The sequence below is a fragment of the Aquabacter spiritensis genome (assembly GCF_004346185.1).
Taxonomy (GTDB): Bacteria; Pseudomonadota; Alphaproteobacteria; order Rhizobiales; family Xanthobacteraceae; genus Aquabacter; species Aquabacter spiritensis.
In genome coordinates, this window is sequence record NZ_SMAI01000005.1 from 1 (window position 1) to 56,335 (window position 56,335).

General features: G+C 69.4%; 48 protein-coding genes (1 of these 48 cut by a window edge). 30 read left to right on the forward strand and 18 right to left on the reverse strand.

Features of this window, described 5'->3' with window-relative positions; translation table 11 throughout:
• The first annotated feature begins 889 nt into the window (after positions 1 to 889).
• Positions 890 to 2,875 (forward strand): M23 family metallopeptidase, encoded by a 1,986-nt coding sequence (locus EDC64_RS09530; protein ID WP_245504630.1) that lies wholly within the window; start codon positions 890 to 892, stop codon positions 2,873 to 2,875.
• 70 nt (positions 2,876 to 2,945) lie between these two features.
• Here the strand turns inward: EDC64_RS09530 and clpB are convergent, their stop codons facing one another.
• Positions 2,946 to 5,582 (reverse strand): ATP-dependent chaperone ClpB, encoded by a 2,637-nt coding sequence (gene clpB, locus EDC64_RS09535; RefSeq protein WP_132031065.1) that lies wholly within the window; start codon positions 5,580 to 5,582, stop codon positions 2,946 to 2,948.
• A gap of 1,262 nt (positions 5,583 to 6,844) precedes the next feature.
• Here clpB and EDC64_RS09540 point away from each other — a divergent pair.
• Both EDC64_RS09540 and hisS read left to right on the forward strand, forming a co-directional pair.
• Positions 6,845 to 7,615 (forward strand): MOSC domain-containing protein, encoded by a 771-nt coding sequence (locus EDC64_RS09540; protein WP_132031066.1) that lies wholly within the window; start codon positions 6,845 to 6,847, stop codon positions 7,613 to 7,615.
• A 420-nt stretch (positions 7,616 to 8,035) separates the two neighbouring features.
• Complete coding sequence (gene hisS / locus EDC64_RS09545; protein WP_132031067.1) at positions 8,036 to 9,538, forward strand: histidine--tRNA ligase; 1,503 nt, start codon at positions 8,036 to 8,038, stop codon at positions 9,536 to 9,538.
• Between the two features lie 7 nt (positions 9,539 to 9,545).
• On the opposite strand, the gene EDC64_RS09550 is transcribed toward hisS, so the two are convergent.
• The gene (locus tag EDC64_RS09550) at positions 9,546 to 10,445 is read right to left on the reverse strand and encodes a DMT family transporter (protein ID WP_132031068.1); all 900 of its coding nucleotides are present in this window, start codon (positions 10,443 to 10,445) and stop codon (positions 9,546 to 9,548) included.
• Between the two features lie 254 nt (positions 10,446 to 10,699).
• On the opposite strand from EDC64_RS09550, the gene EDC64_RS09555 reads away from it, so the two are divergent.
• Entirely contained in the window at positions 10,700 to 10,912 is a 213-nt protein-coding gene (locus EDC64_RS09555; protein ID WP_132031326.1) for a Trm112 family protein, read from the forward strand.
• 8 nt (positions 10,913 to 10,920) lie between these two features.
• Positions 10,921 to 11,889 carry an alpha/beta hydrolase gene (locus tag EDC64_RS09560; protein ID WP_132031069.1) on the forward strand — a complete coding sequence of 323 codons (969 nt, stop codon included), beginning with the start codon at positions 10,921 to 10,923 and terminating at the stop codon, positions 11,887 to 11,889.
• A 10-nt stretch (positions 11,890 to 11,899) separates the two neighbouring features.
• Here EDC64_RS09560 and EDC64_RS09565 read toward each other — a convergent pair whose 3' ends face one another.
• A complete protein-coding gene (locus EDC64_RS09565) occupies positions 11,900 to 12,643 on the reverse strand; it encodes an IclR family transcriptional regulator (protein ID WP_132031070.1) in 744 nt (247 codons plus the stop codon).
• A gap of 187 nt (positions 12,644 to 12,830) precedes the next feature.
• Here EDC64_RS09565 and EDC64_RS09570 point away from each other — a divergent pair, with 187 nt between their 5' ends.
• The 4 genes from EDC64_RS09570 (at position 12,831) to EDC64_RS09585 (ending at position 17,589) form a co-directional block, all read left to right on the forward strand.
• Entirely contained in the window at positions 12,831 to 14,057 is a 1,227-nt protein-coding gene (locus tag EDC64_RS09570) for an ABC transporter substrate-binding protein (RefSeq protein WP_132031071.1), read from the forward strand.
• A gap of 121 nt (positions 14,058 to 14,178) precedes the next feature.
• The gene (locus EDC64_RS09575) at positions 14,179 to 15,684 is read left to right on the forward strand and encodes an aldehyde dehydrogenase (RefSeq protein ID WP_132031072.1); all 1,506 of its coding nucleotides are present in this window, start codon (positions 14,179 to 14,181) and stop codon (positions 15,682 to 15,684) included.
• A 25-nt stretch (positions 15,685 to 15,709) separates the two neighbouring features.
• Positions 15,710 to 16,480 (forward strand): SDR family NAD(P)-dependent oxidoreductase, encoded by a 771-nt coding sequence (locus EDC64_RS09580; RefSeq protein WP_132031073.1) that lies wholly within the window; start codon positions 15,710 to 15,712, stop codon positions 16,478 to 16,480.
• Positions 16,481 to 16,524: 44 nt separating this feature from the next.
• Entirely contained in the window at positions 16,525 to 17,589 is a 1,065-nt protein-coding gene (locus EDC64_RS09585; RefSeq protein ID WP_132031074.1) for a CaiB/BaiF CoA transferase family protein, read from the forward strand.
• On the opposite strand, the gene EDC64_RS09590 is transcribed toward EDC64_RS09585, so the two are convergent.
• Positions 17,569 to 18,489, reverse strand: a complete 921-nt coding sequence (locus EDC64_RS09590; protein WP_132031075.1) for an AraC family transcriptional regulator — start codon at positions 18,487 to 18,489, stop codon at positions 17,569 to 17,571. The genes EDC64_RS09585 and EDC64_RS09590 overlap by 21 nt on opposite strands.
• A gap of 95 nt (positions 18,490 to 18,584) precedes the next feature.
• Here EDC64_RS09590 and EDC64_RS09595 point away from each other — a divergent pair, with 95 nt between their 5' ends.
• Positions 18,585 to 19,331 carry an SDR family oxidoreductase gene (locus tag EDC64_RS09595; RefSeq protein WP_132031076.1) on the forward strand — a complete coding sequence of 249 codons (747 nt, stop codon included), beginning with the start codon at positions 18,585 to 18,587 and terminating at the stop codon, positions 19,329 to 19,331.
• Between the two features lie 149 nt (positions 19,332 to 19,480).
• Here the strand turns inward: EDC64_RS09595 and EDC64_RS09600 are convergent, their stop codons facing one another.
• Positions 19,481 to 20,557, reverse strand: coding sequence for a tartrate dehydrogenase (locus EDC64_RS09600; RefSeq protein WP_132031077.1), 1,077 nt, complete (start codon positions 20,555 to 20,557; stop codon positions 19,481 to 19,483).
• A 94-nt stretch (positions 20,558 to 20,651) separates the two neighbouring features.
• Positions 20,652 to 21,626 (reverse strand): tripartite tricarboxylate transporter substrate-binding protein, encoded by a 975-nt coding sequence (locus EDC64_RS09605; protein ID WP_132031078.1) that lies wholly within the window; start codon positions 21,624 to 21,626, stop codon positions 20,652 to 20,654.
• Positions 21,627 to 21,763: 137 nt separating this feature from the next.
• On the opposite strand from EDC64_RS09605, the gene EDC64_RS09610 reads away from it, so the two are divergent.
• Both EDC64_RS09610 and EDC64_RS09615 read left to right on the forward strand, forming a co-directional pair.
• Positions 21,764 to 22,513: a GntR family transcriptional regulator gene (locus EDC64_RS09610; protein ID WP_338023397.1), complete on the forward strand. Its 750-nt coding sequence runs from the start codon at positions 21,764 to 21,766 to the stop codon at positions 22,511 to 22,513.
• Between the two features lie 88 nt (positions 22,514 to 22,601).
• Complete coding sequence (locus EDC64_RS09615) at positions 22,602 to 23,615, forward strand: hypothetical protein (RefSeq protein WP_132031079.1); 1,014 nt, start codon at positions 22,602 to 22,604, stop codon at positions 23,613 to 23,615.
• Between the two features lie 32 nt (positions 23,616 to 23,647).
• On the opposite strand, the gene EDC64_RS09620 is transcribed toward EDC64_RS09615, so the two are convergent.
• A complete protein-coding gene (locus EDC64_RS09620; RefSeq protein WP_132031080.1) occupies positions 23,648 to 24,799 on the reverse strand; it encodes an iron-containing alcohol dehydrogenase in 1,152 nt (383 codons plus the stop codon).
• A 70-nt stretch (positions 24,800 to 24,869) separates the two neighbouring features.
• A complete protein-coding gene (locus tag EDC64_RS09625; protein WP_165933706.1) occupies positions 24,870 to 25,844 on the reverse strand; it encodes a Bug family tripartite tricarboxylate transporter substrate binding protein in 975 nt (324 codons plus the stop codon).
• A 188-nt stretch (positions 25,845 to 26,032) separates the two neighbouring features.
• On the opposite strand from EDC64_RS09625, the gene ribD reads away from it, so the two are divergent.
• Entirely contained in the window at positions 26,033 to 26,938 is a 906-nt protein-coding gene (gene ribD, locus EDC64_RS09630) for a bifunctional diaminohydroxyphosphoribosylaminopyrimidine deaminase/5-amino-6-(5-phosphoribosylamino)uracil reductase RibD (RefSeq protein WP_245504632.1), read from the forward strand.
• 94 nt (positions 26,939 to 27,032) lie between these two features.
• Here ribD and EDC64_RS09635 read toward each other — a convergent pair whose 3' ends face one another.
• The gene (locus tag EDC64_RS09635) at positions 27,033 to 28,046 is read right to left on the reverse strand and encodes an NAD(P)H-binding protein (protein ID WP_132031082.1); all 1,014 of its coding nucleotides are present in this window, start codon (positions 28,044 to 28,046) and stop codon (positions 27,033 to 27,035) included.
• Between the two features lie 107 nt (positions 28,047 to 28,153).
• Between EDC64_RS09635 and EDC64_RS09640 the strand changes: the two genes are divergently transcribed.
• Positions 28,154 to 29,038, forward strand: coding sequence for a LysR family transcriptional regulator (locus EDC64_RS09640; RefSeq protein WP_132031083.1), 885 nt, complete (start codon positions 28,154 to 28,156; stop codon positions 29,036 to 29,038).
• A gap of 38 nt (positions 29,039 to 29,076) precedes the next feature.
• Here the strand turns inward: EDC64_RS09640 and EDC64_RS09645 are convergent, their stop codons facing one another.
• From EDC64_RS09645 to EDC64_RS09655, 3 genes are all read right to left on the reverse strand, one after another.
• Positions 29,077 to 29,790, reverse strand: a complete 714-nt coding sequence (locus tag EDC64_RS09645) for a GntR family transcriptional regulator (RefSeq protein ID WP_207916002.1) — start codon at positions 29,788 to 29,790, stop codon at positions 29,077 to 29,079.
• 144 nt (positions 29,791 to 29,934) lie between these two features.
• Complete coding sequence (locus EDC64_RS09650; protein WP_132031084.1) at positions 29,935 to 30,339, reverse strand: Zn-ribbon domain-containing OB-fold protein; 405 nt, start codon at positions 30,337 to 30,339, stop codon at positions 29,935 to 29,937.
• Between the two features lie 5 nt (positions 30,340 to 30,344).
• The gene (locus EDC64_RS09655) at positions 30,345 to 31,526 is read right to left on the reverse strand and encodes a thiolase domain-containing protein (protein ID WP_274594942.1); all 1,182 of its coding nucleotides are present in this window, start codon (positions 31,524 to 31,526) and stop codon (positions 30,345 to 30,347) included.
• Between the two features lie 159 nt (positions 31,527 to 31,685).
• Here EDC64_RS09655 and EDC64_RS09660 point away from each other — a divergent pair, with 159 nt between their 5' ends.
• From EDC64_RS09660 to tcuA, 11 genes are all read left to right on the forward strand, one after another.
• A complete protein-coding gene (locus tag EDC64_RS09660; RefSeq protein ID WP_132031086.1) occupies positions 31,686 to 32,471 on the forward strand; it encodes an enoyl-CoA hydratase-related protein in 786 nt (261 codons plus the stop codon).
• A gap of 42 nt (positions 32,472 to 32,513) precedes the next feature.
• Positions 32,514 to 33,962 (forward strand): aldehyde dehydrogenase family protein, encoded by a 1,449-nt coding sequence (locus EDC64_RS09665; RefSeq protein WP_132031087.1) that lies wholly within the window; start codon positions 32,514 to 32,516, stop codon positions 33,960 to 33,962.
• Between the two features lie 125 nt (positions 33,963 to 34,087).
• The gene (locus EDC64_RS09670) at positions 34,088 to 35,155 is read left to right on the forward strand and encodes a TIGR03617 family F420-dependent LLM class oxidoreductase (RefSeq protein ID WP_132031088.1); all 1,068 of its coding nucleotides are present in this window, start codon (positions 34,088 to 34,090) and stop codon (positions 35,153 to 35,155) included.
• Entirely contained in the window at positions 35,155 to 37,629 is a 2,475-nt protein-coding gene (locus EDC64_RS09675) for a CaiB/BaiF CoA transferase family protein (protein ID WP_132031089.1), read from the forward strand. The genes EDC64_RS09670 and EDC64_RS09675 overlap by 1 nt, the downstream gene beginning before the upstream one ends.
• Before the next feature lie 10 nt (positions 37,630 to 37,639).
• Positions 37,640 to 38,314 (forward strand): NADPH-dependent F420 reductase, encoded by a 675-nt coding sequence (npdG, locus tag EDC64_RS09680; RefSeq protein WP_132031090.1) that lies wholly within the window; start codon positions 37,640 to 37,642, stop codon positions 38,312 to 38,314.
• A 7-nt stretch (positions 38,315 to 38,321) separates the two neighbouring features.
• Complete coding sequence (cofE, locus tag EDC64_RS09685) at positions 38,322 to 39,089, forward strand: coenzyme F420-0:L-glutamate ligase (protein WP_132031091.1); 768 nt, start codon at positions 38,322 to 38,324, stop codon at positions 39,087 to 39,089.
• Positions 39,086 to 40,042 carry a 2-phospho-L-lactate transferase gene (gene cofD / locus EDC64_RS09690; protein ID WP_132031092.1) on the forward strand — a complete coding sequence of 319 codons (957 nt, stop codon included), beginning with the start codon at positions 39,086 to 39,088 and terminating at the stop codon, positions 40,040 to 40,042. Before cofE ends, cofD begins: the two co-directional genes overlap by 4 nt.
• Positions 40,039 to 40,779, forward strand: a complete 741-nt coding sequence (cofC, locus tag EDC64_RS09695; RefSeq protein WP_132031093.1) for a 2-phospho-L-lactate guanylyltransferase — start codon at positions 40,039 to 40,041, stop codon at positions 40,777 to 40,779. Before cofD ends, cofC begins: the two co-directional genes overlap by 4 nt.
• A complete protein-coding gene (gene cofH, locus EDC64_RS09700) occupies positions 40,776 to 43,250 on the forward strand; it encodes a 5-amino-6-(D-ribitylamino)uracil--L-tyrosine 4-hydroxyphenyl transferase CofH (RefSeq protein ID WP_132031094.1) in 2,475 nt (824 codons plus the stop codon). Before cofC ends, cofH begins: the two co-directional genes overlap by 4 nt.
• Positions 43,251 to 43,254: 4 nt before the next feature.
• Complete coding sequence (locus tag EDC64_RS09705; protein ID WP_132031095.1) at positions 43,255 to 44,037, forward strand: aspartate/glutamate racemase family protein; 783 nt, start codon at positions 43,255 to 43,257, stop codon at positions 44,035 to 44,037.
• Positions 44,038 to 44,141: 104 nt separating this feature from the next.
• A complete protein-coding gene (tcuA, locus tag EDC64_RS09710; protein WP_132031096.1) occupies positions 44,142 to 45,533 on the forward strand; it encodes an FAD-dependent tricarballylate dehydrogenase TcuA in 1,392 nt (463 codons plus the stop codon).
• A 34-nt stretch (positions 45,534 to 45,567) separates the two neighbouring features.
• Here tcuA and EDC64_RS09715 read toward each other — a convergent pair whose 3' ends face one another.
• A complete protein-coding gene (locus EDC64_RS09715; protein ID WP_245504633.1) occupies positions 45,568 to 46,263 on the reverse strand; it encodes a GntR family transcriptional regulator in 696 nt (231 codons plus the stop codon).
• A gap of 86 nt (positions 46,264 to 46,349) precedes the next feature.
• Here EDC64_RS09715 and tcuB point away from each other — a divergent pair, with 86 nt between their 5' ends.
• Positions 46,350 to 47,501: a tricarballylate utilization 4Fe-4S protein TcuB gene (gene tcuB / locus EDC64_RS09720; protein ID WP_132031097.1), complete on the forward strand. Its 1,152-nt coding sequence runs from the start codon at positions 46,350 to 46,352 to the stop codon at positions 47,499 to 47,501.
• 10 nt (positions 47,502 to 47,511) lie between these two features.
• Here tcuB and EDC64_RS09725 read toward each other — a convergent pair whose 3' ends face one another.
• The 4 genes from EDC64_RS09725 to EDC64_RS09740 are packed head-to-tail and all read right to left on the reverse strand — an operon-like array spanning position 47,512 to position 51,615.
• The gene (locus tag EDC64_RS09725; protein WP_132031098.1) at positions 47,512 to 48,411 is read right to left on the reverse strand and encodes an ABC transporter ATP-binding protein; all 900 of its coding nucleotides are present in this window, start codon (positions 48,409 to 48,411) and stop codon (positions 47,512 to 47,514) included.
• Positions 48,408 to 49,427, reverse strand: a complete 1,020-nt coding sequence (locus EDC64_RS09730; protein ID WP_132031099.1) for a taurine ABC transporter substrate-binding protein — start codon at positions 49,425 to 49,427, stop codon at positions 48,408 to 48,410. Before EDC64_RS09730 ends, EDC64_RS09725 begins: the two co-directional genes overlap by 4 nt.
• 59 nt (positions 49,428 to 49,486) lie before the next feature.
• A complete protein-coding gene (locus EDC64_RS09735; protein ID WP_132031100.1) occupies positions 49,487 to 50,311 on the reverse strand; it encodes an ABC transporter permease in 825 nt (274 codons plus the stop codon).
• Complete coding sequence (locus EDC64_RS09740) at positions 50,308 to 51,615, reverse strand: M20 family metallopeptidase (protein ID WP_132031101.1); 1,308 nt, start codon at positions 51,613 to 51,615, stop codon at positions 50,308 to 50,310. The genes EDC64_RS09735 and EDC64_RS09740 overlap by 4 nt, the downstream gene beginning before the upstream one ends.
• A gap of 272 nt (positions 51,616 to 51,887) precedes the next feature.
• Between EDC64_RS09740 and atzF the strand changes: the two genes are divergently transcribed.
• Positions 51,888 to 53,294: an allophanate hydrolase gene (gene atzF / locus EDC64_RS09745; protein WP_165933707.1), complete on the forward strand. Its 1,407-nt coding sequence runs from the start codon at positions 51,888 to 51,890 to the stop codon at positions 53,292 to 53,294.
• Here atzF and EDC64_RS09750 read toward each other — a convergent pair whose 3' ends face one another.
• Positions 53,295 to 54,071 (reverse strand): Crp/Fnr family transcriptional regulator, encoded by a 777-nt coding sequence (locus EDC64_RS09750; protein ID WP_132031103.1) that lies wholly within the window; start codon positions 54,069 to 54,071, stop codon positions 53,295 to 53,297.
• A 191-nt stretch (positions 54,072 to 54,262) separates the two neighbouring features.
• Here EDC64_RS09750 and EDC64_RS09755 point away from each other — a divergent pair, with 191 nt between their 5' ends.
• The 3 genes from EDC64_RS09755 to EDC64_RS09765 form a co-directional block, all read left to right on the forward strand.
• Positions 54,263 to 55,249 carry an NrtA/SsuA/CpmA family ABC transporter substrate-binding protein gene (locus EDC64_RS09755; protein WP_132031104.1) on the forward strand — a complete coding sequence of 329 codons (987 nt, stop codon included), beginning with the start codon at positions 54,263 to 54,265 and terminating at the stop codon, positions 55,247 to 55,249.
• A gap of 4 nt (positions 55,250 to 55,253) precedes the next feature.
• Positions 55,254 to 56,006 (forward strand): ABC transporter permease, encoded by a 753-nt coding sequence (locus EDC64_RS09760; RefSeq protein ID WP_245504634.1) that lies wholly within the window; start codon positions 55,254 to 55,256, stop codon positions 56,004 to 56,006.
• Between the two features lie 106 nt (positions 56,007 to 56,112).
• Positions 56,113 to 56,335: the 5' portion of a hypothetical protein gene (locus tag EDC64_RS09765; protein ID WP_132031106.1), read on the forward strand. Its footprint extends 563 nt past the window's final position; the window shows 223 of its 786 coding nt (coding positions 1-223); it begins with the start codon at positions 56,113 to 56,115; the stop codon falls past the right edge of the window.

Below are 56,335 nucleotides of genomic sequence, written 5' to 3' on the forward strand. Positions count from 1 at the left end.
TTTGATTTGGCTAAGTCTCTACGAACTTTAACTCATCATCGACGAGGTCGGACAAGACACATCACTCACGTGATCGCGTCCGCCCGGAGTTCCGTAAGACCGCCGAAGTCATACTCGGTTGCTCCAAGCCCAAAAGCTCAAAACAACCCGCAAGGACTCCGCCGTCCACGTTTCTCTTTCTTCTATCTCAACCTGTCAAATAGCACGGGAACCGAAATTCCCACCCTACACGTATGTAGGAGCGACAGCTCTTCCTTCGGCGCCTGAGCCGGCGGGTTCACAACAACAAGGTCGTGAGGAGCGTCGGAGACGCGCTGTCTGCCGGCCGTTTCGTCGGCGGCGTCAGCGCGTCGTTGATGGGCGGTTTATAGGGCCCACCCCTGCGATCTGTCAACACCGATTTTTCCGGCGAACATGACAGCGGTTTGACGCTGTGGATAAGTTCCCCCGAAAAATCGTGCAAATCCTTTGGAATGCAGGGCGCGGCGGGGATCGATCTGATCCGGCCGTGCGGCCGCGGCGGGGCGGCCCCCAGGGCGCTGCCCGCCGGATCGGGGCTGTCCCGCTGAATTTTTTTCGGCGGCTGACCACTTTTTTCGGCCGCGGTGGCGCCGCGCGGCGGCGGCCGAGGGGTTTTGGGGGCGACGGGGCCTCGTGCGCGCGCGGGCGGTTTCTATATCTTCCCCGGAATCCCGCCCGCCGAGGTCCGCCCACCCGTTCGGACGTCGGCGGGCAATCGGGGCTTGCCATCCTTTTGCCTTCTCCGCACCTTCACATCCGGCTCGCCCGGCCGCGCCTGCGTCGCGTCGGGGACGCGCCGGCCATGCTTCCGGTGCATCATGGGGAGGCGTCCCGCGCGGCGCGCGGGTTTCAGCGAAGGGTTCGCGTTTTGCAGCACAGACGATCTGCCGGCGCCTGGCGCGATGCGACGAGCGCGGCCGGGCTCGGCGATGAGCCGCCGCTCGGCGTCGATGGCGGCGAGGAGGAGATCGACCGGCGCCGCATCTCCGTGCGGTGGCTGGCGGCGACGCTCCTCACCGGCCTGTGCGGCAGCTTCCTGATGGGCGGCGCGGTCTATGCCGCGCTCGACGGCGACCATCGCTTCGCCGCCATGCCGCAGACCGTGCGCAACGCGCTGCGCGGCGCCCTGCCGGCCGGCGAGCGCCCCTCCAATGTCGCCCGCAAGGGCGATCGCATGTCGCTGCTCTCCGAGGCCTCGACCGCGCGCCAGACCTTCCGCCTCTCCACCACCACCAAGGTCGGCGACCGCGAGATCATCAAGGTGCGGCCCTATACCCGCGTCTCGGCCAATCTCGCGATGTCCACCACCTCGGTCTCGGTCAATATCCCGCGCTTCAATCCCGCGCAGATCGTCGCCCAGTCGATGGACAATCAGGAGGCCGCGCCGCAGGCCGAGCCGACCGGCGAGGTGACGGTGGTCACCCGCGACCTCGCCGCGCTCCCCGGCACCACCCGCTACGGCGCCGCGGTGCCGATGGAAAGCGTGCTGGTGAAGGTGCGCGAAGTCGCCGAACTGGCGCGCAGCCAGCCGGTCCCCGCCGGCCTGCCGGCCGCCATCACCGGGACCGCAGGCCTGACGCCGACCTTGCCCGGCCCCTATCTCGCTTATGCCGCCGAGGGCGGCTATCCCCCGACCGGCCTGCTGCCGCCGCGGCCCGACGTGCCGGAAAATCTCAGCTTCGTGGTCAAGACCTCGAGCGAGACTTCGGGCGGCAACGATTGGTCGGACCAGACGGTGACGATCAAGAAGGGCGACACGATCGTCTCGGTCCTCGCCGATGCCGGCGTCGCTTTGGACGAGGCCCGCGCCGCCGCCGCCGCCTTCCCGCGCATCCAAGGCGGGGTGAAGGACGGCTGGCGGCTGCGCATGCTGCTGCAGGACGACGGCAAGGTGAAGCGGGTGCTGCGGATCTCGCTGTTCAGCGATGTCGGCCACGAAGGCACGGTCGCGCTGTCGGATACCACCAGCCGCTACGTCTCCGTCGCCGAGCCGACCGAGACCGATGCCGGCGGCGTCTCCGAGGATACCGAGGACGAGGACGGCCCCGGCATCCGGCTCTATGAGAGCCTCTACGAGACCGCCTTGCGCAACGACATGCCGCGCAGCGTGATTTCGGATCTGGTGCGGATCTATTCCTTCGACGTCGACTTCCAGCGCCGGGTACGGCCGGGGGACAATTTCGAGGTGCTCTACACCGAGGACAATGGCGATCCGGAAGTGCTCTACGCCACGCTCTTCACCGCCGGCGAAACGCGCCGCTACTATCGCTTCCAGACCAATGATGACGGGCTGATCGATTATTACGACGAGGACGGCAAGAGCGCGAAGAAGTTCCTGGTCCGCAAGCCCATGGCCGGCGGCATCATGCGCTCGCCGTTCGGCTATCGGCGCCACCCGATCCTCGGCTATTCCAAGCTGCATACCGGCGTCGACTGGTCGGATTCGGTCGGCACGCCGATCTTCGCCTCCGGCAACGGCACGATCATCTATGCCGACTGGAAGTCCGGCTATGGCCGCCACACCGAGATCCAGCACGCCAACGGCTATGTCACGACCTATTCCCACCAGTCCGGCTTCGCCAAGGGCATCCGGGTCGGTCAGCAGGTGCGCCAGGGCCAGGTGATCGGCTATCTCGGCTCGTCCGGCCTCTCGACCGGTCCGCATCTGCATTACGAGGTCAAGATCAACGGCTCCTTCGTCGATCCGATGCGCGTGCGCCTGCCGCGCGGGCGGGCGCTCGACGGCAAGTTCCTGGCCGAGTTCCGCAAGGAGCGCGAGCGCATCGAAGCCCTGCTCAGCCACGCCCCGGTGCCGCCAAAGGTCGCCGCGGCGGCCTCGGGGACGCGCCGGTAGAAATCGCAAGTCTTTGATTTAAAACGAAAACGCCCGGCGGATCGCCGGGCGTTTCGGGGCTCGGCCGCGCTCAGGCGGCCTGTTCGATGCGCCGCTCCGGCGCAAAGGTGAGGCGGCCGCCCTCGATCCCGACATGGACGAGCGAGCCGTCCAGGACCGTGCCGGAGAGGATCTTCTCCGCGAGCGGGTCCTGGACCAGCTTCTGGATCGTCCGCTTCAGCGGCCGCGCGCCATAAGCCGGGTCGTAGCCCTTGTCGGCGAGGAAGGTCCGCGCCTCGGGCGACAGATCGAGCACGATCTTGCGGTCCTCCAGCAGCTTGGCGAGCCGGCCGAGCTGGATGTCGACGATCGCTCCCATCTGCTCGCGCTTCAACCGGTGGAACATGACGATCTCGTCGATCCGGTTGATGAATTCCGGGCGGAAATGACGCCGCACGGCCCCCATGACCAGATCGTAGGCCTCCTCGTCGGACACCACCTTCTCGCCTTCCTGGCCCGGCAGGCCGAAGCCGACGGGCTGGCGGGGATCGGCGAGGAATTCCGCGCCGAGATTGGAGGTCATGACGATCAGGACGTTGCGGAAGTCCACCGTCCGTCCCTGCCCGTCCGTCAGGCGACCGTCATCGAGCACCTGGAGCAGGACGTTGAAGACGTCGGGATGGGCCTTTTCCACCTCGTCGAACAGCACGACCTGATAGGGCCGGCGCCGCACCGCCTCGGTGAGCGCGCCGCCCTCATCATAGCCGACATAGCCCGGAGGGGCGCCGATCAGCCGGCTCACGGAGTGCTTCTCCATATATTCCGACATGTCGATGCGCACCATGGCGGTGTCGTCGTCGAACAGGAAGCTGGCGAGCGCCTTGGTCAGCTCGGTCTTGCCGACGCCGGTCGGGCCGAGGAACAGGAACGAGCCGATCGGCCGGTTCGGGTCCTGGAGCCCGGCGCGGGCGCGCCGCACGGCGGTCGAGACGGCAGACACCGCCTCCGCCTGGCCGACCACGCGCTTGGCCAGTTCCTGCTCCATCTTCAGCAGCTTCTCACGCTCGCCTTCGAGCATCTTGTCGACGGGAACCCCGGTCCAGCGCGAGACCACGCCGGCAATGTGGTCGGGCGTCACCGCCTCCTCCACCATGCCGGTCGAGGCGCCCGCGGCCTCGACCTCGGCGAGCCGCTTCTCCAGCTCCGGGATCACCGAATAGGTCAGCTCGCCGGCCTTCTGGTATTCGCCCTGGCGCTGCGCGGACGCGAGGTCCGCCCGCGCCTGGTCGAGCTTGGCCTTCAGGGTCGTCGCCTCGCCGAGCTTCTCCTTCTCGGCCTTCCATTTGGAGGTGAGCACGGAGGCCCGCTCCTCGAGATCGGCGAGTTCCTTTTCGAGCCGCTTGAGGCGATCCTTGGAGGCCTGGTCGGTCTCCTTCTTCAGCGCCTCCTGCTCGATCTTGAGCCGGACGATGTCGCGGTCGAGGCTGTCCAGCTCCTCCGGCTTGGAATCGACCTGCATGCGCAGGCGCGAAGACGCCTCGTCCATCAGGTCGATGGCCTTGTCCGGCAGAAAGCGGTCGGTGATGTAGCGGTTCGAGAGGGTCGCCGCAGCCACCAGCGCGCTGTCGGTGATCCGCACGCCATGATGCAGCTCGTATTTCTCCTTCAGCCCGCGCAGGATCGAGACGGTGTCCTCCACCGTCGGCTCGCTGACGAAGACCGGCTGGAAGCGGCGGGCGAGCGCGGCGTCCTTCTCGACATGCTTGCGGTATTCGTCGAGCGTGGTCGCGCCGACGCAATGCAGCTCGCCGCGCGCCAGTGCGGGCTTGAGCAGGTTGGAGGCGTCCATCGCGCCGTCGGTCTTGCCGGCGCCGACCAGCGTGTGCATCTCGTCGATGAACAGGATGATGCCGCCCTCGGCCGAGGTGACTTCGGACAGGATCGCCTTCAGCCGCTCTTCGAACTCGCCGCGATATTTCGCGCCGGCGATGAGCGAGCCCATGTCGAGCGCGAGCAGGCTCTTGTTCTTCAGGCTTTCGGGCACGTCGCCGTCGACGATGCGGCGGGCCAGGCCCTCCACGATCGCGGTCTTGCCGACGCCGGGCTCGCCGATCAGCACCGGATTGTTCTTGGTGCGGCGCGCCAGCACCTGGATGGTGCGGCGGATTTCCTCGTCGCGGCCGATCACCGGGTCGAGCTTGCCCTCGCGCGCCGCCTGGGTCAGGTCGCGGGCATATTTCTTCAGCGCGTCATAGGCATTCTCGGCCGTCGCGGTGTCGGCGGTGCGGCCCTTGCGAAGCGCCTCGATCGCGGCATTGAGGGTCTGCGGCGTGACGCCGGCGCGCGTCAGGATCTTGCCCGCCTCGCTCTCCTTCTCGATGACGAGGGCGAGCAGCAGGCGCTCGACGGTGACATAGCCGTCGCCGGCCTTCTTGGCGGCCTGTTCGGCGGCGTCGAAGACGCGCGCGAGCAGCGGGCTCAGATAGATCTGGCCGTTGCCGCCCTGCACCTTGGGCAGCTTTTTCAGCGCCGCCTCGACGTCCGCGCGCACCAGGGTCGGATTGCCGCCGGCGCGCTGGATCAGGCCCGAGCACAGGCCTTCCGGATCGTCCATCAGGACCTTCAGAAGGTGCTCGGGCAGGAAATTCTGGTTGCCTTCGCGCAAGGCGAGCGATTGGGCGGACTGGACGAAGCCGCGGGCGCGTTCGGTATAGATTTCGAAATTCATTGTCTCTCCTCCTCGGCGCCCCCACGCCTCCGACGAGCACGCGGGGACCGCTCGGATGCGGCGCCGATATCCCGGCCGCCGCGGCGGAAGGCGCGACGGGCGCGCTCCGCTCCGGCTCATGTGGGGGCGGGCGAGCTGAAGCGGAAGAGGCCGGGCGGACCGGATGGCGATTTTCGCGGCAATCGCCCGTGACGCCTTGATCGGCATCAGTTTTCGGGCAGCGGCGCGCCCAGCGCCGCCAGCCCCGCCGGTTTCCCGGCGAGGGGGAGGGATGCGGGAGCGGACGGCACGCCGGCGAGGCATGCCAGGGGTAATCTTCGACGTCGGAGCCTGCGCTCCGTCCGCTCCCGCGCGGGGATTTATGGCGTGTCGGCTGCGCCGCGTGGGTGATCGGTTCTCCCATCGGGACCGGACGAACCACTCCCGGATCGGTGCGCAGTCCCCTTCGGCCTCCTTTCTAACTGAACGGGGTGCGTTGTCCCCGTCCCGTCGGACACCCGCTGCCCCGCACCACCCGTCAGGCCGCTCCGGACGCGCCCCTCCTTGGTGCGAGGTGAAACCACCATAGCAGGATCCGAAGATGAAAGGAATATAGTCAGTAGGATTTTTTTCATGTCATGTCGGACCACTGGCCGCGCGATGTTCGTCTCCCCCACCCTCTCCCACGCGCTTCACCCGGCTTCCCCCTCCCTTGCCCTCCCCCGCAAGCGGGAGAGGGGATCCGGACGGTACCGGTGGAGAGCGGCGGAAAGGATCGGACTGCTGGGCAGAGCGGACCGCACTGTGTCCAGTACAAAGAGCAGGGCCTCGCCCCCGCCCGCGCACCCTGCCCCCTCACCACCCTCACCCGGCTTCCCCCTCCCTCACCCGGCTTCCCCCTCCCTCACCCTCCCCGCAAGCGGGAGAGGGGATCCGGACGGTGCTGGTGGAAAGCGGGGAGAGGATCCGGAGGTCGTCGGAAGCATGGCGGCCCGGAGTCCGCTGGAAAGTAAACGGGCCTCCTCCCCGCCCGCGCACCCTGCCCCCTCTCCCGCTTGCGGGGGAGGGCTGGGGAGGGGGAGGGCTGGGAGGGGGAGAGTTGGGGAGGGGGAATGGCTGGGAGGTGGACAGCGAGAAGGAACCGGACGCGCGAAGAGACTGGAGGCGAGACCGGACCGGAGAAAGCAAGACCCGTAAGGTCGCGCCTGTTGCAGCCGGCGCGGCCGAGCGGCTACCCATGAGGCGCGCCGCGCATCACGCGCCGCGCCCCACCGGATCACGCCATGGACGCCGCCCGTCTCGTCGCCCTCTATCGCTATCCCGTGAAGGGATTTTCTCCCGAGCCTCTGGATGCCGTGACGCTCGAAGCCGGGCAATTCTTTCCCGGCGACCGGCTCTATGCGGTGGAGAACGGCCCGAGCGGGTTCGATCCCGCCGCCCCCGCTTACAAGGAGAAGACCGCCTTTCTGGTGCTGATGCGCCATGCCCGCATCGCCGCCCTGAAGACCCGCTTCGATCCCGACAGCCGGGTCTTCACCCTGGCGCTCGACGGCGCGGAGGTGGCGCGCGGCGATCTCTCGACGCCGGACGGTCGCGCGGCCATCGTCACCTTTCTCACAGCCTATATGGGCGGGGAGGCGCGTGGCGCGCTGACGGTGCTGGAAGCGCCCGAGGGCCATCGCTTCATGGACAGCCTCCGGTCCGGCTTCGTCTCTTTGCTCAACCTCGCCAGCGTGCGCGATCTCGAAGCGCGGATGGGGGTGGCGCTCGACCCGCTGCGCTTCCGCATGAATCTGCATCTCGACGGCTGGGCGCCGGGGGCGGAACTCGATCTGGTGGGGCGGGAGATCGAAATCGGGCCGGTGCGCCTCAAAGTGCTGAAGCGCACCGAGCGCTGCGCCGCGACCAGCGTCGACCCGACCACCGCCGCGCGCGACCTCAACGTGGTGAAGGGCCTCCACCGGGCCTATGGCCACACCGATTGCGGGGTCTATGCCAAGATCCTCACAAGCGGGCGCATCGCGCCGGGCGATGTGGTGCATCTGACGGCCTGAAGCGGACGCGCGACGTCCGGGGGGTGCCCCTCCCTTTTCCCGCTCCTCCTTTGCCAACCCCTCCCCTGCCAACCCCCTCCCCAACCCTCCCCCGCAAGCGGGAGAGGGGGCAGGGTGCGCGGGCGGGGACGGGGCCGGGGCGGGAGACGAGGCCCCTTTACTTTGCAGCGGACTCCGGGCCGCCATGCTTCTGACGACCTCCGGATCCTCTTCCCGCGCTCCGCCGACACCGTCCGGATCCCCTCTCCCGCTTGCGGGGGAGGGGGAGGGTGAGGGAGGGGGAAGCCGGAGGAGGGTGAGGGAGGGACAAGAGTTAGGCAGGCGGAAGCGGACCCACGCCCCCAACCTTGCCGCTCGGCCCCCGCTCCTCTAAGAGGCGCGGACACGCGGCGCCCGGCGCCCCTTGCGATGAGTTCTTCCATGGCCAGCGACACGAAACCCAAGGCACGGCTCCCGCGCGGTCTCGTCGACCGCCATGGCGGGGAACTCGCCGCGACCCGGGCGATGCTGGAGAAGATCCGCGCCGTCTATGCGCTCTACGGCTTCGAGGCGCTGGAGACCCCGGCGATCGAATATACCGACGCGCTGGGCAAATTCCTGCCCGACCAGGACCGGCCGAACGAAGGCGTGTTCTCGTTCCAGGACGATGACGAGCAGTGGCTCTCGCTGCGCTACGACCTCACCGCGCCGCTCGCGCGCTATGTCGCCGAGCATTTCGACCAATTGCCCAAGCCCTACCGCTCCTATCGCGCGGGCACCGTGTTCCGCAACGAGAAGCCCGGCCCCGGCCGCTTCCGCCAGTTCATGCAGTTCGACGCCGACACGGTCGGCGCACCCTCGGTCGCGGCCGATGCCGAAATCTGCATGATGGCCGCCGACACGCTGGAGGCGGTCGGCATCGCGCGCGGCGACTATGTGATCAAGGTCAACAACCGCAAGGTTCTGGACGGCGTCTTGGAGGCGATCGGCCTCGGCGGCGATGACAATGCCGGGCGGCGGCTCACCGTGCTGCGGGCGATCGACAAGCTGGACAAGGTCGGAATCGACGGGGTGCGCGATCTGCTCGGCAAGGGGCGACTCGATCCTTCGGGGGATTTCACCAAGGGGGCGGGGCTGGAGACGGCCGACATCGACCGGGTGAGCGCTTTCGTCAGCGCCGGCGCCGGCCTGTCCGGGCTGGACAAGCTCGCTCTGGTGGTCGGCGAGAGCCAGTCCGGACGCGACGGGCTCGACGAATTGCGGCTGATCGGCCGGCTCGTGGCCGCCGCCGGCTATGATGACGGCCGGGTGTTGATCGACCCCTCCGTCGTGCGCGGCCTCGAATATTATACCGGCCCGGTCTACGAGGCCGAGCTGACCTTCGAGGTCAAGGACGAGGACGGCCGTCCCGTCCGCTTCGGCTCGGTGGCGGGCGGCGGGCGCTATGACGGGCTGGTGGCGCGCTTCCGCGGCGAGCCGGTTCCGGCGACGGGCTTCTCGATCGGCGTCTCGCGTCTGCTCCACGCCCTCGCTTATCTCGGCAAGCTGGAGACCGAGGCCGAGATCGGCCCCGTCGTGGTGCTCGCCATGGACAAGGAGCCGGAGCGCATCGCGGATTATATGAAGATGGTGGCGGCGCTGCGCGCCAACGGCATCCGCGCCGAAATGTATCTCGGCGGCTCCGGCATGAAGGCGCAGATGAAATATGCCGACAAGCGCAACGCGCCGGCGGTCATCATCCAGGGCTCCAACGAGAAGGCCGCGGGCGAGGTCCAGATCAAGGATCTCGTGGAAGGCGCGAAGATCGCCGCTGGCATCGCCGACAATGCGGAATATCGCGCCGCCCGGCCGGCCCAGTTCGCAGTGAAGGAAAGCGAGATGGTGGACGCGATCCGCGGCATTCTGGAGCGCCGCGCGGCGCCGAGCCTCGGGCTCGCCGACTGAGCCCGGCCTATTCGGCCGGGATCGCGGCGACCGTCACCTTGGTCTTCTGGCCGAGCGCCACCACCGCCATGACCGCGACCATGAACAGATAGGTTTCGAGGTCCGGCGCCTCGCCATTGATCGGCCAGGACAGCACGACGATCAGGAAGGTCTGGAGCAATTGCAGCTGGCCGACGCGGGAAATGCCGCCGAGCGCCAGTCCGGTATTCCAGAAGAAGAAGGCGACGAGCTGGCTGATCGCCGCGACATAGACCAGCGCCGCCCAGGCCGGCGCCGGCACGCTCTCCAGCCCCGGCGGGAGGAGAATCAGCGTCATCGGCAGCGCGAGCGGCAAACCGAGGGTCAGCGCCCAGCAGATCACTTCCCAGCCCGGGACCCGGCGCGACAGGCGGCCGGACACGGCATAGCCGATCGCGCACAGCACCGCGCCGACGCCGAGCATCGCATCGCCCGCGCCGAACCCCTCCGCGCCGCCATTGCGCAGCGCGAAGGCGACGACCAGCGCGCAGCCGAGGATCGAGAGCGCGAAGAAGCCGAGGCTCGGCCGCTCCCCCGACAGCAGGGTCGCGGCGAGCGTGGTCGCGAGCGGCAGGATGCCCAGCACCACCCCGGCATGGGAGGAGGGCACGGTGACGCTGCCATAGGCCATGAGCAGCGGGAAGCCGACCATCAGGCAGCCCGCGACGATCAGAAAATCCAGCGTCGGCAGGCCGCGCCGCCACGGCGGGGCCGAACGCCGCACGAGCAGGATGCCCGCCGCGAGGAGGCCGGCGAGGCTCGCCCGCGCGAAGGTGAGAAAGGCCGGATCGAGCCAGTGGACGGCAAAGCGCGTGGCGGGAACGGTGGCTCCAAACAGGGTGACGCCGACAAGACCGAGCAGCAAACCGAGAGACGCTTGACGATTCATTGAAAGAAACTTCGCTGTGAAGCGGCCTGATTAGCGCCCGGCCGGCGCCACGGGAAATAAAACTTCCGCATGCCGGCCATCACTTTGCGTTGCCGATCTTGACCTCGGCCTTGGGGGACGAAAATCCTTGCGCGGCAAAATTGCCGTGGACGCGCGGGTCCGACGCGTTAGACTGACCGGATCGAACGGGCACCGCACCTCCGGGGGGCCGCCGCAAGGCGGGACGGATCGCGCGGCGCCGGAGGGGATGAATGATGACGCAGCCGCACCGGTCCGGCCACGAGGTCGATCCCAAGCTTCTCGAACTCCTGGTCTGCCCGATCACCAAGGGCCCCCTGGACTATGACCGGACGCGCCAGGAACTGATCTCGCGCGCCGCCCGCCTCGCCTTCCCGATCCGGGACGGCATCCCCATCATGCTGGCGGACGAGGCGCGCCGCCTCGAAGATTCCGAACTCGGCCGCTGAGCGGGCCGATGGTCACGCGGCGCACGGTCCTGGCGGCGGGCGCCTGCGCCCTGCTTCTGTCGGCCTCCAAGCGGCTCGACGCCGCCCCCGCCTTCGAGGTGGAGGAGGTGCCGTGGCGGGACGGCGGCCTGGTCGGCACCTTCGCCGCGGCGCGCCATGGCCCGCGCGAAGGACCGGCGGTGCTGCTCATCGCCGGATCCGGCCCGACGGACCGCGACGGCAACGGCCCCGCCATCACCACCGACCTCTACCGCCAGATCGCCCTCGGCCTCGCCGGCGCGGGCTATCGGGTGCTGCGCTACGACAAGCGCGGCGTCGGCGCCTCCCATGCGCTGGTGCGGCGCGAGGAGGATCTGCGGTTCGACCAATATGTCGACGACGCGCTGGGCGCGCTCGCCAGCCTGAAGCGGCGGGCGGACGTCGAGGAGGTGTTCCTCGCCGGCCACAGCGAGGGCGCGAGCGTCGCGATCCGCGCCGCCGCCCGCGCGAATGTGGACGGCCTTGCCCTGATGGCCGGCCCCGGCCGCCGGCTGGACCAGATCCTCGGCGATCAGTTCCGGGCGATGAACCTGCCCGATTCCATGCTGCACAAGGCGCTCTCCATCCTCTCGACGGTGGCGGCGGGCGGACGGGTGGAGGAGGTGCCGAAGGCGCTGCGCATGGCGTTCCGGCCCTCGGTCCAGCCCTTCCTCGCCTCAGAGATTGCCGTCGACCCGGCGCGCGAACTCGCCCGGCTCTCGACCCCGACGCTCCTGGTCCAGGGCACCCACGACCTCCAGGTCGGCGCCGCCGATCTCGCGGCCCTGCAACGCGGCCGGCCCGACGCGCAGGTGGTGACGCTGCCCGGCGCCAACCACATCTTCAAGGACGCGCCGCCCGACCGCGCCGCGAATTTCGCGCTCTACCGCGACCGCCGCGCCCCGCTCCATCCCGGGCTCCTGCCCGCTCTGGTGAAGTTCATCGAGGGTCAGGCCTGACGGGCTGGGCTTAACGCCCCTCTGTCTCGGCCTGGTGGGCGGCGATGGCGCGCTTCATGATCTTGAAGGTCGCGGGACGCCGGTCGAGGCAGCGCGAGACCGGTCCCGCCACCACGACGGACAGGGCGCGGTCGGCGATCCGCAAGGGAAGCGACACGCCGGCCAGATCTGGGATGAATTCGGACTGGCTCTGGTGGTAGCCGCGCTCCTGCGCCGCGCGCAGCTCGCCTTCCACCATCTCGGCGCTGGTCGGCGTCGTGTCCGAATAAGGTTCGAACGCCATCTTCCGATAGACCGCCTGGCGGGCCTCCGGGGTCAGCTGCGCCAGCAGCGCGCGGCCGACCGAGGCGGCATAAGCCGGGATCCGGTCGCCGACCTGGACATGGTAGCGCACCGGATGGGTCGATTCCTCGACATGCATGAACATCACATAGCCGCCGCTGAGGGCGGCGATGGCGGTGGTCTCTCCGGTCTCGCGTGCGATCTCGGCGGCGATCTGGCGGGCGATTTCGGGCAGGGGCTCGGCGTCCGAGATCTTCTGCACCAAGGTCAGCCAGCGCGGGGTCGGATAATAGCCCGCGCGCGGCCGTGGCTCGTAGAGATAGCCCTTCTCGACGATGGTCCCGACCAGATTGAAGGTGCTGGAGCGCGGCCAGCCGAGATCGTCGGAAATCTCCGCCAGCGTCGCCGGCCGCTGCCGCTCGGAAAAATATTCCAGCAACTCCAAAACGTTGGCAGCCTGCTTCACACTCATCTGACACTCTGCCCGGCCCGTCTCGGCCGCCTGCGTCTCGCCTGTCATCGTTCTAGACGAGGACTGCGGCGCTTGCGAGCCGCTTGACACTAAATTCCTGTGTGTGTCTTATAAAGTTCTGTACAGGAATTTTAAGACGGGCGCAGCCGATGCCCGACCGCAACAAAAAATCACCGGGAGGATCATCATGCCGTCTCCTCGCACGGGGGCCACCCTGGCCCTCGCCACCTGCGCCTGGCTCGCCCTCACCCCCGCCTTCGCGGACACCGTCCCGGTCAAGATCGGCGTTCTCGCCGACATGTCCGGCATCTTCTCCGACATCGGCGGCAAAGGCGCGCTCGAGGCCACCCTGATGGCGGTGGAAGACTTCAAGGCGCTCCCCGAGGCCAAGGGGCTCACCATCGACGTGGTCTCCGGGGATGCGCTGAACAAGCCCGACGTCTCCAGCAGCATCGCCCGGAAATGGTTCGATTCGGAGGGGGTGGACGTGCTCGTCGATCTGCCGACCAGCGCCATCTCCCTCGCCATTGCCCCGCTGGTCCAGGAGAAGAACAAGGTCGCGCTGTTCACCGCGTCGGGGACCTCGGACCTCAGCGGCAAAGCGTGCACCGCCAATTCGGTCCATTGGACCTACGACACCTGGGCGCTGGCCCACGGGACGGCCGATGCGATCACCCGCGGCGGCGGCAAGACCTGGTTCTTCCTCACCGCCGACTTCGCCCTCGGCCACGCGCTGGAGCGCGATGCCGGCGCCGTCGTGGTCGCCGATGGCGGCAAGGTGGTCGGCAATGTCCGTCACCCGACCGACACCAAGGACTTTTCCTCCTATCTCCTGAAGGCCCAGGCCTCGGGCGCGCAGGTGGTGGCGCTGGCCAATGCCGGCGGCGACACCATCACCGCGATCAAGCAGGCGGCCGAATTCGGCATCGTCGAAAGCGGGCAGAAGCTGGCCGGCATGCTGCTCTTCATCTCCGACATCCATTCCCTCGGGCTGAAGACCGCGCAGGGCCTGCAGCTCACCACCGGCTTCTACTGGGACCAGAACGACCAGACCCGCGCCTTCGGCAAGCGCTTCGCGGCGCGCAGCAATGGCCGCTTCCCCTCGATGAACCAGGCCGGCGCCTATTCCGCGGTGCTCGCTTATCTCAAGGCGGTCGCCAAGACCGGTTCCGCCAAGGACGGGGCCGCGGTGGTCACGGCGATGCGCGCCGCCGGCACGTTCGACGACCCGCTGTTCGGCAAGACGCATCTGCGCGCCGACGGCCGCGTCGTGCATCAGATGATGCTGGTGCAGGTCAAGAAGCCGGCGGAGTCGAAGGGGCCGTTCGATTACTACACCATCCTCGCCACCATCCCGCCGGACCGCGCCTTCCGCCCGATCGCGGACAGCGACTGCCCGCTGGTGAAGAAGTAGCCGCCCCGCGGTCCCCGCTTTCCCCCGCTCGCCGCCGCGCACCCGACGCGCGGACGGCCGGCGCATGCCCGGTCGAGACCGGGCGGCGCCACGCCGCCGACAGCCCTCTTCAGGAGCGGACATGACCTCTGCACGCCCCGCCGCCGCCCCGCTCGCCCGCTACGACCAGCTCTTCATCGACGGCGCCTTCGTGGCGCCGGAGGACGGGTCCCTCGTCGAGAGCATCGATCCCGCCACCGGCCGCCCGTGGGCCGTGGTCGCCTTCGGCGGCCGGCGCGACGTCGACAAGGCGGTCGCCGCCGCCCGCGCCGCGCTCGCCGGCCCGTGGGGCCGCATGCCGGGGCACGAGCGGGCGGCCCTGCTGCGCCGCTTCGCCGACCTCTACAAGGCGCAGGCGCGGGAGCTCGCGATCCTGGAAACCCGCGATTCCGGCCGGGCCTTGCGCGAATCCCTGGCGGATGTCGGCGGCCATTCCAACGCCTATCATTGGTGGGCCTCCCTCGCCGACAAGGCCGCGGGCCGCACCATCCCGTTCGACGACAGCGTCCACGCCTTCACCTCCCGCGTGCCGGTCGGCGTGGTCGGCGCCATCACGCCCTGGAACGTCCCTTTGATGGCGGCGTGCTGGAAGCTCGGCCCCGCCCTCGCCGCCGGCTGCACGGTGGTGCTGAAGCCGGCGGAGCAGACGCCGGTCACCTCGCTCGAACTCGGGCGGCTGTTCGCGGCCGCGGGCTTCCCGCCGGGCGTCGTCAACATCGTGCCCGGCACCGGAAAGGACGGCGCGGGCGAATATCTCGTCGCCCATCCCGACGTCGACAAGATCGCCTTCACCGGCGAGGGCGCGACCGCCAAGACCATCCTGCGCGCCGGCGCCGAGACCATGAAGCGGTTCACCTTCGAACTCGGCGGCAAGTCGCCCCACATCCTGTTCGCCGACGCCGATCTCGAACAGGCGCTGAACGCCGCGACCAATTCCGCCTGGACCCTGTGCGGGCAAAGCTGCGCCCTCGGCTCGCGGGTGCTGGTGCAGCGGCCGGTCTACGACCAGGTGGTGGCCGCCTTCGCGGCCCGCGCCGGCCGCGTGCGGGTGGGGCCGCCGCTGGACGAGGCGACCCATATGGGGCCGCAGGCCCATGCCGAACAGCTCGCCAAGACCCTGTCCTATATCGAGACCGGCACCGCCGAGGGCGCGCAGCTCGTCACCGGCGGACACCGGCTCGCCGGACCCGAGCATGCCGGCGGCTATTTCGTCGCGCCGACCGTGTTCGCGGGCGTCTCCAATGCCATGCGCATCGCCCGCGAGGAGATTTTCGGACCGGTCGCCGCCTTGATCCCGTTCGACGACGAGGAGGAGGCGATCGCCATCGCCAACGATACCGCCTACGGCCTCACCGCCGGCCTGTGGACCTCCGATGTCGGGCGCGCCCACCGCGTCGCCAGCCGCATCCGCGCCGGCATGGTGTGGGTGAACACCTATCGCTTCATCCGCTGGTCGACGCCGTATGGCGGGTTCAAGGCCAGCGGCTGGGGCCGCGAGAACGGCATCGAAGCGCTGGATTCCTACCTCGAGACCCGCACCACCATCGTCAGCACGACGGGCCGCTTCCCCGACGCCTATGCCAATTGACCGCACGATCCGGAAGGACAGATCCATGCGTCTCGCCAACAAGCTCGCCGTCATCACCGCCGCCGCCTCCGGCATGGGCCGCGCCGGGGTCGACCTGTTCCTCCGGGAAGGCGCGCGCGTCGTCGCCATCGACATCAACGCGGCCGCCCTCGCGACCCTCGCGCAGGACATGGCGGCCAAGGGGCACACCGTCGAGACCGTGGTCGCCGACCTCTCCCGGCCCGACGAGGTGAAGCGCGCGATCCACGTCGCGGCGGACCGGCTCGGCGGCATCGACGTGCTGTGGGCGCATGCCGGGACGCCGGGGCCGGCCGGGGTGGAGGATCTCGACCTCGCCGCCTACGACCAGGCGATCGCGCTCAACGTCACCTCCGCCACCCTGTCGGCCGGCGAGGCCATCGGCCATATGCGCGCGCGCGGCGGCGGCGCGGTGGTGTTCACCTCCTCGGTCTCGGGCCTCGTCGGCTCGATGTTCAGCCCGGTCTATTCGGCGGCGAAATTCGCCGTGGTGGGCCTCACCAAGTCGCTCGCCCAGCGCTTCGCGGCCGACGGCGTGCGGGTGAACGTGGTCTGCCCGGGCCTCGCCGACACGCCGATGAAGCTCGGCTTCACCGGCCGCTCCGGCGATCCCGCCGAGGCCGCCGCGAACCAGGCCCGCATGCTCGCCGCGGTGCCGATGGGCCGGCTGTGCAAGGCCGAGGAAGTCGCCCATGCGGCGCTCTGGCTCGCCTCCGACGATGCCGGCTTCGTCACCGGCGTCGCGCTGCCGGTCGACGGCGGCTTCACCGCCCGCTGACCGGCGCGCCGCGCCCGATCCCCGCCGCTCCAGGGAGGCCATCCATGGCCGGACCGCTCGCATCGCTCAAGGTGCTCGATCTCAGCACCGTCATCGCCGGCCCCTATGCCGGGCACATCCTCGGCGATTTCGGGGCGGCGGTGATCAAGATCGAGCCGCCGGAGGGCGACATCATGGGGGCGGCCGGCCCCGCCCGCACGCCGGGACGCGGCGCCGCCTTCCTGAACTGCAACCGCGACAAGGAGATCCGCCGGCTCGATTTGAAGGATCCCGGCCGGCGGGCGGAGTTTCTCGCTTTGGTCGCGGACGCCGACGTGCTGCTGCACAATATGCGCATGGCGGCGGCGGAGCGGCTCGGGCTCGGGCCGGAGGCGATGCGGGCGGTCAATCCGCGGCTCGTCTATTGCGCCATCGTCGGCTACGGCCAGGACGGTCCCTATCGCGACCGGCCGGCCTATGACGACGTGATCCAGGCCGAGGCGGGCTGGGCCGAGCTCCACGCCCAGACCGGCGACGCGCCGCGTTACGCCCCCACCATCGCCGCCGACAAGATCACCGCCCTCTACGCCGTCGCCGCCATCACGTCCGCTCTGACGGCACGCGCCGCGACCGGCTTGGGGGCGACGGTGGAGGTGCCGATGTTCGAGGTCCTGACCGCCTTCCTCGCGGTCGAGCATCTGGCGGGGCTCACCTTCGTGCCGCCGCTCGGCGGCAGCGGCTATGCCCGCGTGCTCTCGCCCCACCGTCGGCCCTACCGCACGGCGGACGGCCATATCAGCGTCCTGCCCTATAGCGCGCGCCACTGGCGCAGCTTCTTCGAGGCCGTCGGCCGGGACGATTGGGCGCGCGACCCGGCGCTCGCCGCCGATGCCGAGCGCGCGGCCATGATCGGCATTCTCTATGCCCGCCTCGATGCCTGCCTGCCGGAGCGCACCACCGCGGACTGGCTGGCTTTGCTGCGCGCGCTGGATATTCCCTGCGCCCCGGTCAACAGCCTCGACGCCCTCCTCGAGGACGCGCACCTGAAGGCGGTCGGCCTGTTCCAGAAAGAGGACCATGCCACCGAGGGCCCGCTCCTGCGCGTGCGCTCACCCATCCGCTTCGGCTGACGCGGGGACGGTGCGCGCGAACGCGCCGGGCGGGCGACCGACATGGCGGCTGAAGGCGGTGCTGAAGGTGCTCGCCGAACCGTAGCCGACCCGCCGCGCGACATCGTCGAGCGACAGCGTCCGGCGGCGCAGAAGATCCTTGGCGAGCGCCATGCGCCAGGCCAAAAGATATTCCATCGGCCGAAACCCGACGGTGCGGGCGAAGCGCGCGAAGAAGGTGGAGCGGGACAGGCCCGCCGCCTTGGCGAGGTCCTCGACCGTCCAGCCCCGCTCGGGATCGCCGTGCATCTGCCGCAACGCGTCGGCGATGCGGGGATCGGCGAGGCCGCGCAGCAGGCCCGGCGGGACCGCGAGGCCGGGCGCCGCCCGCAGGGCTTCGATCAGCAGCACCTCGACGAGACGCGCGAGCACCAGATCGCGGCCGGCCCGCCGCCCCTCCGCCTCGTCGCCGAACAGGCGCACCAGGAGCGCGAGGCGATCGTCGCCATGGATGTGGATCATGGCGGGCAAAAGCGACACGAGAAGCGCCGCGTCGGGGGACTCGAACATGAAATAGCCGCCGCGCAGGCGGACGTCCGGCGGACCGTCGAGGGTGCCGTGGCGAACCTCCCCGTCCGCAGCCGGCGCGGTCCTGGGATCGATGCGGCGCACCGGGGCCGGGCCGAACCCCGACAAAGTGAAGGCCGGCGTCGCGGGCAGGAGCACGAAATCCCCCGCCTCCAGGGTCACCGCCGGCGCGCCGGAGACGGCGAGACGGCACCGCCCCGCGATCACGGCGCAGAAGCCGGGATGCCCGAACTCGGAATAGCGCACCGCCCAGCGTCCGGCCCCGGATATCCCCTTGGACATCACGGCACGCGGCCGCAGGAGCGCGATCACCTGCGCAAGCGGATCTGCCATTCGGACTCTCGCAAATGAATTAGCGACGCATCATCGATGATCGTCCAGATCATCCCGCTATCCTCGCGGTGTCAATCACAGAGAGACACGCGCCAATGAAGACCGTCCTGATCACCGGCTGCTCGTCCGGCTACGGGCTCGAGACCGCCCGTCACTTCCACGCCCACGGCTGGCACGTCGTTGCCACCATGCGGGTGCCCCGGGAGGACGTCCTGCCCCGCTCGGACCGGCTGCGCGTGCTGCCGTTGGACGTGACCCGGGCCGAGAGCATCGCGGCGGCGCTCGACGCCGCCGGGCCGCTCGATGCGCTGGTCAACAATGCCGGCATCGGCGTGGTCGGCGCGTTCGAGGCGACGCCGCTGGCGCATGTGCGCGCGGTGTTCGAGACCAATACGTTCGGCGTCATGGCGATGACCCAGGCCGTGATCCCGCACTTCCGCGCCCGCAGATCGGGCGTCGTGGTCAATGTGACATCGAGCGTGACGCTGGCCCCCATGCCGCTGGCGGCCGCCTATACCGCGAGCAAGCAGGCCATCGAAGGCTTCACGGCATCGCTCGCCCACGAACTCGGGCATTTCGACGTCCGCGTCAAACTGGTGGAGCCGGGCTATGCCCCGACCACGCGCTTCGCCCACAATTGCGGGGTGCGGGTCGAAGATCTGATTCCGGAAGCCTATGCCGCCTTCGCCGCGCCGATCTTCGCCGGCTATGCCAAGCCGGCTCTGGTGACGACGGAGGCCGACGTCGCCGAAGCCGTGTGGCAGGCGGCGAACGATCGCTCCGGCCGGCTGCGTTTCCCGGCAGGCGCCGACGCCGTGGCGCTGGCGGAGGTCCGCGCTTGACCGAGACTGCCGCGCGGCGCAGCCGGGAGCCGGGCGCGCCGCCGCCGGCCCGAGGTCACATGGCGTCGAAGCCCGACGACGAGCAGGCGGGGCACACGGCCCCCGCCTTCGGCAGCGTCGGGCGCTCGGCCGCTCCCGCGCGCCCCCGCTCAGGCGTTGGCGCCGGTGATCGCGGCGATGGTCGCGGCGGTCACGTCGGCGGTGCGGGCGGTGCCGCCGAGATCCGGCGTGTGGCAGCGGGCGTCGCCGGTCACGCGTTCGATCGCGGCCATCAGCCGGCCGGCGGCGGCCGGCTCGCCGAGATGCTCCAGCATCATCACCGCCGACCAGAAGGTGCCGATCGGGTTGGCGATGCCCTTCCCCGTAATGTCGAAGGCCGAACCGTGGATCGGCTCGAACATCGAGGGGAAAGCGCGTTCCGGATTGAGGTTCGCGGTCGGCGCGATGCCCAGCGAGCCGGCGAGCGCCGCTGCGAGATCCGACAGGATGTCGGCATGCAGATTGGTGGCGACGATGGTGTCGAGGCTCTCCGGCTTCATCACCATGCGCACCGTCATGGCGTCGACCAGCATCTTGTCCCAGGTCACGTCCGGGAATTCGGCCGCCACCTCTTTGGCGATCTCGTCCCACATGACCATAGCGTGGCGCTGGGCGTTGGACTTGGTGACGACGGTCAGCAATTTGCGCGGACGGGTGCGAGCCAGCCGGAAGGCGAAGCGCAGGATGCGTTCGACCCCGGCGCGGGTGAACATCGACACGTCGGTCGCCGCTTCGAGCGGCGAGCCCTGATGCACCCGCCCGCCGACGCCGGCATATTCGCCCTCGGAATTCTCGCGCACGATGACCCAGTCGAGCGTGCCGGCCGCGACACCCCGCAGCGGCGACACGATGCCCGGCAGGATCCGCGTCGGCCGCACATTGGCATATTGGTCGAAGGGCTGGCAGATGGCGAGCCGCAGGCCCCAGAGCGTGACGTGATCGGGGATGTCGGGATGGCCGGCCGAGCCGAACAGGATGGCATCGTGGCCGCGGATCAGGTCGCGGCCGTTCTCCGGCATCATGCGGCCATGCGCCTTATAGTGTTCGCCGCCCCAATCGAACCGGTCGACGTCGAAGGCGAAGCTGCCCTCGCGGGCGGCGAGGGCGTGCAGCACCTCCACGCCGGCCGAGATCACTTCGTCGCCGATGCCGTCGCCGGGAATGGCGGCAATCCTGTACGTCTTCATCTTGGTCTCCGAGGGGAAAGCCGGGCCGGCGCGAGTCGTTCGCCCCGACCCTCGGTCTCCTGCGGGAAGCCGCCGGCCCCGGCAGGAATGCGGATCAGTTCGGTGCCACCGCGGCGAGCAGCTTGCCGAGCCGCGCGATCTCCGAGCGGAACTGACGGTCGAGCGCGGCGGGCGTGGCGAGGTCGTCCGGCACCGGAACCGTCCCGAGCGACGCCATGCGGTCGATCACGGTCGGATCCTTGAGGGCCTTCTGGAGCGCGGCGGACAGCGTCATGCGGATCGGCTCCGGCGTGCCCTTCGGCGCCCAGAGCGCGTGCCAGGCGGTGATTTCGAAGCCCTTGAGGCCGCTCTCGTTCAGCGTCGGGACGGCGGGCAGAACCGCGATGCGCGCCCGCGTCGTGACGCCGAACGCCTTGATGTCGCCGGCCTTGATCTGATTGACCGTATTCGTCGTCTGGTCGCACATCAGATCGATGCGCTTGCCGACCAGATCGAGCATGGCCGGGCCCGAGCCCTTATAGGGCACGTCGACGAATTTGGCCCCGGTGGCGTTCGCCAGAAGCAAAGCGCAGAGGTGCGAGACGGAGCCGACCCCGGCCGTGCCGATGGTCAGCGCGGGGCCCTTCTCCTTCAGCAGCGCGAGGAGTTCCGGCATCGAATTGGCGCGGAGATCGCTGCGCCCGACCAGCACCATGGGCACCTCGGTCACGAGGCCGACCGGGGAAAACTCCTCCGGCTTGTAGGGCAGTTTGGGATAGAGCGGGGCGAAGGTCGCGACGCCGATATGGTAGAGCAGCAGGGTGTAGCCGTCCGGCGCCGCCTTCGCCACGTCGCCGGCACCGAGCGAGCCGCCCGCGCCGCCCTTGTTTTCGATCACCATCTGCTGGCCGAGGGTCGGCGTCATCGCCTGCGCCACCAGCCGGGCGACGGTGTCGCTCGGCCCGCCCGCCGCCGCCGGCACGACGATCGTGACGGGACGATCGGGATAGCGGCTCTGCGCCGCCGCGCCGACGCAGGATGCGCCGAGAAAAATCAATGCCGCCGCTGCCGCCAGACCCTTCGATGCCATGGCATCCTCCCAAATGCATTTATTCTTGCATGCAAGATGGAGCCGAAGCCGGCGCGCTGTCAAGCCGTCCGGCGCGGTGTCCCCGGCGGCGGAAAAATGGTCTAGAAGGAAAGCCGCGAAAGAGGGCCTGCGAGACGATGGCGGACGCGGCGACGACGAAGCCGGACACGACCGGGACCGGGGAGGCGCCGGCACATCGGCTGCGCCCGATGCCGGCGGCGACTAAGCCCAATCTCGTCGACCTCGCTTATGACGCGATCAAGCGGGCGATCCTCGAAAACGCCTACCCGCCCGGCCACCAAGCGGGCGAAGTGGAGATCGCCCGCCAGCTCGACATGAGCCGCACCCCGGTCCACGAGGCCATGGCGCGGCTCCAGGAAGAAGGGCTGGTGCGGATCCTGCCCAAGCGCGGCATCCTGGTGCTCGGCCTCTCGCCGGACGACATCGCCGAGATCTACGACGTCATCATCGGCCTGGAAGGCGCAGCCGGCGAGCGCCTCGCGGGCCTGCCCGCGGCGGAGCGGGCCGCGGCCGCCGGCCGGCTCGAGCGCTGCACCGCCGAGATGGACGCCGCCCTCGCCGCCAATGACCGACCGGCCTGGGCGCGCGCCGACAAGGCGTTCCACGATTGCCTGATCGACGCCTGCGGCAATGACCGGCTGCGGCGCATCGTCGGCACCGTGACCGACCAATTGCACCGGGCGCGCCTGTTCACGCTCAATCTGCGGCCTCTGCCGACGCGCTCGGCGCACGACCACGCCGCCCTCACCGCCGCGATCCGCGCCGGCGACGCCGAAGCCGCCCTCGCGGCGGCCCGCCGCCACCGCCGCCACGCCCGCGACGAACTCATCCCGCTCCTGCGCCAGCTCAAGCTGAACAATCTTTAATTTCTTGTAGTCTTTGATTAACGTATTGACGACCGGGCACCCGCGCCAATAATGCGGCTACGAGATACCTCAAACTAGCCGTTCTCAGATGCATGTTTCCAAGTGGATTGCGATCATATTTATCAGCTTGGTCGCGTCTGGCGCTTTGGCCCAAGAGGCTCCGCAGCCGCCCGCGCAAGTCGACCCAACTGCGGATGGCCAACGGCCCGATGGCGCTACCGGGCAACGTCAAGGTGCCACGAATCATGAGATCGATGCCGCGACCTTTCTGTCCGCCATCCAAAGCATAGAAGCCGCCATCCGAAACGTGACAACCGAGGCTGGAAAAGATGCCGAAGCCGACCACAACAACAGTGCGGAAGATCTCATCGCCCAGAAGGCCATGGCGCGCTGGGCATACTGGATGTTCATTGCTGCTGCGGCATCGACATTTTTGACTGCAGTTGGTGTGTTACTCCTCGCGCTTACCCTTCATTGGACCAAAGTGGCGGCGAATCACACTGAAGATGCTTTGACTGAAGCAAAGAATGCCACAAAGGCGACGATCGAGTTACTTGACGCCGAGATCAGACCGGTCCTTACGGTCGAAATGGAATCTCGAGAAAAACAAATCGAATGGATAGAAGGCTTTAATAATGACGCTAAAAAAGACATTCATTTTAGAATCAAGAACGTTGGCAACGGACCCGCCTTTCTACATCTGATGTGTCGAGCTTGGGCTATTTGCCCAAAGATCGAAGATTTAGAGATAATTAATGCCATAGATTATTCAAATTACATTCATAAAGAAGGAGTTGATAATTTTGGAAAATACGCAATTGCTTGGTACAAAAAGAACGAAATCGCAATTGGAACGGGATCATTAAGCGATGAAATTCTTTGCGGAGCAGATCAAATTGGAATTAAGTTATCTGATCATACTAGTAACAATTTTATATTTTTTTATGGATATTTTGAATATAAGGACATGAAAGGTCAATATTATAGATCCGGATTCTGTCAAATTCTGAATCGAGATCTATACAAAAGAAAAAAAGAACTATTTCTTATTCCATGGAACGAGAACGCAAACTTACTCAATTATCACAAGAAATTAATTTAACTAAAAGCTGAACGTCTCTTGGCCCGCGGCGCTCAATACGCCGCGCGGAGCAGCGCCAGGAAGTCCGCGCGGGTGGTGGAGCGAGGATTCCAGCGATCGTAATCGGCCTCGACGCACAGGTCCGCGATCTCTTCGAACACGGCCTCGTCGGCACCCACGTCCCGCAGGCGCGCCGGCACGCCGAGATCGGCGCAGAAGGCGCGGATCTCGGCGACCGCGGTCCGCGCCGCCACCTCGGGCGCGACGCCCCGGACGTCGGCACCGAAGGCGTCGGCGATCGCGGCATATTTCTCCGGCGCGGCGATGCGGTTGAAGTCCGCGACGTGCGGCAGGCAGACCGCGTTGGACAAGCCGTGCGGCAGGTGAAAATAGGTGCCGACGAAACGGGCGAGGCAATGCACGTTGCCGAGCCCCGTCAGCCCGAACGCCATCCCCGCCAAAGCCGAGCCGACCAGCATGTCCAGACCGGCCTGGAGATTGCCGCGATTGGAGACGAACGGGCGCAGATTGCGCGCGATCAGCCGCAGCGCGTGCAGGTTCAGGGCATCGGTGAACGGACTGGCTTTGCGCGAGATGTAGGATTCGAAGGCGTGGACGAAAGCGTCCATGCCGGAATGCATGGCGACGTGCGCCGGCATGGTCTTCAGCGCCAGGGGATCGAGGATCGCGGCCTTCGCCGGGTTGAGGGCGGCGTGCCGGATCGACATTTTGAGGTGCCGCTGCGAATCCGTGATGACGCACGACCCCGACACTTCCGATCCGGTGCCGGCCGTGGTCGGGATGGCGATCAGCGGCAGAGGCGGGACGGAGAACTTGTCGATCCCCTCGTAATCGTGGATCCGGCCGCCGTTCGTGGCGACGATGCCGACCGCCTTGGCGACATCGATCGTGCTGCCGCCGCCGAGCGCGAGGAGCGCGCTCGCGCCGTGCGCGCGAGCGCCGTCGATGGCCTCCGCGACGATCGTGTCGCTGGGATCCGGCGCGATCCCGGAGAACACCGCACTGGCGATGCCCTGTTGGCGCAGCACGCCGTCGACGAGGCCGAAGATCTCGCTGCCGAGCACCGCCGCATCGGCGACGATGAAGATGCGGTCGCTGCCGAAGCCGGCCAGGATCTCGCCCACGCGGGCATGCGCGCCGATGCCCGCATGGATCCGGCTGGGGGATTGGAAACTGTGGAGCATGACGGCCTGGATTCCCTTTCCGCCGGGTCTTCGGGAGGGTGGGCCCGCACCGCAGAGCGGGCCCGGCGGATCATTCCGGCGCGAGCTTCGCGTCCTTGATGATCTTGGCCCAGAGGGCGACTTCCTCGTCGATCTCGGCCTTGAACTGCTCCGGCGAGTTGCCGATGATTTCCAGGCCCTGGCCGAGCAGCACGTCCTGGACCTTGGGGCTCTTCAGCGCCGCATTGAACTCGGCATTGAGCTTGCGAATGATCGCGTCCGGGGTGCCGGCGGGGGCGAAGAAGCCGCCCCAGTGACCGGCCTTGAAGCCGGGATAGCCGAGTTCGGCGATCGTCGGGACGTCCGGCAGGAGCGAGGAGCGCTTGTCGCCGGTGACCGCGAGCGCCGCGACCTTGCCCGAGCCGATCGCCGCCTTGGAGGTGAAGGGCGGATCGAGCAGAACCTCGATCTGGCCGCCGAGAATGCCGACCAGAGCGGGGCCCGCGCCCTTGAACGGCACATGGACCAGGGTCATCCCGGTGCGCGACGCCATATAGGCGCTGGCGAGGTGGATCATGGTGCCGTTGCCGGACGAGCCCATATTGAGCTTGCCGGGGTTTTTCTTCGCGTAATCCACCAGTTCGGGGAAGGTCTTGGCCGGGACGCTGGGATTGACCAGCACGGCGAACGGCCCCCAGGCCACCTTGGTGATGGGGATCAGATCCTTGCGGACGTCGTAGGTCTGCTCCTTGCGATAGCTGAGATCGATCGCAAGCGCGCCGCTGTTGAACAGGAGCGTGTAGCCGTCCGGGGTGGCGCGCACGACGGCTTCGGTGCCGATGATGGTCCCGGCGCCGGCCCGGTTCTCGATGATGACCGGCTGGCCGAGCTTCGGCGCGACCTCGGCCGCAATGGTGCGTGCGATCAGGTCCGTGGCACCGCCGGACGCGAACGGAACGATGATGCGGATCGCCCTCTCGGGAAATTCCGCGCGCGCCGGCGCGGCCCACAGCGCGCTTCCGGCGATCCCCAGCAACGCCAGGGAAAGCTGCACAACCCCTTTCATCCTCTTCCTCCCGATGGTTCGCCCGGCGTGCATGCCGATTTCCCGGCAACCCTTCCGAACAAAACAAAAACTAGATTTCATTATTGTACTTATTTGTGTACATTAGCGCACGAACGCATACCGCGCAATGTACCGCTCACGCTTTTTCCCTTGCCAGCGCCAAATTATCCGCGGGAAGACCGCCGGACATGACAGTTCCCCTCATCCGCGATCGGTCGCCTCCAGCCGCCGGCCCGCATGCCGCCGACGCCGCTTTCATGCACGGCGCGATCGCCCTCGCACGGGCGCAGATGGGCCGGGTCTGGCCGAATCCCGCGGTCGGATGCATCCTGGTGGCCGACGGGCAGGTGGTTGGCCGGGGCGCGACGCAGGACGGCGGTCGGCCCCACGCCGAGACGGTCGCCCTGGAGAGTGCCGGGCCGCGCGCCCGCGGCGCGACCGCCTACGTCTCCCTGGAACCGTGCAGCCATTGGGGACACACGCCGCCCTGCGCCGATCGATTGATCGCCGCCGGCGTGCGCGTGGTCCATGTGGCGCTGAGGGATCCCTATCCCGCGGTCGACGGCGCCGGGCTCCGCCGGCTCGCGGCCGCCGGCATCGCGGTGTCGCTCGGTCTGGGCGCTGCGGCGGCGCGCGACGTGGTGGCGGGCTTCTTCACGCGGGTCGCGACCGGCGCCCCCTTGATCCGGCGCGTTCGTCCGGCGGCGCGGTGGCCCGGACGGCCCGAGGTGCCGCCGCTCGGCTTCGACGCTCTGGCCCGGTCGCTCCCCGACGGACGGACCGTCCGTTTGACGGCGCAGATCCCCTTCGCCCGCGCGCGCGATGTAACCGGAATCGCGGGCTGCGCCTGCTGCGAACGCGGCGCGGATCATGCCGCGGGGCACGATTTCGATTTGCCGCTGGGCGAGGGCGGGGACGATCTGCGGTTCGCCATGGGACGGCTCGGTCTGACCCGCGTCGCCGTGCGGGCAGACGATCCGCTCGCCGCGCGCCTGGCGCGCCAAAGCGGTCCGATCGGGGATGCTCCCCACGCCGCCAATGGGCCATCTGGAGATCCCCTGACGGCCTTTCGCCGGACACCCCCTTGGCCCTGAGCCACGACCGAAGGTTCTCGAACGCGCCGCGACGCGCGGCGAAAATGTCGCCTTCAGGGCGCGGTGATCGCCGTCGCCCCCGCCCTCTGCGCCATCACGGCACGGCGCGGATGGCCGCGACGCCGCGGGTCCCGCGCGCCGTCACGGACAGGGGGACATCCAGCCCCGTCAGGGTCTCCCGGATTGCCTGCTCCAGCGGCGTGCGCGGCTCCGCGCCGAGGAAAGCCACCAGTCGGCGATTGTCGAGGCGCGCAGCCTGGCGCCAGAGGGGCCGCATCTCGATCAGTTCCCGAACCGTCTCATTGAACGGCGCGATCAGTCGCAGCAGCCCCCAGGGGAAGGCCCGGATCGGCACGTCGGGCGCGCCGGCCACGCGACGGATCGCCGAGGTCATCGCCGTGCCGTCGGCGTCCCACTGACCGTCGAAATGAAAGCGGGCGAAGACCGGCAGGTCCGCTTCGCGCTCGGCGAGGCGGGCGAAGGTCTCGGCCACGTCGGGCAGATAGGCCCAGGCATGCCCCACGCCGGGCGCGCCGGGATAGGTGACCGCCTTCAGCTTCTGTCCCGGCTTCACCAGCGCCTGACTGAACCAGTTGTTTCTGGCGCTGCGCCCGAAATAGTCTCCGGCGCGCAGGACCAGGGCGCGCACGCCGCGGGCCGCCGCCGCCTCGAGCCGCGCTTCCAGCCGGACGCGGATCTCGCCCTTGCGCGTCGCGGGGCGCTGGGGCGATTCCTCGGACAAAAGCGGATAGGCGTCGCGGCCATAATTATAGATCGTCCCCGGCAGCAGGATCCGCGCCCCATTGGTCTCCGCCGCCGCGATCGTGTTGTCGATCATGGGAAGGACCAGCCGGTTCCAACCGCGATAGCCCGGCGGATTGACGGCGTGGACAATGAGGCCGGCGCCGCCCGCAGCCGCGACCACCGTGTCGCGGTTCATGGCATCGCCAACGACGTAGCTCCAGTCGGCGCGGCGTGGCGCCTTGGAGGGATCCCGCACGAGGGCGCGGATCGTCCAACCGTGGCGGGCCAGGGCAAGCGCGGTCTCGCCGCCGACGCCGCCGTGGGCGCCAAGGACGAGGGCGATACGGGAAGGATCCTCGGGCATGACGGGTTCCTTGAGAGGTGACCAGGCCAGGATGCCGGAGCGCGGGTATGATATAAATTGCTCAGAATGATTGATCCGCTAGTCTATATTTTATGAACATACCGGCGATGGATGCGACCGACTGGGAGCGGCAGCGCGCCTTTCTGGCGGTTCTGCGCGAGGGCAGCCTGTCAGGCGCGGCGCGCGCGCTTGGCACGGCGCAGCCGACCGTACGCCGCCGGATCGAGGAGCTCGAGCGGCACCTGGGGGTGGCCCTGTTCACCCGGTCGCCCGCGGGCCTGACCCCCACCGCGCTCGCCCGCGACCTCGCCGCCCCGGCCGAGGCCATGGCCAGCGCCGCCGCCGCCTTCGCCCGCGCGGCCTCGGCCGAAGCCGGCTCGACGGGCGGAACCGTGCGCATCACGGCCAGCGAGGTGATCGGCATGGAGGTCCTGCCCCCGATCCTCGCCGAGACCCGCGCGGCCCATCCGGGTCTGGTCTTCGAGCTGGCCCTGACCAATCGCAGCGAAGACCTGCTGCGCCGCGAGGCCGACATCGCCGTGCGGATGGTCCGCCCCGCGCAAGAGGCCCTGGTGGCCCGCCGGGTCGGGACCGTCACCCTGGGTCTGCACGGCCACAAGCGCTTGCTGGACGCCTGGGGGCGACCTGCGACGCTGTCCGAGGCCCGGGCCATGCCCTTGGTCGGCTTCGAGACCGAAACCGTCGGCGTGCGCGCCGTCAAGGCCATGAGCGGCATCGATCTGCGTCGCGAGGACTTCGTGTTCCGCTCCGACAGCGATCTCGCCCAACTGGCCGCGATCCGAGCCGGGCTGGGACTCGGCATCTGCCAAATCGGGCTCGCCGCCCGCGATCCGATGCTGGAGCGCGTGGTCCCGGACGTCGCCTTCGATTTGGAGACCTTCGTCGTCACCCACGAGGACCTGCGCGATGTCCGTCGCGTCCATCTGGTGTTCGACGCCCTGGTCGCGGGGCTGACCGCCTATGCCCGATAGCCGCAGACGGTTCCCTCGCGGGCAGCCCGCTCCCGACGTCAGCTGTCCGGCGTTTCCGCCAGCAGGGTGAGCCGGGCGCGGAGCGCGGCCCGAATATGGGCGCGGGCCGCCTTCTCCGCCCCTTCCGGATCCCGCGCGCGGATCGCATCGACGATGGCGCGGTGCTCCACCTGCGCGAGCTCGCGGCGCGCGCCGATCGTGAACGTGGTGCGGCTGAGGAAATCCAGAGAATCCGACAGCACGCTCAACGTCTTGAGGAGATAGCGGTTGTGTGCGCTGCGATAGATCGCCTGATGGAACTTGCGATTGTGCTCGGCCATCCGCTCGGCCGTCACCGCCTCGGCGGGTTCGAGCGCGATATATTCCTCCAGAAGCTCGATCTCGGCGTCGGCGGCATGGCGCGCCGCCATGCTGGCGGCGGCGCCCTCCAGCACGTTCCACATGGCGTAGAGTTCCATCACCGTCTGGTGGTCGAACTGGGCGATGGTCATGCCACGATGGGATTCGTGGACGAGGAAGCCGTCGGCTTCGAGCCGCCGCATCGCGTCCCGGACGGGTGTCCGGCTGACGCCCAGCTGGTCGGCGATCTCCTCCTCGCGGATCCGGTCGCCCGGGCTGTACTGCCCAATCTGGATCGCCCTGCGGACGAATTCGTACGCGGTGCGGCTCAGCGACGAGGTGGACGCCTTCTCGGCACGCGGCGGCGCGTCGGCCTTCAGGGGCTTTGGGGTCTTGGTCACTGCCTTGGCCAACGGAATGGTCCCGATCCCACTCCCGCCTTCGTGGATCGACGGGCTTCCGAGGGATACACCAAGGCGCGACCTTGTCCAATCCGGACCGCGCGCAGGCGCGTGGACGATGCCGCCGGGCGAAGGGGTGGCCGCCTGCGCGGGGCCTCAGCCCGGCGGCCGCAGCGGGGTGAACATGGGGATCGGATCGCCGCCCTCGCTGGGATGGAACACCACGTGCACCGCCCCGTCGATCCGGATTTCGTCGGCCTCGCACGCGACGAGGTTGGTCATCACGGTCACTCCCTCGTCGAGCCGGACGTAAGCCACCGCATAGGGCTCCGCGGCACGGTGCATGACGCTGTAGCTGTAGATCGTCCCCCGCCCGCTCGCCACGCGCCATTCGGTGTCGGCGCTGAAGCAGAACGGGCAGAGCGTGCGGGGATAATGGTGCACCTGGCCGCAGGCGCGGCAGCCCCGCAGCAGCAGGCGGCCGTCCCGGGCGGCGTCCCAATAGGCGGCGGTCTCGGGGGTGCGGTCGGGCGCCGGCGCGCGGCGCGGTTTGAGATACATGTCGATCACTCCCGTTCGAGGATGACGGTCGCGCCGCCGTGGCGGCTGCCGAGCTGCCCGCCGATTCCGGAGACCAAGGCCAGATCGCAACCGGGCACCTGGACGCGGGGATGCGCCTCGCCGCGCAATTGGCGGACCGCCTCGATCACCTTGGTGACGCCGCCGCGATTGGCCGGATGGTTGTTGCACAGGCCGCCCCCGTCGGTGTTGACCGGCAGGCGGCCGACGCCGGAAATCAGATTCCCGTCGGCGACGAAGCGGCCGCCCTCCCCCTTCGCACAGAAGCCGAGATCTTCGAGCTGCATCAGGACGGTGATGGTGAAGCTGTCATAGATCGAGGCATATTTGATGTCCGCGGGTGTGACGCCCGCCTCCTCGAACGCCCGCCGCCCGGACTGCGCCACGGCGGAATAGGTCAGATCGAGGCGGCCGCCGTCCGGCGTCTTCGCCGCCGCCCCCGCCCCCCTCAGCCGCACCTTGGGCCGGTTCAGGCTCTTTGCGACCTCCGGCGCCGTCACCACGATCGCGCCGCCGCCATCCGTGATCACGCAGCAGTCCAGCCGGTGCAGCGGATCGGCGATCAGCGGCGAGGCCAGGACGTCCTCCACCGTGACGACATCCTTCAGGAGCGCGTGGGGATTGTGCTGGGCATGGTGCGATGCCGCCACCTTCACCCAGGCGAGCTGCGCGCTGGTGGTGCCGAACGCGTGCATGTGGCGGCGCGCCACCATGGCGTAGAGATTGGCCGTGGTGAAGCCGTAGGGGAATTCGAACGGCACGTCCGGCGCGTCGGCGCTGTAGACCCGCGGCGCGGTGCCGGTGGCCATGCCGAGCGCGCGGGGCCGCCCGCCGAGCGTGATGAGGGCGACCGAACATTTGCCGGCCGCGATCGCCTGCGCGGCATGGTCGACATGCATCAGATAGGAAGTGCCGCCGGTCTCGGTCGAATCCATGTGGCGGACCTTCAGGCCCATGTAATCGACCAAGGAAAGCGGCCCCAGGCCCGGCGCATCGCCGGCGCAGAAATAGCCGTCGACATCGTCGCGCGTCAGCCCGGCATCGGCGAGCGCCGCCTGCGCGGATTCAGCATGGAGCTGGCCGATCGACCGGTCGACGGCCTTCCGGGTCGGATGCTCGAACACCCCCATCACATAGGCACCGCCGGCGCCCGACCGTCCTGCCGCCAAATCCGATCCTCCCCTGCTGCGCGCCGGATGAGTCCGGCGCGGGCGGAAATTTCCGCTTGATTGGATGTACATGATCACATTATTGTACATAAATAAATACAATCGAGCACAAAAAGAAGAGCGTGCTCCGGATCAGTCGAATCGGGGAGAGAGCCGGACATGGCGGGGTCGTATTGCCGCGTGGAGACGCGCGGGCGCATCTTGATCGTCACAATCACCCGCCCGGACGTGATGAATGCGCTCCACCGCCCGGCGAATCTCGAGCTGGAAGCCGTGTTCGACGGCTTTGCCCGGGATCCCGATCTCTGGGTCGCGATCATCACCGGCGCCGGCGACCGCGCCTTCTGCGCCGGCAACGACCTGAAATATCAAGCCGCCGGCAACGACACGACGATGCCCCCGACCGGCTTCGGCGGCCTCACGGCGCGGTTCGATCTGATGAAGCCGGTGATCGCGGCGGTGAACGGGATCGCGCTCGGCGGCGGCTTTGAGATCGCCCTCGCCTGCGATTTGATCGTCGCCGCCCGCGGGGCGAACTTCGGCCTGCCCGAGCCGCATGTCGGCCTCGCCGCGACCGCCGGCGGCCTGTTGCGCCTCGCCCAGCAGATTCCCACCAAGAAGGCGGCCGAAATCATCCTCACCGCCCGCCGCGTCCCGGCGGCGGAAGGCGAAGCCCTCGGCTTCGTCAACGCACTCGCCGACACCCCGGCCGAGACCCTGCCGGCGGCTCTGGCGCTCGCCGACCGCCTGCTGGCGGGATCGCCGATGGCGGTGCGCGCCGCCAAGGAACTGATGCTGCGCGCCCAGGACGGCGACGACCTCGCCACCCTCTATGCCCGCCAGCGCACCTATCCCGCGGTGCGGGCCCTCTATGACAGCGCGGACCGCGTCGAAGGTCCGCGCGCTTTCGCCGAAAAACGCAAGCCGGTCTGGACCGGGCGCTGACCGCGCCCCCGTTTTCGCACGCCACCATCGGAACCCGCCCCCATGACCACGGACACCCTCGCTCCTCCCGCGGCCCCCACCGGTCGGCTTCTCGTCGGCGGCACCTGGCGCGAGACCGCCACGCGTTTCGCCGTCCGGGACAAATATGACGGACGCCGCGTCGCCGAGGTCTGCGAGGCCGGTGCCGCCGAGGTCGACGCGGCGGTCGCCGGTGCCGCCGCCGCCTTCGCCAAAGGCGCCCCGCCGCCGACCGAGCGCGCCGCGATCCTGCGCCGGACCGCCGGCATCCTGGCGCGCGAACGGCCGCTTCTCATGGCGACTTTGGTCGCGGAGGCCGGGCTCACCCTCGCCGAGGCCAAAGCGGAGATCGACCGCTCCCTCGCCACGCTCGAAATCACCGCGGAAGAGACCACGCGAATCAATGGCGAGCTGGTGCCGTTCGGCGGCGCGCCGGGCCAGGAGAGCCGGATCGGCTTCACCCTGATGTTCCCGCTCGGCATCGTCTGCGCCATCACGCCGTTCAATTCGCCGCTCAACACCGTGATCCACAAGGTGGCGCCGGCATTTGCGGCGGGCAATGCGGTGATCCTGAAGCCCTCGGTCTATACCCCGCTCGCCGCCGAAATCCTGTGCCGGGCCATGGTCGAGGCCGGCGTGCCGGAGGGCTTCCTCAGCCTGCTCCAGGGCCCCGGCTCCCGGCTCGGCACCCTGCTGCTGGATCAGCCGGACATCGCCTTCTACGCCTTCACGGGCTCGACCGCGGTCGGCCGGACGATCCACAAGGCCGCCGGGCTGCGCAGGTGCCAGTTGGAACTCGGCTCCATCGCCGCCACGATCGTCTGCGCCGACGCCGATATCAGCCGCGCCGCGCAGAAGGTCGCCGCCGCCGGCTTCCGCAAGGCCGGGCAGGTCTGCACCTCGGTTCAGCTGCTCCTGGTGGAGCGCGCCGCCATGGCGGACATGCGCGACGCCTTGCTGGAGCGGGTCGCGGCAATCTCCTTCGGCAATCCCCATCTGCCGACGACCGGCATGGGTCCGCTGATCGACGAGGCCGACGCCGCCCGGGTCTCCGACTGGGTGCGGGAGGCGGAAACCGCGGGGGCCCGCGTGCTCTGTGGCGGCGGGCGCACCCGCTCGGTGGTGGAGCCGACCCTGCTCGAAGACGTCGCCCGCGGCATGAAGGTGGTGGACCGCGAGGTGTTCGGCCCCCTGGTCTCCCTGGTCCCGTTCGACAGCCTCGACGCCGCCATCGATCTCGCCAATGCCAGCCCCTACGGGCTCGCGGCCGGGGTCTTCACCCGCGACATGAGCCGCGCCCTCTCCGCCGCCCGGCACCTGCGGTTCGGGGCGGTGCATCTCAACGAGGCGTCCAGCGCGCGCTCGGATGCCATGCCGTTCGGCGGGGTGAAGGACAGCGGCTTCGGCCGCGAGGGCCCCCGCTATGCCATCGCCGAAATGAGCGAGGAACGCCTCATCACCCTCAATCCCTGACAGCGGCGGCCCGAATTCCGGTTGCCTCGGTCAAGATTGGATATTATTGTACTAAAATAAGTACAATAAAGAACACTACAGACCTGCGTGGCCGGCATCGGCCGCGCCCCCACAGGAGACGCCCGATGCGCGTGATCACCCAACTCCCGAACAACAATCTCAAGGACGCCCAGAAGGTGGCGCAGATGGCCGAGCGAGCCGGCTTCGATGGCTGCGTCGCGCTCGAAAACGCGCACAACCCCTATATTCCCCTCGCCGCCGCGGCCCTGGTCACGGAGCGCATCCAGCTCGGCACCGCGGTGGCGATGGCCTTCCCGCGGGCGCCGACCATCACGGCGCACGGCGCCTGGGACGTCCACAACGCCTCGGACGGGCGGTTCTATCTCGGCCTCGGCGCACAGGTGAAAGCGCACAACGAGCGCCGCTACGGCCTGCCCTGGTCGCCCCCGGCCCCCCGAATGCGAGATTATATTGGCGCCGTGCGCGCGGTCTGGAACACCTGGGCGCACGAGGAGCCGCTGGACTATCACAGCGAGAACTACACCCTCACCTTGATGACGCCGAACTTCTCGCCGAAGCCGAACGGCCTTCCCCGGATCCCGGTGTCGATCGCGACCGTCGGCCCGGCCATGCTGCGGCTCGCCGGCGAAATCTGCGACGGCGTGCGCCTGCACCCGTTCTCCTCGCGCAATTATCTCGAACAGGTCAGCGTCGCCGGCATCAAGGAGGGCCTTGCCCGTGGCGGGCGCGACCGGCGCAACATCGAAGTCGTGTGCGGCGGCTTCATCGCCACCGGCCGCGACGCCGCGGCGGTGGCGAAGATGCGCGACTATGTCCGCTTCCGCATCGCCTTCTACTGCTCGACCCGGGCCTATTGGGACGTGCTGCGCATGCACGATCTGGTGGAACTGGGCGAAAAGGTGAACCCCTATCCCCGCGAGAACCGCTGGGACGAGATGGCCGCCCTGATCCCCGACGAGGCGTTCGACCTGTTCGCCATCGCCGGCGACTACCAGCAGCTCCCCAAACTGATCGAGCAGCGCTATGGCGGCCTCGGCGACACCGTCTCCCTGAACTTCCAGCCCGACGACGACGTCGACCAGCTCGCCGAGATGGTCGCCGAGATCCACCGCATCCCCTGCGCCTTCGAGGACTATGCGGCCGAGGCGCCGAAGGCGCGGGCGGCGGCGTGATGGCCGGCGCGGCGGACCAGGCGCCCGCCCCCCTTCGGGGGGTGCGGGTGGTCGAACTCGGAGCGGTTCCGGCGGGCGCCTATTGCGCCCGCATCTTCGCGGATTTTGGCGCGGAGGTGGTCAAGATCGAGCCCCCGGAAGGCGATCCCCTGCGCCGCCGCGGGCCGCGCCTGGCGATCGGCCCGGGTGCCGAGGAAGGCTGCCATTTCGGCTTCCTCAACGCCGGAAAGCAAAGCGCCGTGGTCGACCCGTCCGACCCGGCGGCCTGCACACGCCTGCACGCGCTTTTGAGCACGGCGGACGTCGTCATCGAAACGCTTGGCGAGGCCGAGCGCCGCGCGCTCGGCCTCGATCACGACGCGCTGCGCGCCGAAGCGCCCGATCTCGTCATCGTCGCCGCGAGCTGGTTCGGCGAGAGTGGCCCCTATCGCGATTTCCGCGCCACAGACACGGTGTGCCGCGCCCTCGCCGGCCTCGTCTATCTGGTCGGGCCGAAGGACGGACCGCCGACGCCGATCCTCGATTACCAGGCCGACATCGTCGGCGGCCTCACCGCCTTCATTCCCGCCATGGCGGCGCTGCAGAGCGGCGGCGGCCGACGATTCGAAGTGAGCGTGTTCGAGGCCGCCATCGCGCTGGCCGACTACAATATCGCGCTCGACTGGGGCGCCGGGCGGCGCGACACCCGATGGGGGCAGAACCGCTTCTGGCCGAACTATCCGCTCGGCATCTTCCGCTGCAAGGGCGGCGGCTGGATCGGCGTTACCATCGTCACCCCGGTGCAATGGGCCGCCTTCTGCACCCTGCTCGACATGCCCGATCTGATCGGCGATCCGGCCTATGCGGTGAACCGCGACCGCATCGCCGTCGCCGATGCGCTCCAGGCGCGCTTCGCCCCCGCTTTCCTCACCCGCACGGCCGAAGACTGGCTCGCGATCGCGCTGGAGGAGCGTCTGCCCTTCGTCATCGTGCCGGACATGGCCGATCTTCTGGCCGATCCGGAGCACCGGCGGCGCGCCGTGTTCGCGCGGGTGCGCCACGGTGCGGCGGACTATGACATGCCCGCCTCCCCGCTCCGCCTGACCCGCACCCCGCCCGCCCGCGACCTGCGCGTGCCCGCCTTCGGCGGCGCGCTTGCCGACTGGACGGCGCCGGCGGTGCGGCGCGCGCCCCCGAGGCCGAAAGGGCACTTGCCGCTCGAGGGCGTGCGGGTCGTCGACATGGCGATGGGCTGGGCTGGGCCGCACGCGACGCGCCATCTCGCGGATCTCGGCGCGGACGTGATCAAGATCGAGGCCTGCCAGTATCCCGACTGGTGGCGTGGGGTCGACAACCGGCCCGTCGTAATCGCCCAGCGCCTTTATGAGAAGAGCAGCTATTTCAACGTGATGAACCGCAACAAGCGGGGCATCACGCTGGATCTCACGACCCCCGAGGGGGTCGCCCTGGTGCGCGATCTGGTGCGCCGGTCGGACATCGTGGTGGAGAATTATTCCGCCGGCGTTCTAACCAAGCTCGGGCTCGATTACACCGCTCTGCGCACGGTAAAGCCGGACATCGTGATGGTGTCGATGCCGGCCTTCGCGGGCGATGGTCCGCTGCGGGAATTGCGCGCCTACGGCTCCACCCTCGAACAGGCCTCCGGCGTACCGAGCGTCACCGGCGATCCGGACGGCCCGCCGGGCATGAGCCATATCGCCTATGGCGATCCGATCGGCGGCCTGAACGCCGCCGCCGCGATCCTGATCGCGCTCGCGCATCGGACCTGGACCGGCGCGGGCCAGCGCATCGATCTGTCCCAGGTCGAATGCATGCTGACCATGGCGGCCCCCTGGATCATCGAATGCTCGGCCACCGGCCGGGTGCCGCCGCGCACCGGCACCCGCCACCCGGCCTATGCCCCGTTCGGCGCCTTCCCCTGCCGCGATCCCGACAGCTGGGTGTTCGTGGCGGTGGAGGACGATGCCCAATGGGCGGCGCTGGCCGCTCTCCTCGGGCCGGCCTTCGCATCGCCGGACTTCGCGACGCTGGACCAGCGCCGCGCGCGGCTGGACGAGATCGAGGCCGCCCTCGCCGCCTGGACCTGCCGGCATACGCCGGATGCGGCGATGCTGACGCTCCAGGCCGCCGGCATCGCCGCGGGTGCGGTGCGCTCGCCGGTCGATCTGCTCGACGATCCCCATCTCGCCGCACGTGGCTATTGGCAGGTGCTGCGGCGCGCCTATGTCGATCATCAGCCCAACCCCTCCCCGGCGTTCCGCGAGGACGGCCGCCCGCTCCCCATCGTCCGCGCCGCCCCCACCCTCGGCGCGGACAATGCGGCGGTGCTGCAAGGCGTGCTCGGCCTCACCGACACCGATCTCGCGCGCCTCGCGGCGGCCGGAATCATCGGCACCGACGCCGTCCCGCCGAACCTGAGAAAAGCCCGCGCCGCGATCGGCGCGCCGCGACCGGCCCCCGCCGGCGCGGGATGAGGAGGAAACCATGACGCTTCCACAGACCATCGCCGTCATCGGCGGGTCCGGCGCCCTCGGCGGCGGCATCGCCGCGCGCCTCGCTCTGGCCGGCCTCTGCGTGGTGATCGGCTCGCGCACCGCCGAAAGGGCCGAGGCGGCCGCCGAAGCGCTGCGCCGCGAGACCGGATGCGCGCGGGTGCGCGGCTGCGCCAATTGCGATGCGGCCGCGACCGGCGACCTCGTCATCGTCGCGGTCCCGTTCGCGAGCCAGGACGAGACGCTGCGGGCGATCGCGCCGAACGTCGCGGGCAAGATCGTCATCGACACCACGGTGCCGCTCCTGCCGCCGAAAGTGGCGCGGGTGCAATTGCCGCGGGAAGGCTCCGCCGCCGCCCGCGCCGCGGCAGCGCTGGGACCGGACGTGCGCCTCGTCACCGCTTTCCACAACGTCTCGGCGCAGAAACTGCGGAGCGGGGGGCCGGTCGGCTGCGACGTGCTGGTGTTCGGCGACGATACGGACGCGCGCAGCAGCGCCGTGGTGCTGATCGAGGCGCTCGGCCTGCGCGCGCTGCACGGCGGCCCGCTCGCAAATTCGGCCGCGGCCGAGGCGATGACCTCGGTGCTGATCGCGGTGAACCGCCGCTACGGCGTCGCAGAGGGCGCCGGAATCCGGCTCACCGGCATCCCCGAAGCGGTAGCCTGAGGCTGCGATGCGCACCCTGGCGATCCACGCGCTCGAAGGCATGCCGGGCATCCGCCCCGGCACCGACCTCGCGGACGAAATCCTCGGCGCGGCGGCGCGCAACGGGCTGCGCCTCGCGGACGGCGACATCGTCGTGATCGCCCAGAAGATCGTGTCCAAGGCGGAGGGGCGCTCGGTGCGGCTCGAAGCGATCGTGCCCGGCGCGGCGGCGCAGGCCCTGGCACACACCACCGGCAAGGATCCGCGCCTAGCGGAACTGGTGCTGGGCGAATCGGCGGCGGTCCTGCGCGCCCGCCGCAACGTCGTCGTCGTCGAGCACCGGCTCGGCCACGTCATGGCGAATGCCGGCGTCGATCGCTCGAACCTCGACGCCGCGCCGGACGACGAGGCGGTCGTCCTTCTGCTGCCGGAGGATCCCGACCGGTCGGCCGCCGCCCTGCGCGACCGGCTGCGCGCCGCCACAGGCGTGCGGCTCGGGGTCGTGATCTCCGACAGTTTCGGCCGCGCCTGGCGCCTGGGAACGGTCGGCGTCGCACTCGGCCTCGCCGGGCCGCCGGCCGTGATCGACCGGCGTGGCGAGGCCGACCTTTACGGCCGGCCGCTCCAGGTCACCGAAATCGGCTTTGCCGACGCCGTCGCGGCGGCGGCCGTCCTCGTGATGGGCGAGGGCGCGGAAGGCTGCCCGGTCGCCGTGGTGCGCGGACAGAGTTGGAGCGAGAGCCGCCAGACCGCGCGCGACGGGCTGCGGCCTCGCAGCGAGGACATGTTCCGATGATCCAAGCCGGCTATCGCGGCGGAACCGTCATCGCGCTGTGCGGCGGCATTGGCGGCGCGAAACTGGCGCTCGGCCTCGCCCGGGTCGTGCCGGCCGAGAAGCTGACCGTGATCGTCAATACCGGCGACGATTTCCGCCATTTCGGGCTCGCCGTCTGCCCGGACATCGACACCGTCGTCTACACCCTCGCCGGCCGCGCCAATCCGCAGACCGGCTGGGGCCGGGCCGGGGAAAGCTGGCGCTTCATGGAGGCGGTCGGCGAACTCGGCGGCGAGACCTGGTTCGCCCTTGGCGATACCGACCTTGCGACCTGCGCGGTGCGGACCGCGCGGCTCGCAGACGGCGCGCGGCTGACGACGGTCACCGCAGACATCGCCCGCGCTCTGGGGGTCGGCTGCGCCGTCCTGCCGGCCAGCGACGATGCCGTGCGCACCGTGGTCGAGACCGCCGACGGCGACCTGGCCTTCCAGACCTATTTCGTCGGATGCCGCTGCGCCCCGGCGATACGTGGCCTGCGGTTCGACGGCGCCGCCACCGCCCGGGTCTCGCCGGAGGTCGCCGCCGCCTTCGCCGCGCCCGACCTCGAAGCGATCGTGCTCTGTCCGTCCAATCCCTATCTCTCGATCGACCCGATCCTCGCCATACCGGGCCTGCGCGCCCTGATCGCGGCGCGCCGCGCGCCGCTGGTCGCGGTGAGCCCGATCGTCGGCGGCACCGCCCTGAAGGGGCCGCTCGCCAAGCTGATGGCGGAACTCGGCCTTGCCGTGACGCCCGCGACCGTGCTCGCCCATTATGGCGACCTCGTCGACGTCTTCGTGCTGGACACCGCAGATGCGGACCAGGCCGGGGACGCGCCGCGCCTGCGGGTCGCGCCGAGCGTCATGGTCACGCTGGACGACCGCATCGCGCTGGCGCGGTCGGTGCTGGCGTTCGCCCGGGGAGGCCGGCCATGACCTATCCGTCGCGCCTGGATCCGGTGTGGGCGCTGCTGCCGGTGAAGACCTTCACCGCAGCCAAATCGCGCCTCTCCGGCTGCCTGTCCCCCGACCAGCGGATCGCGCTCCAGCAGGCCATGCTCGCCGACGTGCTGACCGCCGCGAACCGCGCCCGCAGCCTCGACGGCGTCGCCGTGGTGACGCGAGACCCCGTGGCGGCCGGTTTCGTGCGCCGCTTCGGCGCCCATGTCGTCGCGGAGGCCCATGTCGGCGCCGAGGAAGCGGGCGGCTGCGATCTCAACCGCGCGCTCGCCGACGGCGTGCGGGGGCTGCGGGCCATGGGCGCGGCGCGGGCGCTGGTGGTGCCGGCGGACATTCCCTTCCTGGACCCCGCGGAGATCGATGCCGCCGTCGCCCTGGCGCGCGGCGCGCGCGCGCCCGTCGCGGTGCCGAGCCGCGATCGCGGCGGCACCAACGGCCTCGTGGTGCGGCTCGATCGCCCGTTCGGCTTCACCTTCGGCGCCGACAGCTTTCGCCGTCATCTCGCAAATCCGGCCCAGGGCCCGGTGATGCCGGCCGCTCTGCCCTCCTTCGCGCTCGACGTCGATCTGCCCGCCGACCTCGCCGCCTTGCGCCGCCGCCTGCCGGCCGGCATCCGCGGCGGCGTCATTCCCGGCCTCCCCCCCTGCCCCGCCGCCCACACGGCGCTCTGGCTCGCCGAGGCCCGGCCCTGCGTCCGAGAGCACCAGACATGACCGAACCATCCTTCGCCGACCTCGCCGCGCGGACCCTCGACGGCACGCCCTTGTCGGCGGAAGAGGCGCTCGCCCTCGCTGGGCGCCGGGATCTCCCCGACCTGCTTGCCGCCGCGGCCCGGCTGCGCGACGCCGGCCATGGCGACGTCGTCACCGTCTCGCGCAAGGTCTTCATCCCGCTCACCCAGCTCTGCCGGGACGTCTGCCATTACTGCACCTTCGCCCATCCGCCGCGGCGGGGGGAACAGGCCTATCTGCGCCCGGACGCGGTGCTGGCGATCGCCCAAGCCGGGGCGGCGCAGGGGTGCGACGAGGCGCTGTTCACGCTCGGCGACAAGCCCGAGCTGCGCTACCAGGCGGCGCGCGACGAACTCGCCGCCCTCGGCCATCCCTCGACCGTCGCCTATCTCGCGGCGATGGCGCGGCTGGTGCTGGAGGAGACCGGGCTGCTGCCGCACATCAATGCGGGGGTGATGACCGAGGCCGAGATCGGCGACCTGAAAGCGGTGTCGGCCTCCCAGGGGATCATGCTGGAAAGCGCGGCGGACCGTCTGTGCGCCCGCGGCGGGCCGCATTTCGGGTCGCCCGACAAGGTCCCGGCGCGCCGTCTCGACATGATCGCCGCGGCTGGCCGGGCCGGCGTGCCCTTCACCAGCGGCATCCTGATCGGCATCGGCGAGACGCGGGCGGAGCGGATCGCGGCGCTGCTCGACCTGCGCCGCCTCCATGCGGCCCACGGCCATCTCCAGGAAATCATCGTCCAGAACTTCCGGGCGAAGCCGGGCACGCGGATGGCCGGCGCGCCGGAGCCGGATCTCGCGGACCACCAATGGACCATCGCCATCGCGCGCCTGATCTTCGGCCCGGAGATGAGCCTCCAGGCGCCGCCGAACCTGCGGCCCGGGGATCTGCCCGCTTTGGTCGCGGCGGGGATCAATGATTGGGGCGGGGTCTCGCCGGTCACGCCGGACCATGTCAATCCCGAAGCCCCCTGGCCGCATCTCGCGCGCCTCGCGCGTGAAACCGAGGCCGCCGGCAAAAGCCTCGCGCCGCGCCTCACCGTCTATCCCGCCTATCTCCGCAATTCCGCGCGGTGGATCGCCCCGACGGTGCTGCCGCATGTCCTGCGGCGCGCCGACGGCGCGGGCCTCGCCCATGAATCGCTGTGGCGGGTCGGACGGCAGGCGCTGCCCGAGACGGCTTTCCGGGCGCCAGGCCCGGCGCGCGGCACCGGGCTCACTGCACTGCTCGACCGGGCCTTCGCGGCGCGTCCCTTGTCGGAGGACGACATCGTCCGCCTGTTCAGCGCCCGCGGCGCCGCCGCAAGCGCGGTCCAGAGCGCGGCCGACTCGCTGCGCCGCGAGACGGTGGGCGACGCCGTGACCTATGTCGTCACGCGCAACATCAATTACACCAATGTCTGCGCCTATCGCTGCCAGTTCTGCGCCTTCTCCAAGGGCAAAGCGAGCGCGCACCTGCGCGGCCGGCCCTATGACCTCGCACTGCCGGAGATCGCCCGCCGGGTGCGCGAGGCGCATGCCCGGGGCGCGACCGAAGTCTGCATGCAGGGCGGGATCCATCCCGATTATACCGGCGAAACCTACCTCGCCATCTGCCGGGCGGTGAAGGCGGCGGTGCCGGAAATGCACCTGCACGCCTTCTCGCCGCTGGAGGTGCGGCAGGGCGCGGACAGTCTCGGCCTCTCGCTGGCGGACTATTATGCCCGCCTGAAGGCTGCCGGGCTCGGCACCTTGCCGGGGACCGCGGCGGAGATCCTGGACGACGGGGTGCGCCGCGTCCTGTGCGCCGAAAAGCTCTCCACCGACGAATGGCTCGCGGTCGTCGCGGCGGCGCATCGCGCCGGCTTCCGCACGACCGCCACCATCATGTTCGGCCATGTCGAGACCTATGCCCATTGGGCGCGGCATCTTCTGCGGATCCGGGCGCTCCAGGAGCGCACCGGCGGGTTCACCGAATTCGTGCCGCTGCCCTTCGTCCACATGGAGGCGCCGCTCTACCTTCGCGGCGCGGCGCGCCAGGGGCCGAGCCTGCGGGAGGCGGTACTGATGCACGCCGTCGCGCGCCTCGCGCTGAACGGCGCGATCGACAACATCCAGACCTCTTGGGTGAAGATGGGCGTGGCGGGGGCCAAGGCCGCGCTCGCCGCCGGGGCGAACGATCTCGGCGGCACCTTGATGAACGAATCGATCAGCCGCGCCGCCGGCACCGAGCACGGCCAGGAAATGCCGCCGGAGCGGATGGAGCGGCTGATCCGCGATATCGGGCGCACGCCGCGCCAGCGCACGACGCTCTACGCCCCGGCGCCCGCAGCCCAGAACCTGCGGTCGTTCGGCACCGACGCGCTCGCCCCGCTGGACCAGACCCCGGCGGGGCGGAGCGCACATGTCGGCGGCCGGCGCGCGAGGCAAGCGGCCGTGCGCGCGGGCGCGGCGTCGGGGCTGGACGCCTAGCGCCATGCGGATCCGCTACCAGCTCCTGTCGTCGGAAACCGCAATGGCGGCCTTCCTCGCCGCCGTCGGCGACCATTGCGCCGACACCGCCGGACCCAGCGTCGCCTTCGACGTGCGAGGCACAGATCATGGCGCGTTCGGGAGCGAGTTTGCGGTCTTCGCCCATTACGACCTGCGCGCGGTGGTCGATCTCGGCCTCACGATCCGGACCACGGGCGGGTACGACGCCGTCGTGATGGCGAACTCGCTCGACACCGGGATCGTCGAACTGCGGGAAATCCTCGACATTCCGGTCGTCTCGCTGCTCGAAACGGCCTGCTTCTGGGCCTGCACCCTGGGGATGCGCTTCGCGCTGGTGGTGCCGCACCCGAAAATGGCGCCGCGCTATCGACGGTGCGTGGAGGGATATGGGCTCGCGGCCCGCCTCGCCGGGATCGAGGCGATCGCCGAGGACGACCTCTCCGATCTCGACGCCGCCTTTGCGGACCGCGCGCGCGGCGATGCGCAGACCGCCGCGTGTCTGGCGGCCTGTCGCCGCGGCATCGAGGCGGGGGCCGACGTGGTCATCCCCGCAGGTCCCCATGCCATGCTGCTCGCGCAGCGGGGGCTGTTCGCGCTCGGCCCCGTACCGCTGCTCGACGGCTACGGGCTCGCCGCCAAGATCGCCGAGACCGCGGTGGGGATCCACCGCCGGACCGGCGTCTGCGTGAGCCGCAGCGGGCTTTATCGCGGCCCGTCGGATGCGACGGTCGCCCGGATCCTGGCCGCGCGCGATCTGAGCGTCTGACCCCACGCACTTTCGGCTTGACGCCCGGATTGCGCTCGATCATCAAACGGGCGATTTTCTGCATACAAGTGCATGCATCTGCACTCGGGAATGAGGATGGCGGGATGGATTCGGCGCACGACGTGCTGGTGATCGGCGGGGGCAATGCCGCTTTGTGCGCGGCGATCAGCGCGCGCCGCGCCGGCGCCTCGGTCAAGGTGCTGGAGGCCGCGCCGCGTTTCTATCGCGGCGGCAATACCCGCCACACCCGCAACATGCGCTGCGCCCACGACACCGCGACCGACACCCTGACCGGGCCCTATACCGAGGATGAATTCTGGGACGATCTGAAGCGCGTCACCCAGGGCCATACCGACGAGGAACTGGCGCGCTTCATGATCGCCAAGTCCAAGGACATGCTGCCCTGGATCAGCGCGCAGGGGGTGCGCTTCCAGCCCTCGCTCGGCGGCACGCTGAGCCTCGGGCGGACCAATTCCTTCTTCCTCGGCGGCGGCCGCGCCATGCTGAACGCGCTGTACCAGACCGCCGAGGGGCTGGGCGTCGAGGTGGAATACGACGCCGAAGTGGTGGCGCTGGAGATCGAGGACGGGATGTTCCTGTCCGCAACCGTGAAGCGCCAGAGCGGCCTCGAGACGGTGCGCGCCGGCGCCCTGGTCGCCGCGGCCGGCGGCTTCGAGGCCAATATCGCGTGGCTGAAGGAATATTGGGGGCCGCCGGCGGAGAATTTCCTGATCCGCGGCACGCCCTATAATCGCGGCACGATGCTGCGCATGCTGCTCGACAAGGGGGTGCAGGAGATCGGCGATCCCACCCAATGCCACGCCGTCGCGATCGACGCGCGCGCGCCGAAATTCGACGGCGGCATCATCACCCGGCTGGACTGCGTCGTGTTCGGCATCGTGGTGAACCGCGACGCCGAACGCTTCTATGACGAGGGCGAGGATTTCTGGCCCAAGCGCTATGCGATCTGGGGCCGGCTCGTCGCCCACCAGCCCGACCAGATCGCCTATATCGTGTTCGACGCGAAGTCGCTGACCTCCTTCATGCCCTCGCTCTACCCGCCGATCAGCGCGTCGACGCTGGAGGAACTGGCGGGCAAGCTGGAGCTCGATCGTGCGAAATTCTGCGCGACCGTGGCCGGCTTCAACGCCGCGATCGTCCCCGGCGGCAGCTTCGACCATACCGTGCTCGACGATTGCCGGACGCAGGGGCTGACGCCGCCCAAGACCCATTGGGCGCGCCCGGTCGATACCCCGCCTTTTTATGCCTATCCGGTGCGCCCCGGCATCACCTTCACCTATCTCGGCGTGCGGGTGAATCAGGAGGCCCGCATGATCATGACCGACGGCCGCCCCGCCGCGAACATGTTCGCGGCCGGCGAGATCATGGCCGGCAACGTGCTCGGCCGCGGCTATGCCGCCGGCATCGGCATGACCATCGGCAGCGTCTTCGGCAAGACCGCCGGCGAGGGGGCCTCGCGCCGTGCGCGGAACTGAGCCCGCGTCCCGGCGCGTCCCGCGGCGCGGCGCCTCAGCCGGCGCGCTGCATCAGGTCCAGCCGCGCCTCCTGGGCGCGGCGGATATGGGCGCGCGCGGCCTGCTCGGCGGCGTCGGGATCGCGCTGCGCGATGCCGGCGAGGATGGCGGCGTGCTCCGCCACCGCGAGCCGGCCGCGCTCGGGCAGCTCGAACGTGGTGCCGGGAAGCAGCGCCAGGGCATCGCCCAGATCCTCCAGCATCCGCACGAGATAGCGGTTGTGGGCGGCGTCCTGGATCGCGGCGTGGAACTGCCGGTTGAGCGCGGCGAGCCGCGCCGGATCGCCCACCGCCTCGGCGAAGGCGCCGGAGAGCTGGGTCAGGCTGGCGATCTCGCTCGGCGCGGCATGCTGGGCGGCGAAGCGCGCCGCCGAGCCTTCCAGCACCTCGCGCATGGCATAGAGTTCGAGGGTCTGCGGCCGGGCGATGGTGGCCACCACGAGACCGGCGGCGGTGACCTCCAGCAGCCCGCGCGCCTGGAGCCGGGACAGCGCCTCGCGCACCGGGGTCCGGCTGACGCCGAGCGCCCGCGCGACGGTCTCCTCGCGCACCCGCTCGCCGCGCCGCCAGGTGCCGAGGCGGATGCCGTCGCGCAGCGTCTCATACACCCATTGGGCGCGCGACACGCCGGTATCGGGGGGCATCGGCCGGGCCGTGTCCTGCCCCGCACTCGGGGTCCGCTCGTCGGTCACCGGGCATCTCCGCGCATCGTCGAAAGCCGCATACGATTGTCTGCAGGCGCATGCAACACGCCCCGCATCGAAAGGGAAGTCTAGACATGTCCGCCCATTCCGAGGCGCTGCGCGAAGCCGAGCGCCTGATGACCGTCTGCAATTCCTGCCGCTATTGCGAGGGCCTGTGCGCGGTCTTCCCGGCGATGGAGATGCGCCGCGCGTTTTCCGCCGGCGATCTCAACTATCTCGCCAATCTCTGCCATTCCTGCGGCGCCTGCTATTATGACTGCCAGTTCTCGCCGCCGCACGAATTCGACGTCAACGTGCCCCGCACCTTGGCGATCGTGCGCAATGACAGCTATGCGGACTATGCCTGGCCGCGGGCACTCTCGGGAACCTTCAAGCGCAACGGCCTCGCGGTGAGCCTGATCGCCGTGCTCTCGGTCGTCGCCTTCCTGTTCGCCTTCATGGCGCTGTCCGACCCAAGCGTGATGTTCGCCCGCCAGGTCGGCGAGGGCGCCTTCTACCGGATCATGCCGCACGACGCGATGGTGGCGCTGTTCGGCGGTGTCTTTCTCTATTCCTGTCTCGCGCTGTTCATGGGGCTGCGCGCCTTCTGGCGCGACATGGCGGCCGGCCCGCCGCCGGCCTTCGACCTCGCCTCGCTCTGGCAGGCGATGAAGGATGCCGGCCGGCTGCGCTATCTCGACGGCGGCGGCGTCGGCTGCATGAATGCGGACGAACGGCCGCGCGACACCCGCCGGCTCTATCACCACATGACCTTTTACGGCTTCGGCCTGTGCTTCGCGGCGACCTCGGTGGCGACGCTCTATGCCTATCTTCTCGGCCGCGCCGCGCCTTATCCCTGGTGGGATCTGCCGGTGGTGCTCGGCACGCTCGGCGGGATCGGGCTGCTGATCGGCCCGGCCGGATTGCTGCTCGCCAAGTCGAAGCGCGACCCGGTCCTGATGGACGGCACCCGCACCGGCATGGATGCGGCCTTTCTCGCCATGCTGTTCTTCACCGCCCTGACCGGGCTCGCGCTGCTGGTCCTGCGGGCGACGCCGGCGATGGGCACCCTGCTGGCGGTGCATCTCGGCTTCGTCTTCGGCTTCTTCCTGACCATGCCCTACGGCAAGTTCGTGCACGGCCTCTACCGGTATGCCGCGCTGGTGCGCTACGCGATGGAACGGCGCGCGGAAGAGGCGGCGGCGGAAGCGGCCGCCGCCGGAGGCGCGGCCAAAGCCGCGGCCTGAGGGGCGCGGCCTATCCCGCCGCCCGCGCGGCCATCCCGGACTGCTGCTCGAAGGCCTTCATCGTCTCGGCCCGGATCAGCTCGAAGCACTCCCGCTTGATCCGCACGAAGGCGTCGCTGAAATGGTCCTCGGGGGAGCGGGGGCGCGGAATGTCGACCGGGATGTCGGCGACGATTCGCCCCGGGCTCGCCCCCATCACCACCACCCGGTCGCCGAGGAAGATCGCCTCCTCGATGTCGTGGGTGATGAACAGGACGGTGGTGCGGAACTCGGCCCAGATATTGAGGAGCGCCTCCTGCATCATGGCGCGGGTCTGCGCATCGAGCGCGCCGAACGGCTCGTCCATCAGCAGCACGCGGGGATAATTGGCGAGCGCCCGGGCGATGCCGACGCGCTGCTGCATGCCCCCCGACAATTCCATCGGATAATTCTTCTCGAACGCGGCGAGGCCGACGAGCGAGAGAAAGGTCCGGGCGGTCTGCTCGGCCGTGCTGGAACTGCCGGTGGTCATCAGCGGCCCGAACGCGACATTGTCGAGCACGCTCTTCCAGGGGAACAAGGTCGCCTGCTGGAACACCATGCCGCGGTCGGCGCCGGGCGCGGTGATCGGCTCGCCGTCCACCATGACCCGCCCGCGGCTCGGCGGGACGAAGCCGGCGACGACATTCAGGACCGTCGACTTGCCGCAGCCGGACGGTCCGAGCACGCAGACGAATTCGCCCGGCGCGACGTCGAGCGAGAAGCGCTCGACCACGGTCCGGCGCCCCGCCCCCTCGCCATAGGCGATCGAAAGATCCTGGATGGCGAGCCGGCCCCGGTCCTGGGCCGGGGCGAGATGGGCCCGCGCCGCCATCGGCCCCGGCATCGCCGGGACCTCGAGCTTCGGGCCGCGCAGGGACGTCCAGTTCATTTGCCCACCACCTTCTGGAGATAACCGGGATCGATGAAGCCGGCATAGTCCGCGAGGCTCTTCACCGCGGGCAGGCGGCCCTGGTCCTTCAGGAAGGTGGCGGTGGCGAGCATGGTGTCCGCGAACTTGCCCTTGTTCTGCGTCGTGCCGAGATAGTCGGCGGTGATCTGCTCGGCGCACGGCACGACGCGGGTTCCCTTGATCATGCGGGCCGCGTCCGCTTCCGGCAAGCTGAGTTCCTTGGCGACGAGCTTCACCGTCTCCTCGGGATTCTTCAGCCAGAAGTCGATGCCGGCGCATTCGGCCCGCAGATAGGCCGCGACCGCGGTGGGATATTTCTTGGCGAAATCGTTCATCACCACGCCGATGTCCCAGGTCGGATAGCCGCGCTTGGCCATCTCCCCGCTGTCCAGCAGGATCTCGCCGCCGGACTTGACCATCTTGTCCAGATTGGGCTCCCACACCCAGGCGGCGTCGATGTCCTTGCGCATCCAGGCGGCCACCGCGTCGGACGGCGATAGGTCGAGCAGCTTCACCGAATTCGGGTCGACGCCGGCCTCGCGCAAGGCGGCGATGAACAGATAATGCGTCGTGGAGCCGAACGGCGCCCCGCCCTGCTTGCCCACCAGATCCTTCATGCTCTTGATGTTCTTGTCGGTGCGCACCACCAGCGCCTCGACCGGGCCGAGCATGTTGAGCACGAAGATGCCGGTATAAGGCAGGTCGCGGGTGACGCCGATGGCGAAGGGCGGATTGCCGACGCCGCCGAAATCGATCTGGTTGGCCGCCACCGCGCGGTTGACGTCGCCGCCGGAGCCGAACTTCACCCATTTGATCGGCACGCCGGATTCCTTCTCGTGCAGGCCGAGCGCCTTGGTCACGAGCTGGGCGTTGACGAGGTTGAGATAGCCGATCGTGATCGCGGCCGGCTTGTCCTGCGCCCCGGCGGGGGCCGCAAAGACGAGGCCCGCGGCGAGGGCGGCTAGGGTCCAGAGGGACGTTCGTTTGGTCGTCATCGCGGTCTCCATCGTGGCGGGATCTGTCGGGGCGGAATCTGTCGGGGCAGAGGGGGCCATCAGCGGAAGCGCCAGGGCGTGAGCGCGCGCTCGCAGCGGCGGATCGCGAAATCGAGCGCGACGCCGGTGAGCGCGAGGACGAACAGGCCCATGATGACGACGTCGCTGATCAGGAATTTGCTGGCGTCCCAGATCATCCAGCCGAGCCCCGCGGTGGCGGCGACGATCTCGGCGGCGACGAGGACGGTATAGGTGAAGCCGAGGCTGATGCGCATGCCGGTGCAGATGCCGGGCAGGCAGGCGGGCAGGAAGACGTGGCGGAACAATTGCGCCTTGCCCGCCCCGAGGCTGCGCGCGGCCTTCACGAAGCGCGGATCGACTCCGGCCGCGGCCTGCATGGAACTGATGGTCAAAGGCGGCAAAGCGGCGAGGAACAGCAAAGCGACCTTGGACGTATCGCCGATGCCGAGCCACATCACGATGAGGGTATAGAGCGCGAGCGGCGGCAGGGGGCGATAGAATTCGATCACCGGATCGAACACCGCCTTCACGTCGCGGCTGAGCCCCATGACGATGCCGAGCGGGATGCCGATCGCGCAGGCGAGGACATAGCCGGTCAGCACCCGGCCGAGGCTCGCGAGCAGGTGTTCGTGGAGCAGGCTGCCCTGGTAGCCCTCGGTCGCGGTCCGCACGAAGGCGGTCCAGACCGCCGCGGGCGAAGGCAGGAACAGCGGGTTGACCAGGCCGTAATGCGTCGACAGGAGCCAGGCGAGGAAGAGGCCGGCGACGGTCAGCCCGGTCAGCGCCCGTTCGCGGCCGAGGCGCCATTTGCGGGCGCGGCGCGAAAGCGGGGCTGAGGGCTCGACCACGTCGGCGGCGCTCATGGTTCGACCCCGAGCAGGTCCATCACCGTCAAAGCGAGGATGCGCGTCGCCGCCACCGCTTTGCCGATATGGATGCTTTCGTTGATCGGCGACCAGCCGTCCTCGCCGGGTCCGAAGGTGATCGCCTTCAGCCCGCGCTCGGAGAAGCGGATCGTGTCGTTGAAGGCGTTCTTGCGGTAGAGGCGCGGCTCCTCGCCGAGCGTCTGGAGATAGGCCCGCCGCAGCGCCGCGGTCGGCTCGGCCGCGCCGTCCTGCTCGATCGTGCCATGGACGAACAGGGCGCCGGGATAGGGCCGCGCCAGCGCCGTCAGCTCCGGATCGCGGGCCATCTCGGCGGCGAGAACGGATGCGATGTCGGCCATCACGCTCGCCTCGGTCATGCCCGGGACGATGCCGACGACGCCGATCACCGCCCGGCACAAATCGGGGGTGAACTGCATCTCGCGCGGCACGCCGCCGGAGATCCGCAGCACGGTCGTCATGGGCGGCGTTCCGCCCGGCTCCGCGGCCGGCGCGTGGGTGAACGTCATGGCTTCGAGCGCGCCGAGCAGGCGCGCCATCTTGCCGACCGCATTGATGCCGGTGTCGGGCCGCCACAAATGGGTCTTGGTGCCGCGCGTCTCCACCTCGACCAGGAAGTTTCCGCAATTGGCCACCGCCACCGACATGCCCCAGGCCCCGTCGGGCGCGGTCCAGGCGGTAGGCTCGCAGACGATGACGTAATCGGCGGACAGCTTGTGGTCGTCCAGAAGATAGATCGAGCCGTCCGGACCGTTCTTCTCCTCGTCGGCGGTGTAGACGCATTTCAGCGTGCCGGTCAGGCGCACCCCGGCCGCCCGGATCGCCTCGACCGCGAGCAGCGTGCAGGCGAGATTGCCGCGCGTGTCGGAAGTGCCGCGGGCATAGAGCAGGTCGCCGTGCCGCGTCGGGCGGAACGGATGGCCGCCGGTCATGGTCCAGGCCGCCCAGTCGCCCGCCGGATAGGTGTCGAGATGGTCGTTGAGGATCAGCGACGGCGCCCCTTCGGCGCCCGCCAGCGCGGCGACCACATTGAGCCGGCCGGGCGTGCGCGCCGGGAGGTCGACGGCGAAGCCGAGCGCTTGCAGCTTCTCGGCGAGCAAAAGAGCGATCCCCTCCTCCTTGCCGCTCGGCATGTCCGGATCGAGCGGATTTTCCGCCTCCGGCTGTCCGGCGGGGATCAGTTCCTCGGCGAGGCCGAGCCACGCCGCCTCGGTGATGAAGGCCAGCACCTTCTGCCGGGTCGCGTCGATGGCCGCGGGGTCGATGTCTGCTGCACTCGTCATGGCGTCCTCAATTCACGCCAAGCCGATTTGCAAGCCGGATGCCAACCGGGGAAAATATGGAAATATATGAAGAAGAAAGAGAAACACCTTTGCAAAGGAATTGCATTTGAAGTCGCGGCCGATGAAAGCGCGATCAATCGGGCCGCGCGGCGCCCGCGGGCGGATCAAAGTTTGATCCGATGTCACGAAGCAAAAGCGGATATTAATTGCTTGTTTCAGGGCCGAAGATCCGCGCCGATCGCGTCCAGTGTCATCCCGCTTGGAGAAAGTCCGTGCACTTCGTTCCCGATTCGTTGGCGATCACCAGTCTTCGCGCCGCCTATCACGCCGGCACTGCGACGCCGGAGGCGGTGATCTCCGGGATCTACGATCGGATCGAGGCGGCCCCCCTCCAGCCGGCCTGGATCAGCGTCGTCCCGCGCGCCGCCGCGTGCGCCGCCGCCCGCGACCTCGCCGCGCGCCGCGCCGCCGGGGAGGACCTGCCGCTCTACGGCATTCCGTTCGCCGCCAAGGACAATATCGACGTCGCCGGCCTGCCGACCACGGCCGCATGCCCGGCCTTCTCCTATCTGCCCGAGACCTCCGCCCTCGCGGTCGAGCGCCTGCTCGCGGCCGGCGCGATCATGATCGGCAAGACCAATCTCGACCAGTTCGCCACCGGCCTCAGCGGCACCCGCTCGCCGTACGGCGCCTGCGCCAGCGTGTTCAATCCGGCCTATGCCTCCGGCGGATCGAGTTCGGGCTCCGCCGTGGTGGTGGCGCAGGGCCTCGTCAGCTTCGCGCTCGGCACCGATACCGGCGGCTCCGGCCGGGTCCCCGCCGGCTTCAACAATGTGGTGGGGCTGAAGCCGACCATCGGCCGGGTCTCGACGCGCGGCCTCGTGCCGAACTGCCGGACCCTCGATTGCGTGTCGGTGTTCGCGCTGACGGTCGAAGACGCCCGCCTCGCTCTGGCGGCGATGGAGGGCTTCGACCCGGCCAATCCGTTTTCCCGCCCGATCCCCGACACCGCGGGCGAACCGCCGGCCGGCGGCTGGCGGCTCGGCGTGCCGCGGGCGCAGGACCTCGCCGGCTTTCCCGGCCTCGCCGGCGCCGATCTGTTCGCCGCCGCGTGCCGGCGCGCCGAAGCGCTGGGCTGGCGCCTCACGGAGGTCGATCTCTCGCCCTTCCTCGCGGCCGGAAAACTGATGTTCGGCGGCGCCTGGGTCGCCGAGCGGCTCGCCGCCTTCGGCGACTTCATCGCCGCGCACCCCGACGATGTCCTGCCGGTCACGCGCGACATCGTGCTGGGCGCGCGGGGGATCAGCGCCGCCGACACCTTCAGCCAATTCTACGAACTCGCGGCGCTGAAGCGCGCGATCGCGCCGCTCTGGGACGACATCGACGCGCTCATGGTGCCGACCGCCGGGGCGCCGTGCCGGATCGACGCGCTGCAGGCCGATCCGCTGCCGCTCAACGCCCGGTTCGGCCATTTCTCCTATTTCGTGAACCTGCTCGATCTGTGCGCCATGGCGGTGCCAAACGGTTTCCTGGCGGAGAGCGGCGTGGCGATGGGCGTGACCTTCATCGCGCCCGCCTGGGAGGATGCCCGCTTGGCGCGGATCGGCGCCGCCCATCATGCCGCGCTCGGCCTTCCGCCCGGGCTTGCGGGCGCCGCGGCGTCGCCGGCGGCGGCCTGACTATTCGCCCCCCGCGCCCTCGCGCGGGGCGACGAGCGCCTCCGGCTTCAGGATGACCATCAGGCCGCGATGATGGGTCAGGATGCCGTCGGCCTGCATCCGGCCGAGCTGCACCGTGACCCATTGGCGCGTCGCGCCGATCAATGCGGCGAGGTCGGCATGGGTGAAGGCGGCGGCGACCAGGATGCCGCGCGCGTCCGGCACGCCGTAGACATTGGCGAGATGCTGGAGCAATTGGACGAGCCGCTGCGCCACCGAGCGGGTGCCCAGCATCTGCGCGAAGGCGGTGTAGCAACGCGCCTTGAAGACCAGCGCATCGATCAGGCCGAGGGCGAGGTCCGGCACGCGCCGCGCCAGCTCGCGCAGCCCCTCCCCCGGCAGAAAGATCAGCGTGCTGGGCCGCGCCGCCTCGGCCGACCACATGTGCAACCCGCCGCCGAACACTTCCGGTCCGCCGACGAAATGGCCGGGCGACCAATAAGCAAGGGTGATCTCGCGGCCCGAAGGCGCGGTGTAGAAGCTGCGGATCTGGCCGGTTTCGATCACCACGATGCCGTCATGGATCGCGCCCTGGCGGAACAGCAGGTCGCCGGCCTTCAGGCGCATCATCCGGCCGTGGGCGCGCACGACCGCCTGGTCGGCGGGCGTCAGGCGCTCCACCAGGCTCGCCTGGCGCGACAGCAGCGCCTCGCTCTCGGTGAGGAAGATCGGCGCCTCGAATCCCGTCGTGCCGCGGCGCGCGAACGGCTCGGCCGGACGCGGGACGACGGGCGCCATGTCTTCCTCATGCTGCATAGCGAAAGATTAAGCGCGATCCGGCGGATTGGGAACGGAATGTTTCCGGGCCGTTTCGCGCCGCCCTCCATCCGCAGCATCGTTCGCGGCAACTAATTGCTTTTTCGGCCCCTCCCCCTCTGCTGCACTGCAAAGACCACGGTCGTTCCCCGCCCATTGAAAGGACATGCGCGATGATCTTGTTTGGACTGTCGCGGCGACTTCTTCTCGCCGGCCTTCTGGCGCTCGGCGCCACGCCGCCGGCCCTGGCGGCGGAGACCGTGCGCCTCGCGCAGAACCTCTCGCCGATCTCCGGCGTCACCATCGTCGCCAAGGCCAAGGGCTTCTTCGCGAAGCAGGGGCTCGACGTCCAGGTCTCGAACTTCACCTCGGGCAAGCAATGCCTCGACACGGTGATCGGCGGCGGCGCCGATATCGCCACCACCGCCGAGGCCCCGACCACGGCCGCCGCCATGGCGCAGCAGCCGATCGCGTTCCTGGCGCGCACCGAATATTCCGATCTGAAGACCCTGGCCGCGACCGCCGCCAAGATCGCGACCCTTGCCGATCTCAAGGGCAAGCGCATCGCCTTCACCGCCGGCACCGGGGGCGAGGTCTATACCAATGCGCTGCTGAAGAAGGCCGGGCTCTCCAAGAGCGACGTCACCCTGGTCAATCTGCGGCCGCAGGACATGGCGGCGGCGATGGCGAGCGGCAGCATCGACGCCTACAACACCTGGGAGCCCCACATCATCAACGGCAAGCGGGCGCTCGGCGCCGACGTCAAGCAGCTCGACACGGCCGGCATCTATTCAGAGACCTTCAACATCGTCACGCTGCGCAGCTATCTCGCGGCGAAGCCGAAGGTAATCGCGGCCTTCCTCACCGCTCTGGTCGAAGCCGACGCCTGGATGAAGGCGAACCCGGCGGAGGCGATCACCCTCGTCGCCCAGGCGGTCAACATGCCCCGCGCCGAACTCGAGCCGATCTGGGGCGATTTCCATTACGACGTGGCGCTGGACCAGAAGACCCTCGACATTCTCGGCGCCCATGCCGCCTGGCGGCTCGAAAGCGGCAACCACCCGCCCGGCGCGACCCTGCCGGACTGGAAAAGCGTGATCGTCGCCGGCCCGCTCCGGGATGTCGCGCCAAAGCTGGTCACGCTCCCGGCGGGCTATTGATCCCGTGCGGCTCGTGACGCTCGAACGCTGGGTGGGCTATCTCTCCATCCCGCTCTTTCTCATCCTCTGGCAGATCGTCGCGACGGCCGGGATCGTCAATGCCCGACTGTTCCCGCCGCCGACCCGCGTCGCCCAGGACCTTTGGACCTCGGCGGTGTCCGGCCCGCTTCTGATCGATCTCGCCATGAGCACCAGCCGCGTCGTCGTCGGCTATGTCGCCGGCGCCGTGCTCGGCATCGCCACCGGGCTTCTGACCGGGCGCATCCGGCTGATCGACCGGCTGCTCGCGCCGGTGTTCCAGATGCTGCGGCCGATCCCGCCCATCGCCTTCGTGCCGATCGTCATCCTGTGGTTCGGCCTGTCCGAATTGGGCAAGTGGTTCCTGGTCTTCTGGGGCGTGTTCTTCACCGTCTGGGTCGCCGCCGATATCGGCGTGCGGCGCGCCGATCCGGGCTTGCTGCGCGCCGCCCGCTCGCTCGGCGCGCCCGAAACGCGGCTTCTGACGGCGGTGGTCCTGCCCTGCGCGCTGCCGACCATCGTGGTCGGCCTGCGCACCGCGATCGGCGTCTCCTTCTACACTTTGGTCGCGGCGGAGCTCGCGGGCACCTTTGCCGGCCTCGCCTATCGCATCGACATCGCCCACCAGAACATGCAGATCGGCCAGATGATGGGCGGGCTGATCATGCTCGGCCTGATCTCGGCAGTCGCCGACCGGGCCTTTGCGGGCCTCGCCAAGCGCGCCGTCTGGTGGGGCTGAGGCCGCGCGCCGGCGGAGCGGGACCGGCGCCTCTTGTGGCCGCGCCGGGCGCCCGGTAGAAAGCGCGAGCCTCTCCGCCCACCCGCCAACAATCCGGACCAGGCGTTTGCCACAGAATGACCGGGTCTCGACCGGCCCCGACGCGCCGGGGAACGGGCGAGGTCGCGACCTTTCGAGGGACGATCGTTCGCCATGGGACCGCAGGCGCGCGCTGCCTCTCGCCTGGGCCGAGCCGTCCTGGATCCTGGACGGGCTGCTCGGCTGCGGCGCGCAGCTCGGCGCCTTCGGCCTCTGCACCCTCCCCTTCGCCACGCTGCGCATCCGGGACC

What these genes read in the sequence shown, in the direction of transcription:
- EDC64_RS09735 (WP_132031100.1), bottom strand. Translation starts at nt 50,311, where the DNA reads ATGAGCGCCGCCGACGTGGTCGAGCCCTCAGCCCCGCTTTCGCGCCGC.
- EDC64_RS09625 (WP_165933706.1), bottom strand. Translation starts at nt 25,844, where the DNA reads ATGAAAGGGGTTGTGCAGCTTTCCCTGGCGTTGCTGGGGATCGCCGGA.
- EDC64_RS09670 (WP_132031088.1), top strand. Translation starts at nt 34,088, where the DNA reads ATGCGCGTGATCACCCAACTCCCGAACAACAATCTCAAGGACGCCCAG.
- EDC64_RS09750 (WP_132031103.1), bottom strand. Translation starts at nt 54,071, where the DNA reads ATGGCGCCCGTCGTCCCGCGTCCGGCCGAGCCGTTCGCGCGCCGCGGC.
- EDC64_RS09610 (WP_338023397.1), top strand. Translation starts at nt 21,764, where the DNA reads ATGGCGGACGCGGCGACGACGAAGCCGGACACGACCGGGACCGGGGAG.
- EDC64_RS09740 (WP_132031101.1), bottom strand. Translation starts at nt 51,615, where the DNA reads ATGACGAGTGCAGCAGACATCGACCCCGCGGCCATCGACGCGACCCGG.
- EDC64_RS09675 (WP_132031089.1), top strand. Translation starts at nt 35,155, where the DNA reads ATGGCCGGCGCGGCGGACCAGGCGCCCGCCCCCCTTCGGGGGGTGCGG.
- EDC64_RS09550 (WP_132031068.1), bottom strand. Translation starts at nt 10,445, where the DNA reads ATGAATCGTCAAGCGTCTCTCGGTTTGCTGCTCGGTCTTGTCGGCGTC.
- EDC64_RS09660 (WP_132031086.1), top strand. Translation starts at nt 31,686, where the DNA reads ATGGCGGGGTCGTATTGCCGCGTGGAGACGCGCGGGCGCATCTTGATC.
- EDC64_RS09560 (WP_132031069.1), top strand. Translation starts at nt 10,921, where the DNA reads ATGGTCACGCGGCGCACGGTCCTGGCGGCGGGCGCCTGCGCCCTGCTT.
- hisS (WP_132031067.1), top strand. Translation starts at nt 8,036, where the DNA reads ATGGCCAGCGACACGAAACCCAAGGCACGGCTCCCGCGCGGTCTCGTC.
- EDC64_RS09725 (WP_132031098.1), bottom strand. Translation starts at nt 48,411, where the DNA reads ATGAACTGGACGTCCCTGCGCGGCCCGAAGCTCGAGGTCCCGGCGATG.
- EDC64_RS09540 (WP_132031066.1), top strand. Translation starts at nt 6,845, where the DNA reads ATGGACGCCGCCCGTCTCGTCGCCCTCTATCGCTATCCCGTGAAGGGA.
- EDC64_RS09590 (WP_132031075.1), bottom strand. Translation starts at nt 18,489, where the DNA reads ATGGCAGATCCGCTTGCGCAGGTGATCGCGCTCCTGCGGCCGCGTGCC.
- tcuA (WP_132031096.1), top strand. Translation starts at nt 44,142, where the DNA reads ATGGATTCGGCGCACGACGTGCTGGTGATCGGCGGGGGCAATGCCGCT.
- EDC64_RS09570 (WP_132031071.1), top strand. Translation starts at nt 12,831, where the DNA reads ATGCCGTCTCCTCGCACGGGGGCCACCCTGGCCCTCGCCACCTGCGCC.
- EDC64_RS09600 (WP_132031077.1), bottom strand. Translation starts at nt 20,557, where the DNA reads ATGAAGACGTACAGGATTGCCGCCATTCCCGGCGACGGCATCGGCGAC.
- EDC64_RS09705 (WP_132031095.1), top strand. Translation starts at nt 43,255, where the DNA reads ATGCGGATCCGCTACCAGCTCCTGTCGTCGGAAACCGCAATGGCGGCC.
- EDC64_RS09565 (WP_132031070.1), bottom strand. Translation starts at nt 12,643, where the DNA reads ATGAGTGTGAAGCAGGCTGCCAACGTTTTGGAGTTGCTGGAATATTTT.
- EDC64_RS09665 (WP_132031087.1), top strand. Translation starts at nt 32,514, where the DNA reads ATGACCACGGACACCCTCGCTCCTCCCGCGGCCCCCACCGGTCGGCTT.
- EDC64_RS09575 (WP_132031072.1), top strand. Translation starts at nt 14,179, where the DNA reads ATGACCTCTGCACGCCCCGCCGCCGCCCCGCTCGCCCGCTACGACCAG.
- EDC64_RS09615 (WP_132031079.1), top strand. Translation starts at nt 22,602, where the DNA reads ATGCATGTTTCCAAGTGGATTGCGATCATATTTATCAGCTTGGTCGCG.
- EDC64_RS09605 (WP_132031078.1), bottom strand. Translation starts at nt 21,626, where the DNA reads ATGGCATCGAAGGGTCTGGCGGCAGCGGCGGCATTGATTTTTCTCGGC.
- EDC64_RS09650 (WP_132031084.1), bottom strand. Translation starts at nt 30,339, where the DNA reads ATGTATCTCAAACCGCGCCGCGCGCCGGCGCCCGACCGCACCCCCGAG.
- cofE (WP_132031091.1), top strand. Translation starts at nt 38,322, where the DNA reads ATGCGCACCCTGGCGATCCACGCGCTCGAAGGCATGCCGGGCATCCGC.
- EDC64_RS09555 (WP_132031326.1), top strand. Translation starts at nt 10,700, where the DNA reads ATGACGCAGCCGCACCGGTCCGGCCACGAGGTCGATCCCAAGCTTCTC.
- tcuB (WP_132031097.1), top strand. Translation starts at nt 46,350, where the DNA reads ATGTCCGCCCATTCCGAGGCGCTGCGCGAAGCCGAGCGCCTGATGACC.
- EDC64_RS09585 (WP_132031074.1), top strand. Translation starts at nt 16,525, where the DNA reads ATGGCCGGACCGCTCGCATCGCTCAAGGTGCTCGATCTCAGCACCGTC.
- clpB (WP_132031065.1), bottom strand. Translation starts at nt 5,582, where the DNA reads ATGAATTTCGAAATCTATACCGAACGCGCCCGCGGCTTCGTCCAGTCC.
- npdG (WP_132031090.1), top strand. Translation starts at nt 37,640, where the DNA reads ATGACGCTTCCACAGACCATCGCCGTCATCGGCGGGTCCGGCGCCCTC.
- cofC (WP_132031093.1), top strand. Translation starts at nt 40,039, where the DNA reads ATGACCTATCCGTCGCGCCTGGATCCGGTGTGGGCGCTGCTGCCGGTG.
- EDC64_RS09755 (WP_132031104.1), top strand. Translation starts at nt 54,263, where the DNA reads ATGATCTTGTTTGGACTGTCGCGGCGACTTCTTCTCGCCGGCCTTCTG.
- cofD (WP_132031092.1), top strand. Translation starts at nt 39,086, where the DNA reads ATGATCCAAGCCGGCTATCGCGGCGGAACCGTCATCGCGCTGTGCGGC.
- ribD (WP_245504632.1), top strand. Translation starts at nt 26,033, where the DNA reads ATGACAGTTCCCCTCATCCGCGATCGGTCGCCTCCAGCCGCCGGCCCG.
- EDC64_RS09640 (WP_132031083.1), top strand. Translation starts at nt 28,154, where the DNA reads ATGGATGCGACCGACTGGGAGCGGCAGCGCGCCTTTCTGGCGGTTCTG.
- EDC64_RS09635 (WP_132031082.1), bottom strand. Translation starts at nt 28,046, where the DNA reads ATGCCCGAGGATCCTTCCCGTATCGCCCTCGTCCTTGGCGCCCACGGC.
- EDC64_RS09580 (WP_132031073.1), top strand. Translation starts at nt 15,710, where the DNA reads ATGCGTCTCGCCAACAAGCTCGCCGTCATCACCGCCGCCGCCTCCGGC.
- cofH (WP_132031094.1), top strand. Translation starts at nt 40,776, where the DNA reads ATGACCGAACCATCCTTCGCCGACCTCGCCGCGCGGACCCTCGACGGC.
- EDC64_RS09730 (WP_132031099.1), bottom strand. Translation starts at nt 49,427, where the DNA reads ATGACGACCAAACGAACGTCCCTCTGGACCCTAGCCGCCCTCGCCGCG.
- EDC64_RS09595 (WP_132031076.1), top strand. Translation starts at nt 18,585, where the DNA reads ATGAAGACCGTCCTGATCACCGGCTGCTCGTCCGGCTACGGGCTCGAG.
- EDC64_RS09620 (WP_132031080.1), bottom strand. Translation starts at nt 24,799, where the DNA reads ATGCTCCACAGTTTCCAATCCCCCAGCCGGATCCATGCGGGCATCGGC.